This is a genomic window from Lentzea albidocapillata (assembly GCF_000719115.1).
In the GTDB taxonomy this organism is placed as follows: Bacteria; Actinomycetota; Actinomycetes; order Mycobacteriales; family Pseudonocardiaceae; genus Lentzea; species Lentzea albidocapillata.
Genome location: NZ_JOEA01000029.1, coordinates 53,784 through 110,413, shown reverse-complemented (window position 1 = coordinate 110,413; position 56,630 = coordinate 53,784). Strand labels below are relative to the sequence as shown.

The following is a 56,630-nucleotide window of genomic DNA, read 5'->3' as shown; positions in this document are numbered from 1 at the left end:
TGACCGTGGTCGGCGACGCGAACCAGACCATCTACTCGTTCGCGGGAGCCTCGCCGCAGCCGCTGCTCAACTTCGGGCGGCGGTTCCCCGAGGCGGTCGTCGTGCGGCTGGAGCGCGACTACCGGTCGACACCGCAGGTCGTCGAGCTGGCCAACGACGTGATCAAGTGGGCGCGCGGGCGTCCGGCCGGCTCGCGGCTGCAACTGATCGGGCAGCGGCCGGACGGCCCGAAGCCGCGGTTCCACGAGTTCGACGACGAGCCGAGCGAGGCCGATGCCGTCGCGGGCCGCATCAAGACGCTGCTCGACGAGGGCGTCGCGGCGTCCGAGATCGCGATCCTCTACCGCGTCAACGCGCAGTCCGAGGCGTACGAGCAGGCGCTCGCCGGGCTCGGCATCCCGTACCTGGTGCGCGGGGGCGAGCGCTTCTTCGAGCGCGCCGAGGTGCGCCAGGCGATGATCACGCTGCGCTCGTCGGGCAATCCCGAGGGCAGCCTGCCCGAGGTCGTGCGCTCGGCGCTCGGCCGCGTCGGGCTGACCGACGAGCCGCCGACCGGTGGCAGCGCGCGGGAACGCTGGGAGTCGTTGCTCGCGCTCGTCGAGCTCGCCGAGGAGTTCGCCGCCGCCACGCCCGAGGCCGACCTGCCGATGTTCTGCGTCGAGCTGGACATGCGCGCCGAGGCACAGCACCCGCCGACGGTCGAAGGCGTGACTCTGGCGTCGCTGCACGCGTCGAAGGGCCTCGAGTGGGACGCCGTGTTCCTCGTCGGACTGGTCGAGGGCACGATGCCGATCCAGTACGCCGACGGCGACGAGGCGAAGATCGAAGAAGAACGCCGCCTTCTATATGTAGGTGTCACGCGCGCGCGTGAGCACATCTGGCTGTCGTGGGCGCTGGCGCGCGCCGCCGGTGGACGCAAGTACCGCCGCAGGTCGCGGTTCCTCTACAGCCTCGTTCCCGAGAACCACCCGGCCGCGCGGGTATCCGGTGGCGCGCAACGGCCTCCTCTCATGAAGAAGGAGAAGCCGACCTGCCGGGTGTGCGCGTCGACGCTGGTCGAGGCGCAGTCCGTCAAGCTCGGCCGATGCAGGTCCTGCCCGTCCGATGTGGACGAGGAGCTGCTCGAGTCGCTGCGCCGGTGGCGTGCGGGGCGGGCGCGGGAGCTGAAGGTGCCCGCGTACGTCGTGTTCACCGACGCGACCCTGATGGCGATCGCGGAGCAGCGACCCACGGATTCGGCCGGACTCGTCGCGATCTCGGGCATCGGCGCCTCGAAGCTTGATAAGTTCGGCGACGACGTGTTGGGCCTGGTCCGAGCCGGTGTCGGGTACTCCGCCACCTGATCGGGACAAGTTTCGTTAAATAGGTTGCGAGCCCCAGGTACGGGGTCATAACCTGCTCATGCCGGGTCCGGAGGACCCGTCTGGGGAAGAAGAACTACTACTAGCTCTCGATGCAGAGCTCTCTCGTTCCGAGGAGGTGACCCGTTGTGAAGATCTTCAGCAGCTCGCGCGCGGTCGGCCTCCCGTTGACCGAGGGTTTCTGCACGTCCGCATCCACTCAGGCCATGTGGCACACCTCTGCCCACAAGCCAGTGGCACTGCTGGGCCGCGAGCGGGGCACCGCTCTGCGCGGCACCGCTCTGGCTGGCGCCGAAGTGCGCAACGAGCAGCCGATCGCGCTGCCGGCCATCGATGACGTCGACAACTACACGAATGCGCTGTCCGCGCATCAAGTGAGAAGGCTCCTGCCGACCCCCTAGAAGGGGTCGAAGGACCACCAGGCTCACGAAAGCCGCGGACTCGTACAGAGTCCGCGGCTTTCGTGTTTTTGCAGTACCCCACACAAGGAGAAAACCCTGATGTTGACCGCGACTGTCCCGCTCACGGGCGAGGCACTTCCGGACCTCGCGGAGGGGCTCGACATCCCCTGCCGCACCCACAACCCCGACCTCTGGTTCGCTGACGCGCCTGCTGACCTCGAGAAGGCGAAGTCCTTCTGCGGGACCTGCCCGGTCCTCGCGGAGTGCCTCGCCGGCGCGATCGCACGTCACGAGCCGTGGGGCGTCTGGGGTGGAGAGATCTTCGAGCGCGGTGTCGTCATCGCGCGCAAGCGGCCCCGTGGCCGCCCGCGCAAGGACGCGACCGTTGTCACTGCCAGCAAGACGGAGGCGGCGGCGTGAACACCGTGCAGCTCAACCACAGCGCAATGCCCGCCTACCTGAACGAGGCCCTGACTCCCATGTCTCTGAATGAAGAGCTCGTGCGAATACGAATACAAGAAGCCCAGAGGTTCGCTGAAGAGCAACGCCTGGCGAACCGCCTCGCGTCAGCGCAACGTTGGCGCAGGTTGTCGCGATGGGCGGGACGCAGAGCGGCTCGCTTCGACCTCTGACAGTCTCGAGCTGAGGCCGTCATCCACGAGAAGGTGGATGGCGGCCTCGGCCGTTCCTCCGTACCGTCCCCTTTGTGCCGCACCACACTCACGACGGAATCGACTGGTCATCTCGCCTCCACGCGATGAGGCGCCACGGCTCACTGCAGGCGGAGGCGCTGTCCTCGGTCGCCCGCAGACTGGTCGCGCCCCTACCCGACTCACCGGTCGTGATGGACGTCGGCTGCGGTGCCGGCTCCATGAGCGTGCCGCTCGCCGCGGCCCTGCGAGACCACGGCGGAGGCGTCCTGGTCCTGGTCGACGCCACCCCCGAACTGCTGGACGCGGCCTGCACCGCGGCCCGCGCGGAAACCGACGGCGCCGTGTCGGTGAAGCCGGTGCTCGCCGACCTCGCCACCGAAGACCCGCTGTCGTTCGCCGGCCCGGTCGAGCTCATCTGGGGTTCCCGGGTGATCCACCACCTCCCTGATCAGTTGCGCGGAATGAAACGCCTGGTAGGGGCCTTGGCCCCCGGCGGCTGGCTGGCCCTCGCGGAAGGCGGCCTCGAAACCCGCTTCCTCCCGTGGGACCTGGGCGTCGGCTCACCCGGCCTGCAGGAACGCCTGGCCGCGGCCCGCGCGTCGTGGTTCGTGTCGATGCGCGAGAACATGACGGGCTCGGTCCGCCTCCCGGTCGGCTGGAACGTCGCCCTCGCCGACGCGGGCCTGGGCGAGATCAGCGCCTTCAGCTTCGTCGTCGACCACCCGGCCCCGGCCAAGCAACTGGTCCGCGACTGGGCGGTCGACCGCCTGACCTGGCTGACCGAGATCACCGGCGCCCACCTGCACCCCGCCGACCGCGACGCACTTCGCCGCCTGCTCAACCCGTCCGACTCGGAGTACGTCGGCGCCCGCGAGGACGTGTTCCTGTTGGAAACCGACACCGTTCACGTGGGGCGGCGCCGGTGACCGCTGGTTCGGAGCCGGCAGGTGGGTCGAAGTCGGTGACTGCTGAGGCGGAGCCGGTATCCGCTGGGGCGGAGCCGGTGCCCGCTTGCCACAGATGCGGGCGGCTGCGTTCCTCCGTTTCTGACCTCGAGTTCCTGGCCTGGTCGTCGGAGCGGACCGGTGGGTCTCTCCGGTGGTTGTGTCAGGTGTGCTCGAAGACCCACGTACGGGACATCGAGGGCAAGCTGCCGGACGAGTACTGGCGCTGACTCACCTGAGGTCGCGGATCGCGCGCGAGGTCAGATCGCGCCTGACTTGAGGTGGCGATCGGGTTGAGGTGGCGCTGGACTGAAGTGGCAGCCGCCCAGTTGAGTGGCGCGAGCTCGTGAGGGTGAGCCGCTGGGTCAGGTAGTGCAGGACCCTGAACACGGGGCGTTGGTCGGGCGGCGAAAGGCCGTGAGGCGAGACGGCGTGGGGCCAGCTGGAGCAAGCGCCAGGCAGGCATGAGTTCCGGATCGCGCGGGTTCGCCGCCTCCGATGACCGGCTCGGATTGCCCTTACTGCGCGAGTACGCAGTACCCAGCATGCGCGCTGACCTGCAGTATCAGGGGCGCAGGCGGTGAGCCGTTCAGTGCCGAAGAGTCGACTCGTCGCTAGGCAGGAAACCTCCCTCCGTCGCTCATGCGCACGGCGCGCCCGGCGCTGACCTGCGGTCAGGTCGGGTACAGGTGGCACAGGGCCTGTCTGACCAGGGCCGTTCCTCGGCGGCTGCTCACCCGTAACTCCTCCCGGAGTTCCGCTGGCGTGCACAACCGCGCGCTCACCACGGCGTCGAGGATTTCTGCGATGGCGCGCGGGTTCAGTTCCCGCCGGGCCAGGTCGAGAGCGGCCCGCGCGGCACCCGCGAGCCTCAGGCCGTGGCGTTCCACCACGGCCGGCGGGCGGGTGGTGCGTTCCAGCAGAATCCACGGATTCGCTCTTCGCACATTGCTTCCCGCGAGGACGTGAATGTGCCTGGGAAGGGGAAGTGCGGCTCCTTGGCGAACCAGTGCGTCGGCTCCTGTGATCACCGAAGAAGGCCCGGCGAAGGAAAGGACGGCGCGCAGTCTGTCGAGGCGAGTGGCCGGGGACGGGGTGGTCAGAACTACGCCGGGCAGCAGCCGCTGCCATGAGCCGGCGGGGGTGCAGTGGCGCAGGACCTCCCGTGCGGAGATCCCGGATTTGCGCAGCTCAGCGGTGGTCGCGATGGGTGCCATGGGTTCATCGTGGCGTAGCCGGCAGGGGTCGAAGGGGGCTGAGGGCCAAGCTGTGGATAACTTGGCCTGGGTTCACCCGGACGAGTTAGTCGGCGAATCCCGGTTGCCACCGTGAAACGATTTCGTGCGCGGTCACGTGGGCGTCGAGTTGGCAGAGAATGCCTGTCGCGCCCATTGTCACGCGGTGAATCAGCAGGTACTGGGGCGGCAGGTTCAAAGAGCGGCCCGTCTGTGAATCCGGGCTGCGCAGGTCGCCCACGCGTTCGGCCTGCGACTGCAGCCAGCGGCGGGTGAAGTGGAACGACTCGGTGCGCAGCGGCTCCACGAACGGTGTCAGGTAGCCGAGCACGTCCTCGCCGTGCAGTTCCATGCCCTCGCGGATGAAGTTCTCGGTGCGCAGCAGTTCGACGAGGTCGGCGGAGCGGCCGTCGAGGGCCAGCCTGGTCATCAGGCCCAGCGTCTTGGGCAGGCCGTCCGGCAGGCGGGCCACGGCGCCGAAGTCGATCACGCGCAGGCGGCCGTCGTCGCCCAGCATGAAGTTGCCGGGGTGCGGGTCGGCGTGCAGCAGGCCGGAGCGGGACGGGGCCGAGAAGTGGAACTCGGCGAGCAGTTGGCCCGCCAGGTCGCGGTCCTCGGCCGAGCCCTCGCGGATGATGTGCGACAGGCCCACGCCGGAGGTCCACTCGGTCACCATGACCTTGGGTGCCGAGGCGATGACGCGGGGGACCAGCACGTGCGGGTCGTTCTCGAAGGCCTTCGCGAACGTGCGCTGGTTCGTGGCCTCGTCGCGGTAGTCGAGCTCCTCCAGGTACCTGTCGCGCAGCTCCTCCAGCAACGGGCGCACGTCGGCGCCGGGCATGATCGCCTGCAGCAGGCGGCTGAACCGCAGCAGCTGCTTGAGGTCGGCGCGCAGGGCCTCGTCCGCGCCGGGGTACTGGACCTTCACCGCCACGTCGCGGCCGTCGTGCCACACCGCGCGGTGCACCTGGCCGATGGACGCCGACGCGGCCGGTTCGTCGTCGAACTCCTGGAAGCGCTTCGTCCAGGACGCGCCCAGCTGTTCGGCGAGCACGCGGTGCGTGGTGCGGGCGGGCATCGGCGGGGCCGCGGTCTGCAGCTTCGTCAGCGCCTCGCGGTACGGGGCCGCCAGCTCGTCGGGGACCGCCGCCTCGAACACGCTCAGCGCCTGCCCGAACTTCATGGCGCCGCCCTTGAGCTGGCCGAGCACCGCGAAGACCTGCTCCGCCGTCTTGGCCGTCACCTCGGCGTTGACCTCGTCGGCCGCGCGTCCGGTCAGTCGCTTCCCCCAGCCACCGACAACCCGGCCGGCCACCCCGAGCGGGAGGCTCGCCAGCTTGGCGGTGCGCTGCACGGCCTTGCGCGGAATCTCGGTCACTCGGCCATGTTATGTGCGGAGCACTGACAGTCCGGGTGCGGATACCAGCTTCGCCTCTCAGCAACACCGGACATGAGGTCGAGCTCGAGAGTGGCGTTCACCACGGGCGGAGGGACTTGATCGCGGCCGCGGACGTAGCTCAGCGACTCCAGGACCTGCGCCACCGCCAGCGCCGCCGTTCCCGACGCGAACAGCACGTCGGTCGAGGCAGGCCGGCCGACGAGCTGCGCGGCGATGACGGGCCACGCCGGATCTTGGTCGGTGCGGTGCAGGTCCGCGCAGTTCAGGCACGAAGAACGACCAGGCAGGACCAACGGCCCCACGATGCCCACGCCCTCACGCACACGCACGGCCAGATGCGGCGTCCGGAACGCCATCAGCGTGCTCACGAGGTTCGGATCGGGGATGAGCGTCGCCGCCAGCACGGTCAGATCGGCGTTGTGTGCGAGCTGAACGCTGGATTCCGCCAGAAGCGAAGTAATCGAAAGCGCGAGGTGGCCGGACCCGTGCACGGCGACCGTCCCACCCTTCGCCAGCGGACCGTCGTCGAGCAGACCGGCCTCTTCGAGCGAGGAGAGAACTTCACCCAGCTGGGTGGGGTTCCCGCCGCGGCTTTTCAGCCTTTCACCCAGTTCAGCGACAGTGTGCCGGCCGTCGAGGGTGATCAGTTCGTCGACCAGAGCCTCGGGCAGCGAGTCGATCACGACGGCGTGCTTCGGGTCGGTGCCGACCTGGACGACGCCGGGGGCTCTGCGCACCACGGCCAGTCCTGCGCGCACGCGAGGTCTTGTGTCCACGTCGGCAAGACTGGCAGGGGGCGTGGCCCCCTGCCAGCGCAAACGTCAGACCTTGGCCTTGCCGAGGATCCGCGTCATCTTCGTACCGCAGACAGGGCAGGTGCCCTTCGCCATGCGCCGCCCATTGGTCTCCTCGACGTTGCCGTCGAAGTCGCGCTTCTCGCGACACTTGACGCAGTAGCCGTTGTAGGTGTCGGCCACAGCCCCTCCCTTGCAGTTGTGAGTGCGGACACACTCGGGGACCTTGGCGCGACGGTACCTCCGCAGGCGTGCGAAATCCCGCATGTCGATCCCGCGCGTGTCCAGCCGCCGTTCGGTGGAACTTCACCCGCCGGGTGCGCGCCTGCCGCCGGTTGGGGGCCGAAAATTGTCGGTGACGCCGTTTACGGTGACTCCATGGCCGAACCGCGGGTGGAAGTGCGGCGGAGCCCCCGGCGCCGCCGCATGGTCAGCGCGTACCGGGAGGGCGACACCGTCGTCGTCCTTCTGCCGGCACGGATGACCAAGGGGGAAGAGAAGCACTGGGTGGCGGAGATGTTGAGCCGCCTCCAGCGCAGTGAGACGCGCAGGAAGTCCCCTGCGCGCACATCGGACGAGGCGCTGATGGCGCGGTGCGCCGAGCTTTCGGCGCGCTACCTCGACTCGCTGGCGGAGCCGGTGAGCGTGCGCTGGGTGCCGCCCATGCGCACGCGCTGGGCCTCGTGCACGCCGACAGAGGGCACGATCCGCGTGTCCGAGCGGCTGCGCGAAGTGCCGCCGTGGGTGCTCGACTACGTGCTGGTGCACGAACTCGCGCACCTGCTGGTGCCAGGGCACGGCAAGGACTTCTGGGAGTGGGTCCACCGCTACCCGAAGACCGAGCGGGCCATGGGCTACCTGGAGGGTCTCTCGGCCGCCGCAGGCCTGGGGATCACCGAAGACTGAGCGGCCGGCAGGGGCGAGGTGCGCTCGCCGTCCCCTTCGCTCAGGTGTTCTTCTGGGGGCCGAGCCCCCAGACCCCACGCCGGGGGCGAGCCCCCGGACCCCCGAGAACGCAGCGCGCCCGGTGAGAAAAGTTCCCACCGGGCGCGTCGTTCAGATGCTGGTCAGGGCTTGTCGGGCTGGCCGCCGTCCTTGCCCTCGTCCTCGCGCATGGTGCGTTCCAGCTCGGCGATCGGGTCCTCCAGCGCCTTGCGGGTGTTCGTCAGGCGCTCCGCGAACCCCAGCGGGTCGTCGAGGTCCTCGGCGGTCGGGACGAGCTCGGCGTGCTCCCACACGCTGTCGCGCACCTCGACGCCGTGCTGGTCGCCGACCAGCTTCCACAGGGCCGAGGCGGCCCGCAGCTTGCGCGGGCGCAGCTCCAGGCCCACGAGCGTCGCGAACGTCTGCTCGGCCGGGCCACCGGAGGCACGGCGGCGGCGCAGCGTCTCGCGCAGGGCCGCGGCGCCGGGCAGGCGGTCGGAGACGGCGGCGTCGACCACGACGTCCACCCAGCCCTCGACGAGCGCGAGGAGCGTCTCCAGGCGGTTCAGCGCCGCCTTCTGCTCCGGGGTGGTCTGGGGTTCGAGCAGGCCGGAGCCCATGGCCTCCTCGATGGAGGCGGGGTTCGACGGGTCGATCTGGCCGGCGAGCTGCTCCAGGGCCGAGGTGTCGACCTTGATGCCCTTGGCGAACTCCTCGACGGTGTCGAGCAGGCGCTGCCGCAGCCACGGCACGTGCGTGAAGAGGCGCTGGTGGGCGGCCTCGCGGGCGGCGAGGAACACCATGACCTCGGACGCGGGCCGCTCCAGGCCCTCGGTGAACTTCTCGATGTTCGCCGGCAGCAGGGCCGCGGTGCCCTCGGGGCCGAGCGGCAGTCCGACGTCGGTCGAGGTCAGCACCTCGGCGCCGAGCTGGGCCAGCGCGTTGCCGAGCTGCGAGCCGAACGCCATGCCGCCCATCTGGCCGAGCATCGCCAGCAGCGGGCCGGCCGCCTGCTTGGCCTCGGCGGGCATCGCCTCGACCCAGGCGCCGGACATGCGCTGCGCGACCGGGTCGCACAGGCGTTGCCAGGTCGGGATGGTGCGCTCGATCCAGTCTCGCGCGGTCCACGCCTGCGTGGTGCGGGTGCCGGCGGGCAGCGACGTGACCGGGTCGAGCCACATCTCGGCCAGGTGCACGGCGTCGGTGACCGCGCTCGACTGGTCGGCGGCGAACCCGATCGTGGTCGTCGACGAGGACAGCTGCTGGAACGCGATCTGCTTGGCGAGGTCGTAGTTCACCGGCCCGCTCGACGAGCCCGCGTTGCTCAACATCGAGCCCAGTTGGCTCAGCATGTCGCCCAGCTGGCTGAAGTCGAACGGGTTGTCTCCCGGCTTCCCGCCCTTGTCGTCGGGGTCGTCGGGGCGGAACCCGAACGGCACGTCACTCATGCCTCTACCGTACGCGGACAGACATGGTCGTACGCTGTTCAGCCGTGAGTGAAACCGTCACGACCGCACCCCCACCCGCGCCCCCGCCGAGGGAACGCGGACTGACCCGCCGGACGTGGACGCTGATCGTCAGCTTCCTAGTGGTGGCGGCGCTCGGACTGCTCGGCGGTTTCGCCAGAGTCCCGTACGTCGCGCTGGGCCCCGGCCCGACCTACGACGTGCTCGGCCAGGTCAAGGACGCCGACGTGGTGTCGGTCGAGGGCCAGGACACCTTCCCCACCAAGGGGACCCTGCGCATGACGACGGTCTCGCTCACCGACGACGTGTCGCTGTTCGGCGCGCTGGGTCTGTGGTTGTCCGGCCGCTACGCGCTGGCGCCGCGCGAGGAGTTCTTCAAGCCCGGCGAGTCGGAGCAGCAGATCCAGGAGAACAACGAGCGCGCGTTCAGCGAGTCGCAGACCGCAGCCGAGGTCGCGGCGCTGCACTACCTCAAGTATCCGGGCATGGTGATCGCGAACCAGGTCACCAAGGGCAGCCCGGCGGAGAACGTGATCCCGCTCGGCTCCCGCATCATCTCGGTCAACGGCAAGCAGGTGCAGAGCGCCGCCGACGTGAGCAGCTCGCTGGAGAACACCAAGCCCGGCGACCGCATCGAGGTGGCGTTCGAGAAGGACGGCACCTCCCAGTCGACCCAGCTCACCCTCGGCACCCGCGACGACGGCCGCCCGGCGGGCTTCATCGGCATCTCGCCGGTCGACCGCGCCGACGTGCCGTTCAAGATCAAGATCAGCCTCTCCGACGTGGGCGGACCCTCGGCCGGCCTCATCTTCGCGCTGGCGATCGTCGACAAGCTGACGCCGGGCGAGCTCAACGGCGGCAAGGCCATCGCGGGCACCGGCGAGATCACCGGCGACGGCACCGTGAAGCCCATCGGCGGCATCGCCTTCAAGATGGTCGCCGCGAAGGAAGCGGGCGCGTCGGCGTTCCTCGTGCCGGCCGACAACTGCGCGGACGCGAAGCAGCAGGCCCCCTCCGACCTCAAGCTGATCAAGGTCGAGAACCTGACGGACGCCGTGTCGTCGCTGGAGGCGCTCAACGCCGGCAAGGACACGCCGAGCTGCTGACTCCAGCGGTCGTCGCTGTCCGCTTGCCGCGAACATCAGGCAACGACATCACAACCCCGGCGCGGTCACGCGCCGGGGTTGTGCCAGCCTGGGGAGGTGACGACTAGGGCCGCAGCGTGGCGAGCAGGGCGTCGGTGAGGTTGGGCGCCAGTTCGGGGTGCTCGACGAACTCCTCTGGCACCTCGACCGTCCCGCGCAGCCTCAGCACGCAGGACACCGAGCCGTCGCGCAGCACCGCCGCCACCAGGCGCGCCTCGCGGCGGGCGGGGTGTTCGGCGGCGAAGCGGCGGGCCGCCTCGTCGTCCAGTTCGCCGTGGCTCAGTTCCGTCTCCGCCTCCGGCGGCAGGACGACGATCTCCTGGGCCAGGGCGCACCCGGTGACGGCAGGGGGCCACTCGATGCCCGCGAGCGCGTCGCCCAGATCGCCCGAAAGTTCGTCCTGGGCGATCGGGGTCAGCGGGCTCGAGTGCGGGTCGAGCTGGTCCCGCAGCTCCGGCTGCTGGTCGAGCAGGTCTGAGGTGGCCACTAGGGCGAAGAGTTGCGGTGGCTGCTCCCAGCCGCCTGCCGCTACGAACTCCTCAACCTCGCGGGCGACCGTCGGGAGGATGACCGCTGGCGTTTCACTCGCTGACACGCGTGTCATCGTAAGACTGCGGACTTCACGGGAACCCAGGGCGTCGTCCGTAGAGTTGGACTAAACGTACGTATCGATTTACCGCGATCCAGGAGCGTGCCTCGTGGCCACACGGCCTCCGGTCGGACTGCCGAAACTGTCCCGGCGCAGCCGAATACTGCTCATCGTGGGTGTTGTGCTTTTGTTCGGTCTCATCACGGGATCGCGGCTGCTCGACACCTACGTGAACTGGCTGTGGTTCGGCGAGGTGAAATTCCGCGACGTCTACAGCACAGTCCTGCTCACCCGCCTGTCGCTGTTCGTGGCCGTCGGGGCCGTGGTCGGCGGCATCGTCGCGCTGAACCTCTTCCTCGCGTACCGGGCTCGGCCGGTGTTCGTGCCGGTGTCCGGGCCCGATGACCCGGTGGCGCGCTACCGCACCGTCGTGATGGGGCGGGTGCGGTTCTTCGCGATCGGCATCCCCGTCTTCGTCGGGCTGATCGCGGGCGCGTCGGCGCAGGCCGACTGGCAGCAGGTCCAGCTGTTCCTGAACTCCCAGCCGTTCGGCGTGACCGACCCGCAGTTCGGGCACGACATCGGCTTCTACGCGTTCCAGCTGCCGTTCTACGAGTGGCTGCTGTCGTGGCTGTTCATCACGGTCGCGGTGTCGTTCATCGGCGCGGTCATCGCGCACTACCTCTTCGGCGGCATCCGGCTGGCCGGTCGCGGCGGCCAGCTCTCGGGCCCCGCGCGGCTGCACCTGGCGCTCGTCGCCGGCATGTTCGTGCTGCTCAAGGCCGCCGCGTACTTCTTCGACCGGTACGCGCTGCTGCTGCATGACACCGCGAAGTTCGTCGGCGCGAGCTACACCGACCTCAACGCGGTGCTGCCGGCCAAACTGATCCTGATGTGCATCGCGGTGTTCTGCGCCGTCGCGTTCTTCGCGGGCGCGTTCATGCGCAACGTGCAGCTGCCCGCCATCGCGACCGTCCTGCTGGTGCTGTCGAGCGTGCTCGTCGGTGCGGCGTGGCCCGCGGTGCTGGAGCAGTTCTCGGTCAAGCCGAACGCCATCCAGAAGGAAGCCGAGTCGATCACCCGCAACATCGCGGCGACGCGGCAGTCGTTCGGGCTGACCGAGGACAAGGTCGAGACGAAGCCCTATGAGGGCAAGCAGAACGTCACCAACGACCAGATCAAGTCCAACGACGCGGCGACGCTGGGCAACATCCGCCTGCTCGACCCGGCCGTGCTGGCGCGGACCTTCACCCAGTTCCAGCAGTTGCGGCCGTTCTACGGGTTCCCGAACAAGCTGGACGTCGACCGGTACACAGTGGACGGAAAGCTGCGCGACTACATCGTCGCGGTGCGTGAGCTGAAGCTCGACAGCCTGCCGCAGGGCCAGCGAGACTGGATCAACCAGCACCTCGTCTACACGCACGGCAACGGCTTCATCTACGCCGAGGCGAACAAGGTCAACGCGGTCGCGGACGAGACCAACGGCGGCTACCCGGACTTCAAGGCCAGCGAGGTCAAGTCCAACGGCGAGGTCGGCAACGTGCCGAACGGCATCAAGGTCGACCAGCCCCGCACGTACTACGGCGAGCTGTTCGGTGTGACCGACTACTCGATCGTCGGTGGCCGGCCGCAGGGTGCGCCGGCGGAGTACGACACGGACGCCAAGGCCTACACCTACACCGGTTCCGGTGGCGTCCCGGTCGGCAGCCTGTTCAACAAGCTCGCGTTCGCTGCCTATTACGGCGAGCGGAACATCCTCTTCAACCAGTCGATCGTGGACGAGTCGAAGATCCTGTTCAAGCGGACACCGCGCGACCGCGTGCAGTCCGTGGCGCCGTGGCTGACGGTGGACAGCGACCCGTACCCGGCCGTCGTGAACGGCCGCATCACGTGGATCGTCGACGGCTACACGACGCTCGACAGCTACCCGTACGCGCAGCGCACGCAGCTGGGTGATGCGACGAACGACTCGCTCACGGCGGACGGCGTGGTGATCTCGCAGGTCAACAAGCCGGTCAACTACATCCGCAACTCGGTCAAGGCCACTGTGGACGCGTACGACGGCACGGTGAGCCTCTACCAGATCGATGACAAGGACCCGGTCCTCAAGGCGTGGATGGGCGTCTTCCCGGGCACGGTGAAGCCGGGCAGCGAGATCTCCAACGAGCTGCGCCAGCACTTCCGCTACCCCGAGGACCTGTTCAAGGTGCAGCGGCAGATGCTGTCGAAGTACCACGTCTCGTCGCCGTCGGACTTCTACTCCGGTGTCGGCTACTGGGAACCGCCGCAGGACCCGACGATCGACAACGCGACCACGGTGGACGCCCAGCGCGACGCAGCGAGCAAGCGCCGGGACCGCCAGCCGCCGTTCTACGTGCTGGCCGGTGACCCCAACGATCCGAAGAAGGTCAGCTTCCAGTTGCAGAGCCCGCTGGTCCGGGAGAACCGCGAGTTCATGGCGGCCTATGTCTCGGCCGCGTCCGACCCGGACAACTACGGCAAGATCAGCGTGCTGCAGCTCAACCAGGACGCCAAGGGCCCGCAGCAGATCCAGACGCAGTTCCTCACCTCGGACAACGTCAGCCGCGAGCTCAACCTGCTGACCCAGCAGAAGACGACTGTCGTCTACGGCAACCTGCTCACCCTCCCGGTGGGCGGCGCGCTGCTCTACGTCGAACCCGTCTACATCGAGCGCGCGTCGAACAACACGTCGTACCCGCAGCTGTCCAAGGTGCTCGTCTGGTACGGCGACCGGGTCGGCTACGCGTCCACGTTGAACGAGGCGCTGGACCAGGTGCTCAGCGGAGCCGGCTCGGTCGTGCCGCCGCCGAGTGACAACAACGGCAACGGCCAGAACACCACGCCACCGACGACCACGCCGCCCACCAACAGCGCGCTGAGCCCTGACCTGCAGAAGGCGATCACCGACATCGACGCGGCGCTGGCCGACATCAAGAGGGCCCAGCAGAACAGCAACTTCACCGAGCTCGGCCAGGCGTACGCCAAGCTGGACGACGCCACGAAGAGGTTCAAGCAGTACAACACCGGGGCACCGGCAGCGCCGCCGACAGGCCAGTCGTCGGTTGTGCCGAGCCCCACACCGTCCGGCTGACCTCACGATTTGCTTTATCCGCTCCGCCCCGCGTAAGGTTCTATTCATACCGACGCGGGGTGGAGCAGCTCGGTAGCTCGCTGGGCTCATAACCCAGAGGTCGCAGGTTCAAATCCTGTCCCCGCTACAAAGTTGGGAAAGTCCTGTCTGCGGAGATCGCAGACAGGACTTTTTCGCATTTACATTGGGGGCGGAGCCCCCAAACCCCACCCCGGGGGCAAGCCCCCGGACCCCCGGCCTGCCTTGCCTTCGGCATTGGCAGGCCCACCTCTCGCGTCAGCTTTCCCCGGCCTTGCCTTCGGCGTCGGCTGACAAACACCTCGCGCCTCGCCTCGCCTTCGGCGTCGGCATCGGGCTGGCGCAAATGCCTCGCCTTCGGCGTTGGCGGGGGCGGAGGGGGTTTTGGGGCGTTGACCTGCGGTTATGGTGGTTAAGGGGGGTGGGTGAAAATGGGTTTTTGGAGGGTGTAGAGTTCCCCTTACAACAGCAAGACAGCAACACGGTTAGACAAGCTAGAAGCGGCGCGGGGTGGAGCAGCTCGGTAGCTCGCTGGGCTCATAACCCAGAGGTCGCAGGTTCAAATCCTGTCCCCGCTACTAGATTAGACAGAAGGCCGGAGCCAATAGGCTCCGGCCTTCTGTCTTTGCTTGTCTTTCAGGTCATGTTCTCTGCCCAGTACTGGGCGCACAGCATGCTGGAGCAGATGCGGCCCTCGCCGTTGACGGTGCGGTGCTTGCGGATCTGTTTGCCGCACACCATGCACTCGTCCTTGCCGGCCTGCTCCGGGATGCCCCCCGTCATCCACGCCCTCGTGTGCGCCGCCACCTTCTTGTGGTCCAGCCACTTCAAGTTCAGGTTCTTCATGGTCCCCGACCTCCGTGTTCAACCGCGCCAGCCTGGCAATGATCATTTTCCCGGAATGTGCGGCGTGGGAAAGGGGTCTGCGCGGACATCACCAGGTCGTGCGACGTTGGCCCCCGACCGTCCATTCGGGTGGCTCCGGCCGGTGAGAGTCGTACCGCCGATCGAGTGAGAGCGGGGGACTTTCGTTTCTGCGAAAGGACTTTTCCATCCGGGATGGACACAGACGGTCAAGAGGCCAAACGCGTGAGGCTCGAAAACTGCCGCTTACTCAGCGAGACTTTTCGTTGCTCCGCATGGCCCATCAGACTAGCCCGGTGATCAGCCACTGTGGACAGAACGGCTGACCATTGTGGACAGCTTCCCCCGGACGTGGGAACGTTGTCGTTGTGTCAGACCTGAATGCGACCGCAGCCGCCCTGCTCGGGCTGCTGCACGACGGACCCAAGACCGGTGGCCAGTTGGTGGCGGAGGCAGGAGACCGCTTCGGCGCGTTCTTCAGCGTGACCCGCTCCCAGGTGTACCGCGAGCTGCCCGCGCTGGCAGACCTTGGCCTGCTGCGCCTCGGCAAGCAGGGACCGCGGTCCAGCCAGCAGTACGTGCTGACAGCCGCGGGCAAGAAGGCCTTCAAGAACTGGCTGCTGTCCGAGCCTGGCCCGGACCACCTGCGCAGCCCGCTCATCCTGCGCCTGGTGCACGCCGGCTCGCTGACCGCGAAGCAGCGCGAATCCCTGATCACGACCGCACGTTCGACGTACGGTCAGGAACAGGAGAGCGCGAAGAGCGCGGCCAAGACGGCGGAGGACCCCTACGCCAAGGCGGTGGCGGAGTTCGGTCTCGCTCACGCGAAGGCGGTTCTCAAGCTGCTCGACGCGATTCCGACCGCGTAGAAACCGCTTCGAAGAGAGCGCCAGCACGCACCGGTCGCGACTGACGGCCGGTGCTGGCGTAATCTTTTTGCGTGAACCCGGACGTCGAAGCAGACATCAAGGACCTCTCCGCCACCCTTTCGAGCATCGAGGCGGTGCTGGACCTCGATGCGCTGCGCGCCGCTGTCGCGGACCTGGAGGACCAGGCTGCCCGCCCTGACCTCTGGGACGACCAGGAGAAGGCGCAGAAGGTCACCAGCCAGCTCTCCCACAAGCAGGGTGAGTTGCGCCGCGTCACCGGCCTGCGTGAGCGCCTCAACGACCTCCCCCTGCTCTACGAGCTCGCGGAGGAGGCCGAGGACGCGGACGCCAATGCCGACGCGGACAACGACCGCGCCAAGCTGCGCGACGAGATCGCGAGCCTCGAGGTGCGCACGCTCCTGTCCGGCGAGTACGACGAGCGCAACGCGCTGATCACCATCCGCGCCGAGGCCGGTGGCGTCGACGCCGCGGACTTCGCCGAGATGCTGCTGCGCATGTACTCGCGCTGGGCCGAGCGCCACAACTACGGCGTCGACGTGTTCGACACGTCCTACGCCGAAGAGGCCGGCATCAAGTCCGCCACCTTCCGCGTCAGCGCCCCATACGCCTACGGCACGCTGAGCGTCGAGCAGGGCACGCACCGTCTCGTGCGCATTTCGCCGTTCGACAACCAGGGCCGCCGCCAGACGTCGTTCGCCGGCGTCGAGGTCGTGCCCGTCGTCGAGCAGACCGACCACGTCGAGATCGACGAGAAGGAACTGCGCGTCGACGTCTACCGCTCGTCCGGCCCCGGCGGCCAGGGCGTCAACACGACGGACTCGGCGGTGCGCCTCACGCACATCCCGACCGGCATCGTGGTGTCCTGCCAGAACGAGCGCTCGCAGCTGCAGAACAAGGCCACGGCCATGAACGTCCTGCAGGCGAAGCTGCTCGAGCGCCGCCGGCAGGAGGAGCAGGCCAAGATGGACGCGCTGAAGGACTCCGGCTCCAGCTGGGGCAACCAGATGCGCTCCTACGTGCTGCACCCGTACCAGATGGTCAAGGACCTGCGCACCGAGCACGAGGTCGGCAACCCGTCCGCGGTGCTCGACGGGGAGATCGACGACTTCCTCGAGGCCGGCATCCGGTGGCGCAAGCAGTCCCAGCAGGCCTAGTCCTGACCTGAGCCGAGGAGCACGTTCTGCCCCGAACGAGGGTGGGACGTGCTCTTTTAGTGGGCCGATCGTGCCTGGTCGGACACGCCGCGTCGAGGTTCGAGCCGCCCTTCCGGGGCTGGAAGTTAACCGGAACGGGGGCTTTACCCCGGCCATGAGTAGACTCGCGCCTCGTGATTCGTCTCGAACACGTTTCCAAGGTCTACAAGACCTCCACGCGTCCTGCGCTCGACGACGTGTCCGTCGAGATGGAGAAGGGCGAGTTCGTCTTCCTGATCGGGCCCTCGGGGTCCGGCAAGTCGACGTTCCTGCGCCTGCTGCTGCGCGAAGAGGTGCCGACCAGGGGACGCGTCTACGTCTCCAACTTCGACGTCGCCAAGATGTCGCGGCGCAGGGTTCCCCGCCTGCGGCAGTCGATCGGCTGCGTGTTCCAGGACTTCCGTCTTCTGCCCACGAAGACGGTGGCGGAGAACGTCGCCTTCGCGCTCGAGGTCATCGGCAAGCCCCGCAACACCATCGTCAAGGTGGTGCCGGAGGTGCTGCAGCTGGTGGGCCTCGACGGCAAGGAGGACAGGTTCCCGACCGAGCTGTCCGGTGGTGAACAGCAGCGCGTCGCGATCGCCCGTGCGTTCGTGAACCGCCCGCTGGTGCTGATCGCCGACGAGCCGACCGGAAACCTGGACCCCGACACGAGCCAGGACATCATGTTGCTGCTGGAGCGGATCAACCGCACCGGCACGACCGTCATCATGGCCACCCACGACCACGGCATCGTCGACTCGATGCGCCGCCGAGTGGTGGAGCTCTCGTACGGCAAGGTCGTCCGTGATGACGCGCGCGGCGTTTACGGCGTTGGCCGCTAAGCGTCCCTAAGCCCCCGAACCCCAAGGAACCCCGCCCCCGATGCGTACCAGCTTCGTGTTCAGCGAGGTCATCACCGGACTTCGCCGGAACGTCACGATGACGATCGCGATGATCCTCACGACCGCCATCTCGCTCGGGCTGCTCGGCGGTGGCCTGCTCGTCGTCCGCATGGTCGACAAGATGCAGGCCAACTACGCGGGCAAGCTCGAGGTCTCCGTGCTGCTGACGAACGATGTCAGCGCCAACGACAAGGACTGCACCCAGCAGCCGTGCGCGGGCCTGCGGTCCAACCTGGAGGCGACCTCCGGCGTCGAGTCCGTGGTGTACCAGAACCGGGACGAGGGTTTCGAGCGCTTCAAGCGCATCTTCGAGGCCCAGCCGGAACTGCTCAAGCTCGCGCGTCCCGAAGCCATCCCGGCGACGTTCCGCGTGAAGCTCGAGGACCCGGAGCGCACCGACGTCATCAAGCAGGCCTTCGAGGGCAAGCCCGGTGTGAAGGGCGTCGACGACCAGGGCAAGTTCCTGGAGCGGTTCTTCGAGGGCCTCAACGGCATGCGCGACGTCGCCCTGATCCTCGCGCTCATCCAGGCGTTCGCCGCGCTGCTGCTGATCTCGAACACCATCCAGGTGTCGGCGTTCACCCGCCGCGTCGAGGTCGGCATCATGCGCCTGGTGGGCGCGACACGGTGGTACACGCAGTTGCCGTTCCTCATCGAGGCGGTCGTCGCGGGCATCATCGGCTCGGTCACCGCGGTGGGCGGCCTGGTGCTGTTCAAGGCGTTCTTCCTCGACCGGATCACCAGGAACCTCACCGAGTCGGGCATCATCCCGCCGATCGGCTACCTGGACATCCTGATCGTGTCGCCCTGGCTGTTCCTCGTCGCGATAGTCATCTCGGCGACCACCGGTTACGTGACACTCCGCCTCTACGTGCGCCTTTAAGAACTTTGCGCACCATTTAGACTGGTTGCCATGGTCAAGGAACGCGGGCAGAAGGTCATCGCGTCGAACCGCAAGGCTCGGCACGACTGGTCCATTCTGGACACCTACGAGGCGGGCATTCAGCTCGTCGGCACCGAGGTGAAGAGCCTGCGCATGGGACGGGCGTCCCTGGTGGACGCCTTCGCCCAGGTCGACGGCGGCGAGATCTGGCTGCACGCGCTGCACATCCCGGAGTACGTCGCGGGCACGTGGACGAACCACGAGGTCCGGCGCAAGCGCAAGCTCCTGCTGCACAAGTCGGAGATCGAGCGGCTGATCGGCAAGACCAAGGAGTCCGGTCTGTCGCTCGTGCCGCTGCAGATGTACTTCAAGGACGGCTACGTCAAGGTCGAGCTCGCGCTGGCGAAGGGCAAGAAGTCCTACGACAAGCGCCAGGACCTGGCGAAGCGTGACGCGAACCGCGAGATCGCCAAGGCACACGGCAGGGCCCTGAAGGGTCGCTACTGATGGCACTGGTGGACGTCCACGTCCACTTCATGCCGCAGAACGTCCTGGACAAGGTCTGGGGCTACTTCGACCGCGTGCGCGAGTCCGGGATCGACTGGTTCATCCAGTACCGCACCGACGAGAACGCCCGGCTCACCGCGCTGCGGGAGCTGGGCGTCGTTGCGTTCGCACCCCTGCTCTACCCGCACAAGCCGGGCATGGCGCAGTGGCTGAACGAGTGGGTGGCCGACTTCGCGGCGCGCGTTCCCGAGGCGGTGCCGACGGGCACGTTCTACGCGGAACCGGGTGCCGAGGCGTACGTGCGCAAGGCCCTGGAGGCCGGTGCACGCTGTTTCAAGTCGCACGTCCAGGTCGGTGGGTACGACCCGCGTGACGCGCTGCTGGACGGCGTCTGGGGCCAGCTGGCGGAGGCCGGCGTGCCGGTGGTCGTGCACTGCGGCGACGGGCCGATGCCAGGAGAGTTCACCGGGCTCGGCGTCTTCGAAGAGGTGCTGAAGAAGCACCAGCGCCTGACCGCGGTGATCGCGCACGCGGGGATGCCCGACTACTCGGGCGCGTTGGACCTGGTGGAGCGCTACCGCAACGTGCACGTCGACACCACGATGGTGGGTGTCCCGTTCACCGAGCGGATGGTGCCGCTGCCCGCGGACTGGCGGGCGCGCATCGCGGGGCTCGCGGACCGGGTGGTGCTGGGCACCGACTTCCCGAACATCCCGTACCCGTACGAGGTCCAGCTCGACGCCATCAGGTCGTGGGGCCTGGACGCCGCCGCCGAGCAGGCGATCCTGCACGACAACGGCGCCCGTCTGCTTCAGCTGTCGAGATAGGCGAGCACGGCGCGCACGCGGCGGTGCTCGGAGTTCGACGGCTCCAGGCCGAGCTTGGCGAAGATGTTGCCGACGTGCTTCTCGACGGCGCCGTCGGACACGACGAGCGTGCCGGCGATGGCCGTGTTCGACAGTCCCTGTGCCATCAGCCCGAGCACCTCGCGTTCGCGGGGTGTCAACTTGTCGACCGGGCTCTTCCTGCTGCGCACCATGAGCTGCGTGATCACCTCGTGGTCGATGCTCGTGCCGCCGTCGGCGACCCTGCGCACCGCGTCGACGAACTCCTTCACGTCCGCGACCCGTTCCTTGAGCAGGTAGCCGACGCCGCTCGCGCCGCCCGCGAGGAGTTCCACGGCGTAGCGCTCCTCGACGTACTGCGACAGCACCAGCACCGGCAGCCCGGGATAACGGCGGCGGCACTCGATGGCGGCTCGCAGCCCCTCGTCGGTGAACGTCGGCGGCATCCGCACGTCCACCACGCACAGGTCAGGCCTGTGCTCGGTCACGGCGTCGAGCAGGTCGTCACCGTTCTCCACCGCCGCGACGGTCTCGATGCCCTCGTCGGCGAGCAACCTCTGCACGCCCACCCTCAGCAGCACCGAGTCCTCGGCGATCACCACGCGCACGGCAACTCCGCTCGAATAACGGTCGGCCCACCAGCGGGGCTGACGACGACAACCACACCGTCGATCGTGGCAGCCCGGTCCGCGAGCCCGGCGAGCCCGCCGCCCGGCCGCAGTTCCGCGCCACCCTGACCGTTGTCGGTGACCTCGACCAGCACTCCCGTGTCCACCCTGTTGACCCGTACGGTCGCCTTGGTGCCGTTGGAGTGCTTGGTGATGTTCGTGAGCGCCTCGCCGACGGTGAAGTACGCGGCGCTCTCCACCGACGTCGGCGGCCGCGGTTCCACGTCGACCTGCAGGTCGACCTCGATCGGCACACGGGCGGCGAGCGCGGACAGCGCGGCGTCGAGCCCCCGGTCACCCAGGACGGACGGGTAGATGCCCCGCGCCAGGTCCCGCAGTTCCTTGATGGCCAGCTTCGCGTCCGCGTGCGCCTCCGCGATGAGCTCGGCCGCGGCCTCCGGGTCCGAATCCATCTTGGACTTCGCCCGGCCCAGCCCCATCGCCACGGCCACGAGCCGTTGCTGCGCGCCGTCGTGCAGGTCGCGTTCGATGCGCCGGCGCTCCGCCTCGGCCGCCTCGACACCGCGGGCCCGGCTGGACGACAGCCGCTCCGCCTCGATCGCCAGTGCGTCCGCACGGGTCGGCCCGAGCATGCCGCGCGCGAACTTGCCGTGCACCGACCCGAGCCACCGGGTGCCGAGGGCCGCGAACGGGATCAGCGCCAGCCCGATCAGCGATACGGGCAGCGCCGACGCGAACGAGTCGATGGTCCAGAAGTCGCCCACGATCACCGCGAACGGCGCGGAGCCGATCCAGAACGGCACCGCGATGAACGCCGCCGCCACCGACCACATGGCGACGACGGAGACGAACTCCAGGATGCCGACGGGCAACAGCAACAGCAGGTAACCGAAATCACGCCAGGTCGCCGGATCGGTGAACTGGGCCTTGAACCGCTGCCACAACGTGCCGGTCGGTGGCTCGCGATACGGCCTGGGGATGTCCGTGCGCAACGCCGCCCTGACCCACGCCCGCTCCATCGTCGCGCCACCCCGCACGACCGCCATGGCCGACCACAGGATCGGCAGACCGACCCAGAGGACCGAGGTGGCGAACCCGACGACGGTGAGCACGACGATGAGGGTGAACCAGAAGATGCCGGTCACCAGGTTGGTCAGCAGGTAGAACCCGGCTGCGAGCGCGTTCGGTTTCCTCATGACGTCCATGCTGTCGTTCTCGCTGGTCAGAGACCATCTGGCCAGCCATCCGGTCGGAGGTGGGGACAGCCCTACCTGCCTCGGGAAGAACTCGGTGGCCGCAGTCGTTATGCTATGAGTACCACTACAAGGGGGTGAACGGTTTCGACTGTGGACGTTGATTCAGGGGAAGCGTGTCGGTGCAGGCGAGAGACCACCGTTAAGCGTCATCGCAAACCAATAAGCGCCACGTCTAACGACAAGCGCACCGCGTACGCTCTCGCTGCCTGACAGCGGAGCTAGCGGTTGTCGGCCTAGGAGTGCCTTCGGCCTAGTTCCCGGCATCAGCTAGAGGGCTTACCAGCAGTCTCGGTCGCGGAGACTGCCCGGGAAACTCACAGCGACTGGGCCCGTCACACCTGCTCGTTCGCGTGACTGGTGGGGCCAAGCAGAGACATAGCGGACTGCGCACGGAGAAGCCCTGATGAACCGGCACAGGACCCGGGTTCGATTCCCGGCACCTCCACTCGATGGGTGAGTGCTGTTCGTGGACAGCACTCACCTTTTTCTCGTTCCGGGTGTCCTCTGGGGGCCGAGCCCCCAGACCCCCACGCCGGGGGCGAGCCCCCGGACCCCCGGCCGCCTCGTCGCTTCGCGACCTTGGCGGCCCATCAACCGAGTCCCGGTGTCTGGATGATGGTTGACAGTGACGTCAGGAAGTCTTTGGCGTTGAACATTGCGCCTGCTGAGGCTGCTCCGGTGATGTTGAAACGGCCGGTTAGTAGGCGTTCTGTTGCCTCTACGGCTAGTGGGGCGCTTGTGGCGTAGATGTCCTTGCCTGAGGCGGTTAGTTGTCGTTCTTCGTCGGCTCTGCGTACGCGTACGTCGATTTCGAAGGTTTCGGGCTCCTGCCTGGGGTGGGCGGCTTGTAGGGCGGTGGCTGCTTCCGTTGACATGTAGTTGGTCACTGAGGTGATCTGCAGGTGGCTTGGCACCGTGACGATGTCGGCCATGGAGAACTCGCTGATCACCTGGCGGGTGCCGTTTGGGAACTCCCAGTTTTGGACCTGTGCGGTTTCGCCGTGGTAGCTCAGTTGTCCGTCGCGGAACCGGACTCGCTGGCCGTCGCGGCGTTTTCGGGAGACCTGACCTGCGGTTAGAGTGCCTGCGGTGGGTTGCCAGCCGCTTAGTCCGTAGGCGATGTGGGCCTCGTCGGCGTAGTCCCAGTCGGCCATCGCTGCGGTGACCAGCAGGTCGCCCAGGCCGCCGAAGAAGGCCATCGCGGGCACCACCGGGACCGAGGCTCCGCGGGCGAAGGTGTCGGCGTTCGCCTCTATCTCGGCAGCCACGTCTACGTACGGGATGCCGGCGCGTTCGGCTGCGGCGATCAGCGGGGCGGCGGTGATGGCGAACGGGCCCGCCGTGTTGATCACTGCGGCAGCGCCTTTGAGGGCGCGGTCCAAGGCCGTGGGGTTGTCGGGGGTGGCCTGTGCGCGTCCGAACGGGTGTGGCTCGTGGCCGCGCTTTTTTAGTTCTGCCAGGACGAACTGCCCCGTGGTGCCGGAGGCGCCGTAGACCGCGATCTTGTGTGCCATGTGGGTCAGTCAAGCTGCTGGGCAGGGGGCCGGGCCAGTGTCTGGAACGACATGATGCGTACACTTTCGGACATGCTCGCGTTCGCTGTCACCAACCGGATGCTGCACTTCGAGCTGACCGCCACGTACGAGATCTTCACCGCCCCGCAGCTCGACTACCGCGTCGTGATCTGCGGGAACGGGCCGGTGCGCGTGGGCCGGTTCACGCTGGAGCCCGACCTGCCGCTCGATCGGCTCGACCGGGCGGACACCGTGATCGTGCCCGCCGTCGCGGACGTGGACGAGCCGCTCGATCCGGCGTTGGTCCAAGCGGTGAAAGCGGCTCACGACAAGGGCGCGCGGATCGTGTCGTTGTGCACGGGCGCGTTCGTGCTGGCCGAGGCCGGGCTGCTCGACGGGCTCCGGGCGACGACGCACTGGGCGCACACCGACCAGTTGGCCAGGCGGTATCCGCGCGTCGAGGTCGACCCGGACGTGCTCTACGTCGACAACGGGCAGGTGCTGACGAGCGCGGGCAAGGCGGCGGCGATCGACCTGAGCCTGCACGTGATCCGCAGCGACCACGGCACCGCGACGGCGAACACGGCGGCGCGCCGGCTCGTCGTGCCGCCGCATCGGGACGGCGGGCAGGCACAGTTCGTGCTGGCGCCGGTGCCGTCCGGTGAAGGGCATCCGCTCACCGAGTTGTTCGACTGGGTCTCGGCGCGGTTCGACCAGATGATCAGCGTCGAGGACATGGCGCGGCAGGCCGGCATGAGTTCGCGGCACCTCGCCCGGCTCTTCCGGGCGGTGACGGGCACCACGCCGTTGCAGTGGCTGCACACCCAGCGGATCCGGCGCGCGCAGGAACTGCTGGAGATGACGGACGACAGCGTGGACCGGATCGCGGAGGCGTCCGGGATGGGCACCGCCACGACGCTGCGCCGGCACTTCCACCGGACCGTCGGTGTGCCACCGGACACATCACGCCCCCGTACAACCAGTACGAGAACGTGGGGGCGACACCACGATGCACCCGTCTGACCGCGAATTCCCCCGGCAACGTTCCGGGCCACACCACTAGGTCTATTGGTGGGCGTTAGGTTGTCCTGATGAGCAACCAACAGCGCATCGGGGCGCGGGTGTTGCGGCGCAAGCCGATCGACCAGCTGACTCATCCGGGTAGCGAACTCAAGCGCACCTTGGGTGTCGGCCACCTCACCATGATCAGCATCGGTGCCACGCTCGGCACCGGCATCTTCGTGGTGCTGGGGGAGGCGGTGCCGCTCGCCGGGCCCGCCATCGTGCTGTCGTTCGTGCTGGCGGGCATCACCGCGTTGTTCTCCGCGCTGTCGTACGCCGAACTCGCGGGTCTGATCCCCGCGTCGGGCTCCTCGTACTCCTACACCTACGCGACTCTTGGCGAGATCGTCGCGTGGGTCTGCGGCTGGTGTCTTGTGCTGGAGTACGGGGTCTCGGTCGCGGCGGTCGCGGTCGGGTGGGGCCAGTACGTCAACGAGTTGCTGCACCTGGTGACGGGACTGCGGATCCCGGACGTGCTGAGCCAGCCGCCGGGGGCGGGCGGGATCGTCAACATCCCCGCCGTGCTGGTCGTGGTGATCGCGATGCTGGTGCTGCTCGGCGGTGCCAAGGGCAGCGCGCGCACGAACACCATCCTGGTGTGGATCAAGATCGGCGCGCTGCTGATGTTCTGCGCGGTGGCGTTCACCGCGCTGAAGGCGGGCAACCTGCAGCCGCTGTTCCCGTTGGGGCTGGCGGGCATGAGCGCCGGTGCGGCCACGTTGTTCTTCTCCTACATCGGGTTCGACGCCGCGTCGACCGCCGGTGAGGAGGCCAAGAACCCGCAGCGCGACCTGCCCCGCGCGATCATCATCTCGCTGGTCGTGATCACCGCGCTGTACTGCGCGGTCGCCCTCGCCGCCGTGGGCGCGATGCCGTGGCAGACGTTCGAGGGCACGGAGGCGGCGCTGAGCCGGGTGCTGACCGACAACGTCGACGGTGCGATCTGGCCGATCCTGCTGTCGATCGGTGCCGTCGTGGCGACGACCTCGGTTGTGCTGACCGTCCTCTACGGACAGACGCGGATCCTGTACGCCATGTCCCGTGACGGGCTGGTGCCGTCGATCTTCGCGAAGCTCAGTCCGCGCACCGGTGTGCCGTTCGCGAACACGGTCGTCGTCGGCCTGTTCATCGCCGTGCTCGCCGCGCTGGTGCCGCTGGGCTCGCTGGCGGACGCGACCAGCATCGGCACGCTGTTCGCGTTCGGGCTGGTCAACGTCGCGGTGATCATCCTGCGGCGCACGGAACCGGATCGGAAGCGCAGTTTCCGCGTGCCGTTCTCGCCCGTGACGCCGTTGCTGGGCCTGGCGTTCTGCCTTTACATGATGTTCAGCCTCGGACTGGACACCTGGATCGCGTTCCTCGCCTGGATGGTTCTCGGGTTCGTCATCTACTTCGGTTACAGCGTCAGGAGGGCACGCCTTGCGGTTCCAGGTGATCAGTGACGTCGCCGGCATCGCCCGCGCCGCCACCTACTACGCCGAGGTCTGGGACACCACCGAGGACGTGTTGTCCTCGGAGACGTTGCACTGCATCCGGCACGCGGGCGGTGCGACGATCGGGGCGTTCGACGGCGACGCGCTGGTCGGCGCCACGACCGGGCTCTTCTGCCCGGACGGCTCGGTGTACTCGATGATCGCGGCCGCACGGCCGGGAACCGGGCATGCGCTGAAGCTCGCGCAGAAGGACTGGGCGGTCGGCCTCGGCGCGAAGTCGATGCGGTGGACCTACGACCCGCTGGTGTCGCGCAACGCCCGGTTCAACCTGGTCAAGCTCGGGGCGATCGTCACCGAGTACACAGTGGACTTCTACGGGCCGATGCGCGACGGCGTGAACGACGGCGACGAGAGCGACCGGCTCACCGTGCGATGGGACCTCACCGGGTCCCGCGAGCCGCACGAGTCGGTGCCCGCGGGTGAGGTCACGAAGACCGCGCCGGACGGCGAACCGTTGGCGCGCACGGACGGCGAACGGATCTGGTGCCGGGTGCCGCGCGACGTCGTGCAGGTACGCAAGCAGTCGCGGGACCTCGCGCGGCAGTGGCGGGAGGCGGTTCGGGACGTGTTCGTGGACGCATTCGCACAGGGCTACGTCGCGACATCGATGTCCCGTGAGGGCTGGTACCAGCTGGAGCGCCAGAAGGAAGTGTCACGGTGAAGATCGAACGGGTCGAGCTGCTGCACGTCGCGATTCCGCTGGTGTCGCCGTTCCGCACGTCGTTCGGGACGATGACGACGAAGGACACGTTCCTGCTGCGGGTCGTCACGGACGTGGCGGAGGGCTGGTCGGAGTTCGCGGCCGACCCGGAACCGCTGTACTGCTCGGAGTTCGTCGGAGCCGCGGAACTGGTGCTGCGCCAGCACCTCGTGCCACGGGTCACGCCCGAGGTCACGGCCGCCGAGGTCGCGCCGAGGACGCACGCGATCAAGGGCCACAAGCTCGCCAAGGCAGCGCTGGAGACTGCGGTCCTGGACGCCGAACTGCGGTCGTACGGCATGTCGATCGGCGCCTACCTGGGCGCGACGGCCGCCAAGGTGCCGGCCGGGGTCTCGGTCGGGATCAAGAACTCGATCCCCGAACTGCTCGGCGACGTCGAGGGCTACCTCGCCGAGGGCTACGCGCGGATCAAGCTCAAGATCGAGCCGGGCTGGGACGTCGAGCCGGTGCGGGCCGTGCGCGAACGGTTCGGCGACGTCCTGCTGCAGGTCGACGCCAACACCGCGTACACCCTGGCCGACGCCGACCACCTGCGTCGCCTCGACGAGTTCGGCCTGCTGCTGATCGAACAGCCGCTGGAAGAGGACGACATCCGCGGGCATTCGCTGCTCGCGCAACGGATCCGCACACCGATCTGCCTCGACGAGTCGATCACCTCGGCCAGGGACGCGGCCACGGCCATCGCGCTGGACGCGTGCCGGATCATCAACGTCAAGCCCGCCAGGGTCGGCGGTTACCTGGAGGCGCGCCGCATCCACGACGTCGCGGTCGCGCACGGGATTCCGGTGTGGTGCGGCGGAATGCTGGAGACCGGCATCGGACGCGGGCCGAACCTGGCGCTGGCCGCGTTGCCCGGCTTCGTGCTGCCCGGCGACGTCTCGGCGTCACGGAGGTACTTCGCCGAGGACCTCACCGAGCCGTTCGAGCTCCAGGACGGCTTCATGCGCGTCCCGGCAGGGCCGGGCATCGGCGTCGAGCCGATCCCGGAGACCGTCAGGCGGTTCACGACGGCGACGAAGGTGCTCTACGCCAGGGACTGAAGCTCGCGGGCCAGGTTGGTCCGCGCGGCGTCGTCCCACCGCTGCCGCGCGGGTTCGGTCACGAACAGCACCTCGCGGTCGAGCAGCGTCTTCAGCACCTTCGCCCGGCCCGCCCGCCACGTCGCGTCGTCGTACCGCGCGTACTCCTGGCGCACGGCCTGGCTGTAGCGGTCGTAGTGCTCCGGCTGCGAGCCGAGGATGGCCAGGTCGGCGTCGAGCAGCACGTGCGCCAGCGGGTCGTCGGACGAGTGCGTGATCGTGGCCAGCACCAACGACTCCACGCGTGCGACGTGTGCTTCTTCCAGGCCGGCCAGGCGTTCGCGGGCCCACGCGGCCGATGCGCGTTCGTCCTCACCGGGCTCGCTGTCGTAGATCACGTCGTGCGCGCAGGCCGCCAGCGCGAGGATCGCGCGTTCCTCGACCGTGAACGCGAACGCGTCGGCCAGCGCCGACGAGTCGCGGACGACGGACACCACGTGGAAGGCGTTGTGGTAGGTCCGGTGCGGCTCGGCGTAGCGCTCCATCAGATCGCCCGCGTCCGGCGCGCCACCGAGCGCACGCACCGCGTCGTCCCAGATCCGTCTCACCGCGCCAGTTCCTCCTCGACGACGTCCGCGGCGGACGTACTGCCGCCCGCCTGGTGAATCATGCGCCGCATGTCCTTCACCCGCGCGGAAATCGCGGAATCCGACGCCAGCTGACTCACCAACGAGCGCACGCCCTCCACGGTCACCGTGTCGAGCAGCACACCGAGTCCCAGCTCCTCGATCCGCTGGCCGTGGAGCCGCTGGTCGGTCATGTGCGGCACAACGATCATCGGGACGCCGTGGTGCAGGGCCTCCATCACCCCGCCCATGCCGCCACGCGTCACGAACACGCTGGCGTGCTTCAGCACCGCGAGCTGCGGCACCTCGTCGTGGGTCTCGACGTTCATCGCGGGACTCAGAACCTTGCCCTTCGTGACAAGGTGCCACGGCATTCCCCGCGCGGAGTCCGCGCAGACCTGCGTGCCCGTCGTCGCGAGCACCACCGGCCTGTCGGGCGGAGGTTCCCACGTGCCCTGGAACGCACGTTCGGCCAGGCACGGGCCGGTGAAGGTGACGTGCTCGCCGAACGTGTGGCCCTCCGGCTGGAACTCCCTGGGGAACAGGGCGATCCGGCGGCGCGCGCCCGAGACGAACTCCGGCAGCGAGCAGCCGAGAAAGCGGTGCACCCTGGTGAAGAACCCGATCGCGGCCCGGTCGAACCGGCGCGGCGGCACCACCGCGGTGCCGAGCGACCAGTGCGCGTTGCTGGTCAGGAGCACTTCCAGCAGCACGTTCGGCACGTTCAGCCGGTGCGCGATGACGCCGCCCGACCAGGCCGCGATGTCCCACACCACCAGATCCGGCCGGTCGGCGCGGAACGTGGGCTCGAGCTGGGGCAACGCCGACTCCGCCTCGGCGAGCGCGAGCTGTGCGGCCTCGTAGAGCGACGCCGGCAGCGCGTCGGGAAGCGTTGGCTCGTAAGGGATCGCGGTTGCGCCGCATTCGGTGACGGCGGGGGCGAACCGGGTGGGCGCCGGGCAGCTCACCCGATGGCCGCGGCGCACGAGTTCGGCGATCACCCCGAGGGCGGGCAGGACGTGCCCGCGCTCAGGCATGAGGAAGATCGCGATGTGCGCCACAGAAGAGACTAACGCTGTTCGATTCCCGGTGGTTCAAAGAGGTTTGTCGTGAATCTGTTCAGGTTCTGTTTGTCCTACCTTTTGTCGTAGGGCCGTTCCGGCCAGTGGTGCTTGGGGTATCTGCCCTTCAGTTCACTGCGGACCCGCAGGTAGCCGTTGCGCCAGAACGACCTGAGGTCGCTGGTCACGGCGGTGGGACGGCCAGCCGGGGAGAGCAGGTGCACCACCACCGGAATTCCGGCGATCTGCGGCGTGTCGGCCCATTTCATGGCGTCCTGGATACGGACGGAGAGCACGGGCTGGTCCTGCGTGTAATCGACCTTGCCCTGGCCGATGCGTTCCGGGGCGAGTTTGTCGAACTCCGCGGCCTCGGGCCACGGCAGCAGACTCCTCAGCAACGCCGTCGTGTCGATCTTGGCCAGGTCGGAGCGCTTCTTCGCCTTGCCGAGGTCGAGCGCGCGGATCAGGTGCTCGTCGTCGACGCTCGGCCAGTCGCGGGTCCGGTGCAGGAACGCCATCCGCTCGCGCAGGCGGAGGGCGGTGTCGGTCCACTTGAGCAGGCTCAGGCCCTCGGCCTCCAGGCCGAGGCGGAGTGCCTGCTGCGACTTGGCGAGATCGTTGAGCTTGCGTTCGCCGAGGGTGATCGCGCCGAGCTTGCGGACCTCGTTCGCGATGACGTCGCCGTTCCACCGGATGTCGTCGACCGTGTGCACGAGGGCTGCCGCGGCGGTCACGGCGAGTTCCTCGTCGGCCGGGGCGGCGAGACGGACGCGGCCGTGCTTGCTGCCCGGTTCGCGGTCGGCGATCGCGACCGCCAGCCACTGGAACTGCGAGTCGGTGTGCTCGACGGCCGTGCCGTTGGCCATCAGGTAGACGTTGCTGTTCTTGGAGCGGCGTTTCGCCAGCCGTTCCGGGTAGGCGAGGGCGACGACGAGCGCGGGGTCGCCGTTGCCTGCCGGATTGCTGCCTATCTTCTCCAGCTTCTTGACCTCCTGGCGCCACTTGCCGGGGGCCTTCAGCGCGGTCGCGAGGTCGCTCGTGGAGGTGTGCGTGCTGTCGTCGAGCAGTGCCACGACCTCGGCGGCGGTCCGGTTGCCCGCGAGCGCGCTGCCGTCGATGAGGGCGCGGCCGAGCCGGGGGTGCAGCCCGACGCTCGCGATGCGGTCGCGGCGATCGGGTTCGAGCGCGCCGATCGCCTCGAGGGTTTCCTGTGCTGCCTTGAGCGCGCCTTCCGGCGGGGCGTCCCACCAGTTCAGGCCGCTGCCGTCCGGGGTGCCCCACACCGCCAGTTCGAGCGCGAGCCGGGTGAGGTCGGCGGTCTTGATCTCCGGTTCCGGGTAGCGGGGCAGCGTCGAGTGCTCGTGTTCCGGCCAGCAGCGGTAGACGCGGCCGGGGGCCTCACGCCCGGCTCGTCCGGCGCGTTGCTCGGCGACGGCCTGGGAGACGCGGATCGTGGCGAGACCGGCGAGACCACGGCGGTGGTCGACTCGCGGGACTCGGGCCAGGCCTGCGTCCACGACCGCGCGGACGCCGGGGACCGTGAGGCTGGACTCGGCGATGCTCGTGGCGAGCACGACCCGTTGATTGTTGCCGCGTTTGAGGGCCGCGTCCTGGGTCTGGGCGTTGAGTTGGCCGTGCAGGACCACGGTCTCGGCCCTGAGCAGGCTCGCGGTCCGGTTGATCTCCCTGACGCCGGGCAGGAACGCCAGCACGTCACCATCTACTTCGGACAGTGCTTTGTTGATGGCCCTCGCGACCGTGGTCTCGATGTGCTCGTTGCGTGCGGGCGGGACGTAGGTGATCTGCGTCGGGAACATGCGCGACTCGGTGTGCAGGACCGGCGCGTTCAGCAGGTCCGAGAGTCGTTGTGCGGCAACGGTCGCGCTCGTGGCGAGGAGTTTGAGGTCCGGGCGCAGGCCTGCCTTGGCGTCCAGGAGGAGCGCGAGCAGGAGGTCGGCGTCGAGGTGACGTTCGTGGACCTCGTCCAGCAGGACCGTGCCGACGCCCTTCAGCTCCTGGTCGTGCTGGAGCCTGCGGACGAGAAGACCGCTGGTCACGACCTCGATGCGGGTGTGCCGGCTGGTCTTGCGGTCGCCCCTGACCGAGTAGCCGACGGTGTGGCCGACCGGTTCGCCCAGCAGGCTCGCCATGCGCGCGGCGGCGGCTCTCGCGGCGATCCTGCGTGGTTCGGCGACCACGACCCTGCCTTCGAGCGCGAGCGGGACCAGCGTCGTCTTGCCTGTTCCCGGCGGTGCGACGAGCACGGCTGCTCCGTGTTCGTCGAGTTTCTCGATGAGCTCGGGGAGAACGGATTTCACCGGGAGGTCAGGCAGGTCCACATCGGTGAGTGTGTCAGGGTGGGAGGTATGTGGAAGGACCGCCGCGTTGGTTGACCCGTTGCGCGACCCCGACGACCCGGAGCTGCTTGACCCCTACCAGTCCCGCTCGCTGGCGATTCTGGTGGAGGGAGCGCGGCTCGCGTCCGGTGCCGTCCGGTACGGCAAGGTGGGCAAGGTCGGCAGCGCCGCCGTGGTGGTCAACCGGGAGAATCCGCTGCCGTCGGGCAACTTCGGGTGCGCGCTGGACGGCTCGTCGGTCGAGGTCGCGTCCACGTTGCTGCAGCTCGAACACACCTTCGCCGCGGTGGGGCGCGCGGAGGCCGTCGTGTACGCCTCACCGACCACGGTGGACGAGATCGAGGGCATCGCCGACGATTCAGGCTGGTACGCGGTCGAGGAGTTGTTGACCGTGGTTCACCGCGGGCCTGCTTCGGTGGCGGAGGGAGTGCGGCCCGCGGCCGACGCGGACATTCCCGGGATCGTCGAGCTGCTGTCCGACGAGCTCGTCGGCAACCGTGAACGGCTGGGCCGCTGGCTCGGGCATCGAATGGACGACCCGCGGTGTTCGATCCTGGTGATGGATGACGGCGACCGGATCGGCGGATTCGTGTCGGGATTCGCTGAGCGCGGTGTGGGTCTGGTCGAGCAGTGCGTGGTGCGTCCGGCGCGGCGGCGCCGGGGTGTCGGGCGGTCACTGGTGGTGTCCGCTGCCGCGGCTCTGCGTTCGTCGGGCGCGATGATGGTCGCGTCGCAGGTGGACGAGGGTCCGGGGGAGCGGTTCGCCGAGGCGTGCGGGTTCGTTGCGGCGTATCCGGTGACTGCCTATGTACGCAGAGTGGATGAGCTGCTCGACTGAGTTACTTAGTTGCCGCGTGACATATCCTTAGCAGGGCTAAGGGGAGGCTTTGTGCGCGAGCGGTTGCCGGTCGAGGTGTGGGTTCTGGTCGCGGCGAGTTTCATCATCGCCGTGGGGTTCGGGATCGTGGCACCTGTTCTGCCGGTGTATGCGGCCTCGTTCGGCGTCGGTCACACCGCTGTCGCGGCTCTGATCAGCGCGTTCGCGTTCGTCCGGCTGGCGTTCGCGCCGATGAGCGGCAAGCTCGTCAACCGCTTCGGCGAGCCTCGGGTGTACATCGTCGGGATCTTGATCGTGGCGGTCGGAACCGCGATGTCCGGGTTCTCGACGAGCTACGCCGAGATGCTGTCGTGGCGCGCGCTGGCCGGTGTCGGGTCGACGATGTTCACGGTCGCCGCTCTCGGGCTGCTGATCCGGATCACGCCGGCGCCGATGCGCGGGCGGGCGTCCGGGATGTGGGCGGCGGGGTTCCTGGTCGGCAACATCGCCGGTCCGATCGTCGGCGCCGGGCTCGTGCCGTTCGGGCTGTGGGTGCCGTTCGTGTCGTACGGCCTGTTGCTGTGCGTCGCGGCGTTGTTCGTCTGGATCTTCCTCCGGCGGTCGACGCTGGTGGCGCTGGACAGGACCAACACCGAAGTGCCTATGACGGTGCGTGAGGCGGCGCGGCACCCCGCTTACCGGGCGGCGCTGGCGTCCGGCTTCGCGAACGGCTGGGCCGTGTTCGGCGTGCGGATCTCGCTGGTGCCGGTGTTCGTCATCGAGGCGCTGGAACACAGCGCGGCGGTGGCGGGCATCTCGATGTCGGTGTTCGCGGCCGGCAACGCCGCGATGCTGTTCCTGTCCGGCAGGATCGCCGACACGCGCGGCCGCAAGCCCGTCGCCATCGCCGGCCTGATCATCAGCGGCCTCGCGACGATGTGGATGGGCTTCACCGGCGACCTGTGGACGTTCATGGCCGCGTCACTGATCGCGGGTGCGGGCGCAGGGCTGCTGAACCCTCCGCAGAACGCCGTGGTGGCCGACGTCATCGGCGCGCGCGGCAAGGGCGGACCCGTCCTCGCGGGCTTCCAGATGGTCACGGACCTGGGCGCGATCATCGGACCGATGGCCGCGGGCCTGCTGGCCGACTCGTTCGGCTTCGGAGCGTCGTTCGCCATCACCGGCGCCTCCCTGCTGCTCGCCGTGGGCTTCTGGTTCGTCGCCCCCGAGACCCTGCCCACACATGAGGAGGAGCACACGGCCGCCGCGGTGGCGCCCGAGTGCGGCTGCCTGGACGAAAGCGCCGAGATCCCGACCGGCGAACGGGTCGGCGGCAAGCCACGTCACCCAGAAGCGTGATTGCGCGCTCAGCTTTCTTTTAGTTTGTGTCGCTACCCTCGTCGCCGTGGGTGGAGCAGAGCGCAGTGCGCGGAAGAAGAAGCAGGCCGCGCGTGAAGTGGTCCAGGCTCGTTCGTCGGGTTCCGACCGCACCAAGGTCATCGCGGGCATCGCCGTAGTCGCGGTGCTGGCCGTCGCCGTCATCGGTTACGTCGTCTTCCAGCAGATGAAGCCGTCCACATCGACGACGGACGCCATCCCGCTGGCCCCCGCGGACCACACGATCTCGGCCCCGGCCGTCCGCGACGGCGGCACCGTGCTCGTCGGCAAGGACACGGCCACCGTGACCGTCGACGTGTACGAGGACTTCCTGTGCCCGATCTGCGGCACGTTCGAGAAGACCTACGGCACCGACATCAAGAAGGCAGTCGAGGACGGCAAGGTCAAGGTCCGCTACCACATCCTGCCGATGCTCAACCGCCTCTCGTCGCCGGAGGGCTACTCGACCGACTCGGCCAACGCCGCCCTGTGCGTGGCCGACGACGGCAAGTTCAACGCGTTCCACGCGGCGCTGTTCAACAAGCAGCCCGAGGAAGGCGAAGCCGGCTACACCAAGGACCAGCTCATCAAGCTGGGCAAGGAAGTCGGCGTCACGTCAGCCTCCTTCGAGTCGTGCGTGCAGAACCAGACCTACAAGCCGCAGCTGGACGAGCTGATGTCCAAGACCAGCAACGACCCCGCCCTCCGCGACGCCGAGTCGGGCCGCTTCCGCGGCACGCCCAGCGTCGCCTCCGGCGGCAAGCTCGTCGACCTGGACAACAAGAACTGGCTTTCCGACCTGGCCAAGTAAGCCCTTCACGCAACGCCCGGTCCCGGTGTGTCCGGGGCCGGGCGTTGTCGTGTTTTGTGCCGCGCGTCACTCCCGGCCCGTTGCGTTCGGCGTGGGCGGCCTGCTCGCGTTGCCGACGCTGTTCGTGCAGCTCGCGGCGTGTTTCGGGGGCGGCGCACTCGATCTTCGGGGTGGTGGTGCTGCTTGGGTTCCACCGGGTCCTACCAGGCCGGATGGGCCTTGGATACCCCCGATTTTTATCTTGTGGCACGGGTGTTGTACGGTATTGCCACACGAGAACGGCGGGGAAACCCGGCGGGAACGTGGACCTTCAAGGGGCTGTGGCGCAGCTGGTAGCGCATCACACTGGCAGTGTGAGGGTCAGGGGTTCGAGTCCCCTCAGCTCCACCAGCAAAAAGGCCGTTCACCGATCATGGTGGGCGGCCTTTTTTTGCCGCAATGGGTACCGCACGTTCGCCTACCCCGTGCTCTGATTTCTGGATTCGTCGTCGGGTTCGATGAACGAGTTCATCCCGTCCAGTGCGTTGCGTTGAACCCGCTTGATCACCTCGATGTAGGTGCCGGTCGTGATCGCTACCGAGCTGTGCTGCCGGGCGTGAACGCGGATCTGCCGTACCTCCGCCTTCTTGCACAGCGCCTCTAACATCCGGTTGGCGTTGCGCGGCTCGAAGGTGAAGTCGCAGACCAGGGGAGGCGAAACGATGCCAAGTGACGTCCCAAGCTGGGCGCGGCGCATCCGGGCGTTGCGGGAGGCGCGCGGATGGACTCAAGCCGAGGCTGCCGCCGAGATGCGCCGGCACACCGACGAAACGTTGCCGGATGCCGACCATCTCGTTCGCCGCTGGAAGGCCTGGGAGTGCGGTGAGGACAAGCCCAGCAGCCACTACGCGCCGATCATCGCCGCGGCACTCCGCACCGTGACCACCAGCCTGTTCCCGCCCGCGAATCGCACCGAGTCTGGCCTTGAGACCGTCGACGCCACAGGCATGGACACGCTGGAGATCGTGACCAGGCTCCAAGCGTCCTCTGTCAACAACGCCACCCTGGAAGCCCTGCGGATCACCGTCGACCGTCTGTGTTCCGAGTACGCCCACAGTCGTCCCGACGAGCTTGTCCAAGAGGGACGACGTTGGCTCCGGCGCATTGTGGAGATGCAAGAGCAGCGTCTGAGCTTCAGCCAGCGACGCGACACGCTGGAACTTGCCGGATGGCTAGCGCTTCTGGTGGGTTGCCTTGAGTACGACATGGGAGACCGGGGCAGTGCCGAAGCCACGCGTAGGGCAGCTCTGAGTCTCGGGGCAGAGGTCGGTAGCGCCGGCATTCTCGGGTGGGCACACGAAATGCGTGCGTGGTTTGCGCTGGCGACAGGGGACTACCGCGGAGTCGTGGCGGCAGCGCGGTCAGGGCAGGGAGTCGCCGGGTCGCACTCGGTCGCAGTACAGCTCATCGCGCAGGAGGCCAAGGCCTGGGCGCGGATGGGTAAGCAGGACGAGATGGAACGGGCGCTCGATCGTGGCCGGTCGTTGCTGGACTCTATGCCGTATCCGGACAACACCGAGAACCACTTCGTGGTTGATCCGGACAAGTTCGACTTCTATGTCATGGACTGCTACCGCCACGTCGGGGATGACCGTCTTGCGAGCGGCCTTGCCGAAGAGGTCATCAAGTCGAGCACTGGCTTCGGGGGCTTTGAGCGTGCTCCCATGCGGATCGCGGAAGCGAGGGTGACCCTTGGCGTTGCGGCGGCTCGTGAAGGTGACCTCGGCAGCGCGGTTGCATTTGGACGCCGTGCGCTGGCGGGGGACCGGAAGTCGTTGCCCTCGTTGAAGATGGTGTCTCGCGATCTTGCCGTCGTGCTGGACAACCGATTCGGCAACGAGCCTGTAGCGCAGTCGTACCTTGACGAGTTTCGCTCCATCTAACTCGTTCGACCACCGGTGTCCAAGGTTTCTTCTCTTCATCAAGGGGACGGGGAGGTGTGGTCGTCGTGCAGAGAGCTGCTTGCGGACCGGCCTGAATCCCCGGCAAGACCGCTCCACCGCCCTGTTCTTCCTCGCCATCGAACCATCACCCAGACAATGAGCAACGTCCCAGGAGGTTCAAGCCATGACCGCTTCGCACTCCGTGTCGATACGACAGACCGGTGAGCACGACACCACGGCACTGGCGGCGCTGCGACGGGCATGGACGGAGGAGCAGGCGGGACATCTGCTCGATGATGATCGCTTCGAGGAGTGCTTCGCCCAGTGGTACACCGCGGAGGCATCGCGCCGAGTGGCGTTCGTGGCCGAGTTCGACGGCAAGGCCGTCGGCATGGTGAACCTCGCCCTGTTCGAACGGATGCCCAAGCCAGGACGGCCAACCAGCCGATGGGCCTACCTGGGCAACGCGTTCGTGCTCGCTGCCCACCGCAACCGCGGCATCGGAACCGCCCTGCTCAACGCGGCAGTCGCGCACGCACGCGCCCGCGACTGCGCCCGCATCGTCCTGTCCCCGAGCGAACGCTCGGTGCCCTTCTACCAGCGGGCCGGCTTCGGCCCGGCCACCATGCTCCTCGCGCACGTCTTTGACAGCTGACCACGCGGGCCGCTGGGTCGGCCAGCTCCACGGCAGGCATTCCGGCACTTCGAATATCCGACGTCGCCATTTGGCTCGCGGAGGATCGATGCACGCGTTCCTCAGTAAAGCCACCGGTCGAGGACCGAGGGCCAGAAATGCGTTTCGTGGTCGCCGACTTCGCCATATGCGGGCGCGTCGAAGTCCGTGATCCGTCGCAACAGGTCGGCGAGTTCGCCGAGTGCGACGTCTTCCATCGCTCCGTCCTCGTCCCACGTTCGGATCGCCGTCGAGCTTGCGAACCATGTCCCGACCAAGTGCAGAGAGCACAGCCAGTGGTTGATCGACGAGTTGACGAAGCGGAGGCGTCCGCTGGACGGCTCCCACTCTGAGACCAGGCCGGTCTCCGGTTCCACGAGATATGTGTGACCTGGTTGGTACAGATCATCCTTGAGGCCGGCGAGTCGGTAACGTCCGTCGTGCGGTTTCGCGGCGAACAGGGTCATATCGACGATGCCTTCCAGCAGCGGCACTCCGCACGAGATCAACGCCGACTTCTGGTTCCACGGCAGTCGCCACTCGGTCAGCTCCGGTACCGCGGCACGGATGACACGTCCGGTTCCTGCCCACGCCTCCAGTGACTCAAAGTCAGGAGGGCTCGGGAGATCGCCTACCGTCACGATCGGGAGCCTAATCGCCGCGTCGTATGACCGTTCCCTCGGCATGAGCGCGTATCGGTTCGGCACACGATCAGCCGCACTAGGGTGCTTGCTGCGTAGCTTCCCGATGTCATAGTCCTGCCCGGCGCAGTGCTCGCATGAGTTCTTCCCGGTGGCCGTACGAGGCGGTGAGGTACGCGAAGCCTGGCGTGAAGTCTTGGCCGATCCGCTGGTGTACCTGCCGCAGCATGACCAGCAGTCGCGCGGCGAGCGGATAGTCCAGGTGTCCAGCCGCAGGCGCGCTGCCTCGCGGTGCCGGTCCGTCGCCGAGTACAGCTTCGCCAGCACGGTGTCGCCCAGCCCTCGCGGGTCGCCGCGCTCGTCGTCCAGCGACTCGTAGAACTTCTGGACGTGTATTGGCGTCTGGACATCAGGACGGGGTGCTGCTGGTTGGGCAAGTTCATCGTGACACCGCTGATCCACGGCGCCTCGCCCAGGCGACGGTGGATCGGGGTGTCCAACCAGGTGCTCGGTCGTGCCCACCGTCGCGGCGCCGCGGCTGATGGCTGTGTGCGCCGACGCGGCGGCGGGTGTGGTAGATAGCATCTTTTGTCAATGAATTGTCGTATTGTTTTGCCCCCTGGAAAGCGGAGTTGACCCGTATTTTCGGGTAAGATCGGTTCAGCACCGCGGAATGCACAACTCTTGGGGGGAGAGTTTGTCGTGCGTGACAAGCCTGTGATCGTACGTCTTTTAGTGGCATTTCTGTTGCTGGTGGGCTCCGTCGTCGGCGCACCGGCAGCGGCGGCGCAAGGGGAGTGCGCCGCTCAGCAGTCCGCGCTGGCCCGGGTCCACCAGCAGATCGCCGCCCACAACGCCAAGCCGCACGTCTTCGTGGTGCCGAGGCAGGCGGGCGAGGCAGCGGCTTACAACGCGGAGGCTGCCGCCCTCGAAGGCTCGCAGGCTGCGGCCGTCGCCGCCCTCCAGGCGTGTCGCGCGAAGGTGCAGCAGCGTGACCAGGCGCTGAAGGAGCTGGCGGACGCCCGGCCCGGTTCGCCCGCGATACCCACCCCCAGGGCGGACACGCTCCGGAAGATCGACGACGCTCGCGGGAAGTACCCGCGGAACTATGTCTCCCCGATTCGCGGCCCGGACAAGAACGGCAACTGGCGTGTTTCGCCCGGTACTCCGCCCCGGCCGCTCTACGACGTGCTGCGCAAGGTGTCCCCGCCGAAGGACCCCGGACCGAACGTCACGTATCAGGGCAAGCGCCGGCCGTCCGTCGGTGACCGCAATCCGGCGGGGCACCCGAGGAACAAGATCACCGGGAACCCCGGCAAGCCGGCGGTCTCGCCCGATCACATCATCCCGTTGACCGAGATCATGCACATGCCTGGCTTCCTGCAGCTCAACGCCCGCAACATGTACGCGGTGGTGAACGCGCCCCTGAACCTGCAGTGGATGGCGTCGGCCACCAACATGTCCAAGAACTCGAGGAGTGCGGCCCGCGTGTTCAAGTTCGATCCGGCCTGGCGCGCCTCGCAAAAGGCCCTGGAGGACCGGGTCCGGCCGAAGCTGCAGGACGTCATCGACAGACTGCTCGCCAGCCAGTGATGTACGAGGATTGACGCCATGACCGACTTCGACCTTGCCGCGATCGTCGCCGAGATCGCCGGGGACACCCCCATGACGCTGGTGGAAGCGGGATCGCCCGAGGTCGCGCGGGTGCCTGAGCCGTGGCGTGCCATCGCCTCGTCGGCTGACGCCGCGACCCGGGCCTCGGCCGCGGTGGCGTTGTGGAATCCGGAGTTCCTCGCGCTCGTGCCGCGGTTCGCCGAGGTGTTCCGCGAGCGCCTCGAGGACGTGCGCGTGTGCCGGTTGGGCGACGACTGGGTCCTGCTCTACCTTGCCGGCGACTCGCCGGAGGGCCACGTCGCGTGGATCGGCTGGGAGCCCGGCGGCACCACCACCCAGGCGCCGTTCTGGGAGGCGATCCCGTTGCCCGCGCGGGACTTCCTGACCGGCGTGCACGCCGGTTTCACGGGGCCGGACTGGCAGTCACACGGCCTCATACCGCCGAGGTGGATGCAGACCTTCGCGGACTGGGCCGAGTTCGACGACGAGACGATCGAGGAGTGGAACGACGAGTGGACTGTCGCGGTTGACCGGATGACGTTGGTGACCACCAACGCCTCGTTGCTCTACCACTGCGTGTCCCCGGACGCGCCAGGCCGGATGGTCCTCGTCTACGAGGGCGACGTGGACGACCGGCCGGAGTTCGGCGAGGCGCTGGACGAGTTGATGAGCGAGCGGTTCGAGAGCTGACCGCGCACGCAGAAGGGGGCCACCGGCTTTGACGGAACCGACGGAACCGACGAACCCACCGCCAGACCCCGAGACCACCCAACCCGTGTCGATCGACAGGCCGGGCGGGAAGCCGCTCCGGCGCATCGTCCTCGTCACCGCGGCGATCGTTCTGGTCGTGGGAGGCACTGGGCTGTACTTCTACATCGCGGGTCGTGACGTGCGCGAGATCCGGACGGTGGTCGACAGCTTCGTGACGGCCGTCGACACCGCGGACCAGGCGCGGGTCGTTGCGTTGCTGTGTCAGGAGGAGGCCGCGGGCCTCACCGAGAACGAGGACCCGCCGGTGCCTTCGCCGGCGATCGCTGATGATCCGAGCCACGCGCGCGAGGTCACCGAGGTCGAGGTGCGCGACGATGCCGCGTCGGCGAAGGTCGTCCGGCCGGATGAGGAGCCGTACACGCTCTACCTGCGCAAAGAAGCGGATGTGTGGAAGGTGTGCGCGCCGGTCGAGGAGCGGTTCACCGGTGCTCCACCGTCCTAAGTGGAGCAGCCGTGAGTTGTTCCAAGTGATGCACGACTATCTGCGATGGGTCACGTGGCTCCCGCCTCGTCACCGCCAGTGCCGGCGTCCTGCAACTCGGGCGGGACGCCCTCCTCAAATCGGGCGCCGTCCGCCTGCGGCGGGATACGGAAGGTCGCCTTGTCGAACTCAGCGTGCCCAGCGAAGCTCACTTTGTCGAACATGACGTGCCCGGTGAAGCTCGCCCCGTCGAATCGGGCGGTGTTGATGAGGCAGCCGGTGAGGTTGAGGTCGATGAGGGTGGCGCCAGTGAGGTCGAGGTCGATGTCGGGCCAGAAGGTGTCGACCGAGTGTTTCGGGCTGTCGTCGAGGCGTAGGTGGCGGGAGAGGAGGCGTTGGGCGGTGAGGCGGACCTCGCGTTCCTGGCGCCGCTGTTCATCCCCGGTCGTCGTCTGAGGTCGCGTGGGGGCCGCACGGTGCGCGGCGGCCGACGCTGCGATGCGCAGACCGGGGGAACGCTGCAGCGGTCGTATCTGCGTCAACTCACTTGATCATCGTGAAATCGGATCAGAGCCGATTCGACAGTTTCGTTGCCACAGCGTCAACCTGAGGCATGCCGAGCCGGCGGTAGATCGTCAGTGCCCGCTGCCAGTGCTCAGTGGCTTGGTCGTGTTCGCCGAGTGCGGCATGGGCGTCGCCGATGCCCGCGTACGTGTGCGCGCTCTCGACGAGGACTCCTGGTCCGTCCTTCAAGGTCAGTGCCTCGCGATAGAGGCTGAGCGCTTCCGTGGGGTTTCCGGCGGACGTGTGTGTGGCGGCCAGTCCGTTCAGCGTGGCGACGAGCTGCGAGGAGTCGCCGACGGTGCGTGCGATGTGCAACGCCCTGTCGAGGTGGAGGATCGCCTCCTGGTGTTCGCCGGATTGGCGGTGAGCGATACCGATCATGCGCATCGCGGTGCCCTCGAAGGGACGGTGACGGGCGTCCCGGGCGAGAGTCAGGGCGAAATGCGCGTAGTCCAATGCCTGCTGGGATCGGCCCAGCTCCGCGTGGATCTCCGCCATACCGCACAAGACGGTTATCTCGACGTTCCGGTCGCCGTTGTCCCTCGCGATGGCCAACGACTGCTCGAGCAGTGTGAACGCCTCGTCGTACCGGCCCAGGGCGTACAGAAGGCATGCGTAGTTGTTGGTGGCCGGCGCCCGCATGCGTTGGTCGCCAAGTTCCTCGTAGAGAGCCAGTGCCCGGCGGATGAGGTCCGCGGCCTCGGACAGGTTTCCGTGCTGCCAGGTCACAGCGCCGATGTTGCTCAACGTGGCGGCTTCCAGTGACTGGTTGCCGACTTGCTGATACAGGGCCAGCGCGCGTTCCAGGTGATCGATGGCCTGTGTGTCGAGGCCCGCGCGGTGGGTCGCGACGCCCAGCACGCGTCGTGCGTTGGCTTCTGCGGCGAGGTCGCCGAGAGTCTGGGCGGCGTGCACTGCGCGGGTGTGGAGCGCGAAGGAGTCGTCTTGGTATCCGCCGATACTGAGATAGCGCCACACGGTGTCCGACACGTTGACCACGTGGTCGGGTTCACCGTGCTGGGTGCCGGCGAGCAGGTTGATCCGCTCGCGGTCCAGCCAGGCGAACGCCGCTTCGTAGCTGTCGAACGTCGGCGACTCGGCGTCCGGTACCGCGACCTTCGGCCTGCGCTCGGCCTCGTGCGGGGCGATGACGTCCATCGCGGCGGAGGCGGTGCCGAGGTAGTAGCAGGACAGCCTGGCCAGCGCCGCGTCCAGATCCGCCGCCTCGTCGGCCGTGTCGGCCAGCTCGGCGGCGTAAGCGCGCAGGAGGTCGTGCGGTTGGTACCGACCGGTGGAGGTCGCGTCCACGAGGTGGGCGCGCACCAGCACGTCGAGTGTCCGGCGGGTCTCGCGCAGCCCGGTCCCGGCCATGGCCGCCAGCGCATAGGTGTCGATGTCGTGTCCGTGGTGCACGCCGAACAACCGGAAAAGCCTGGCGACGGCGGGATCCAGCCGTCGATACGACCAGGAGAACACCGCGCGGATCGCGATGTGCGGATCGTCGTCCGCGTCCAGCAGGTCCAGCGCCTCCTGTTGGTCGGCGAGCTCCTCGGCCAGCTCGCCGATGGTGCGCCCTGACCGTGATCGGACCATCTCGGCCGCGACCCGCAGCGCCAACGGCAACCGCGCGCATCGCTCGGCCAGCGCACCGACGGCATCCGGTTCGGCATGGGCCCGTGTGCCGAGCAGTTCGCGCAACAGGCCGGCCGCTTCGGCAGGAGGTAGCCGGTGCAGGCCGATCCGGTGCGCGCCGTAGCGGGCGACGAGCCCTGCCAGCGAGTCCCGGCTGGTCACCAGCGTGCAGCAGGACGAGCCGGCCGGCAGCAACGGGCGCACCTGCTCGACGGTGCGGGCGTTGTCCAGCAGGATCAGCATCTTGCGCTGGTCGACGAGGGTGCGGAAGCGGGCGGCGCGCTCGCCGAGATCCTCGGGAATCGCCGCGCCGTCCAGACCGAGCGCCCGCAGGAAGCCTGCCAGCGCGTCGGCGGACGACACCGGTTCGTCGGGACCGTATCCACGGAGATCCGCGTAGAGCTGCCCGTCCGGGAACCGGTCGCGGACCCGGTGCGCCCAGTGCACGGCGAGTGCCGTCTTGCCCACTCCGGCGGTGCCGGCCACCGCCGTGATCACCACCGGAGCTTCCTCGGACAGCAGTCCGTCCAGCTCCGCGAGCTCGGTCTCGCGGCCGACGAACCCCCGCACGTCCACCGGGAGCTGGGCGGGGACCTCCTGATCTGCCGGTCGGCGCTCAGGGGCCGGCGCGGGGAGGTCGTCGGCGAGGATGCGCCGCTGCAGTTCGCGCAGCTCCGGCCCCGGCTCCAGACCGAGCTCGGACACCAGCGCGTGCCGCGCCCGGTGGTAGGCCTCCAGCGCTTCGGACCGGCGGCCGGCCCGGTACAGCGTGGTCATCAGGAGCCCGTGCAGCCGCTCCCGCAACGGGTGCTCCCGCACCAGGTCGGCGAGCTCGCCGATGACCGCCTCGTGCAGGCCGCAGGCGAGCTCGGCCTCGTACAGCGACTCGACCGCGGCGAGGCGGCGTTCGGCGAGGCGTCGTGCCCAGTCGGCGAGCACCGGCACCTCCACGTCGGGGAAAGCGTTGCCACGCCACAACGTCAGCGCGGCACGCAGCGACTCGATCGCACGTTGCGGCTCCTGCCCGGAGGCCGCCACCCCCGCCTTCACCAGCGCCTCAAAGCGTTCGGCGTCGATCTCCTCCTGCCGCGCCCGCAGTTGGTAGCCGAAGGCGTCGAACGACAGCCGATCCGGGGTGTCGAGCACACCGCGCAGCCGATGCACGTGCAGCTGCAGCTTCTGCGCCACGCGAGGATCTGGCCGATCACCCCACAGCGCGTCGGTCAGCACGTCCACCGGCACAGGCTGGTTGGCCCGCGCCAGCAGCACACCGAGCAGAGTCCGCTGCAGCCGGCCGGACAGCACCTCCACCCGGTCGTCGTGCTCGATCTCCACGGCCCCCATCACCCGAAACTCCATGAGCCCCCGCCCTCCGACCAGCCGCCCGAGTCTCGCATCCTCTGGGCGTTCTGGTCAGTGGTTCGGGTCTGAACTGGTTTTCCTCAGTCGTCGCCGCGGCCGGGTCGCCAACGATCAGCCGAGCTGACGGCAGCCGCCGCGGACCACGACCACACGACGATTCCGGCGAAAAGCGCTGCCCCGCAGCAGATCGCGACGAAAGTCGGCGTGATCAGGTTCACGCTGGTCCTGGCCATGGGGCGCACGACGACGTAACCGACCAGGAAGCCGCCCGCGACCGCTGTCGTCAACGGCAGCAGCGAGACGAGCGCCGCGGCGCGCCAGTAGATGCGGCGGTTTCCGGTCAGGACACTCAGCGGCGCGATCGACCTGCCGAAGCGGAGGAATTCCCCGGCCAGCCCCAGTCCGGTGGCGAGGATGAGGACGGCGAGCCCGAACCCGCCGATCAAGGTGATCCAGCCCGACTGTTCCAACGGCGGCACCGCCCCGATATACCAGGATTCTCCCGGCACGCTGGTCGCCGCACCGTACGGGAAGACGGCACCGGCGTTGTTCAGGACCCCCGCCGCGATGTCGTCGCCGTTGAAGGTGAACGCCAGCAAGGAGATGGACCCTTCCGCCAGAGCCGATGACGGGGCGCCGAGGCCCGTGGTCAGCGCCGGTTTCCTTCCGTCGCCGGACGAGCGCAACCATGCGGCGAGCGCGTCCTCTGCAGGGTCGACCCGCAGCGCTTGCTGCTCCGCGGAACAAGGCAACGTCAGTGCTGTCAGAGCCGGGCAGGTGCCCGTCAGGCGGATTGGTGCGGTGGGTTCGGTGGCCGGCCGGGTGTAGGCGACCACTTCGATGCCGTCGGGGACGGCAGCTACGAACTCGTCGACTTCCGCAGAGGTGACCTGACCGCGGGGATGCACTTCCACCAGCGAGTAGCCGTGCTCTTTGATGAAACTGTTGGCCTCTCCGGCGTTGCTGGCGAAATTGCTCTGCATCGTGAGAGCGAACAACAGGAAGAAGATGCAGGCGCACACGCCGAACACCTGGCGTGCGGTCGCTTCGGGGCGGAACGCCATCCGGCGTCCGGAGGTGAGCAGCGCCGGCTGCTGCCGGTCGCGTCCCGCACTGGCCAACGCTCGCCCCATCGCCGCGACGCCGACACCGATCGCGGCGGGCATGGTCAGGACGGCACCGACCAGACCCGCGTAGCCGGTGAGCACGTGCAGGAGTTGCTGAGAGGAGAACAGAGAAGGTCCCCACGCAGCGAGGAGGACGAAGCACGGGAACAGCACGACCCGCGCTCTGTGCGTGCGGCCGGCCAGTTCCCGCAACGTTCGGTTGCCGCTGCGGCTGAACGCGCTGAACGCACTCCGAAGGACTGCCACGCAGAGCACGAACGCGGCTGCTGCCACAGCACAGAGGGCAAACGCCCACCACAGGCCGCGAATGTCGGCCGCGGACACGACGTAGTCCACGATCGGCAAACGCCGGTCGGCGGCGGTGAACCAGGCGATCACGGCGACTGCGCCGGCCGCGCCCAGCGAGACCGGCACCCACGCCTCACCGACGGCGATCCACAGGCGGTGCGGGACACGGCCGCCCAGGGCTGTGACCAGAGCGTCTCGTCGATCACGGGAGTGCGCCGCGACTCCGGACGCCACCAGGGCCAGCAGCAGCGAAGGAACCAGGCCCAGCACGACGAGCAGCGCCACCAGGCCGCCGGGGAGGAGATCCTGGTCCGCCAGCAGCCAGTGGAGGTTCTCCCTGGGCATCACCGGGTCGGAGCCACCGAAACCGGACACCGCGACGGCGTTGTTGTCGTTGGGGTCGACGTCCTGTGCCGGTCGGACGTAGGCGAGCAGTTCGGTCGCGTCGGCCAGACCGGCTGCCCCGATCGTGCCGGCGATCTCGCCGTACCGCCCGGACACCCGTTGCCCGGCCCCTTCCCGAAGCAGTTCGGGCGAGACCACGGCGGTACCCCGCGCAGGCCACGCGTCAAGCCCTGGCGGAAGAGGAGCCCCGTCGCCGACAGGCGAGAGGAAGACGACGGTGTACTGCCGGCCTTCCTGGAGGTGGTCGATCGCCATCTTGACCAGCACCGTCGACGCAGCGGGAGTGTCCGCGCGCACAAGTTGGCCGGCTGACATGCGGTTCGCTCTGGAAGCCTCGATCGAGGGCGCCGCGATCACCGCGGCCGCGGACAGGGCCAGTAGGAGGCTCGCCAGAGCGAGAGCGAAGAACCGGATGCCGCCGGACTCGGACCGGGTTCCTGCAGCGCGGCCGATACCCAGCAGCCGGGACCGCAGCTGTCGAGTCACCGCGTCGCCCCAGAACCTGCCAACGGCACCAGATCCCGGCCGCTGACCGTGAGCACGTGGTCGGCGCGTTCGGCCACCGCCCCGTCGTGAGTGACGACCAGCAGGCCGCACCCGTGGCGCTGCGGCAGTTCGAACAGCATGTCGGCGACCAGATCGCGGTTCTTGTCGTCGAGTGATCCAGTCGGCTCGTCGGCCAGCAGCAACCTCGGACGGTTGATCAGCGCCCGCGCCACCGCGGCGCGCTGGCGCTCGCCACCGGACAACGTGCTGACAGAGGCGGACCGCGGCACACCGAGCTCGTCCAGCAACCGGGCTACCTCCGCGTCGAGCTCGGGCCCGGACCTACCGGCGAGCAACGCGGCGAGAGCCACGTTCTCCGCGGGACTGAGCTCTGACAGCAGTTCGGCGAACTGGAAGACCATTCCCACCGATTCGGCTCGCAGCAGGGCGAGTTCTCTCCTGCCCAGCGCGGTGATGTCCCGGCCGTCGATCTCGATCGTTCCCGACTGCGGCTTGATCAGGCCGAGCGCCAGCGACAACAGGCTGCTCTTGCCGGACCCGCTCGGACCGAGCACAGCCACGGACCGGCCCGATCCGAGCGTCAGGTTCAGGTTGTCGAAGAGCTGCCGGTCGCCGACGCGGTAGCTGAGCCCGTCGACCCGGAGCACGTGGTGCGTGTTCACTGCGATCCCCTTGCGTAATGCGGCCCCGCCTCTGTGTTGCGGAGGCGGGGCCGCGGTCGCTACCGGTCGGCTACCGGCTGGTCACCACTCGTTCCAGCCGCCGCAGTTGTCCCTGCCCGCCGTGACGTCGCGGCACGCCTGGACGCTCGTGATGGCGCTGCCGATGTCACCCTCGGAGTGGGTGTTGCACCCAGAGTTGTTGTTCTTCCTCTGGATGCCCGTGGTGCCCTTCTCGATGTAGTTGCCGTATGCCGACTCGGAGTCGCACTTGGTGTCGTAGACGCGCCAGGTCCCGGTGCTGTCGCCGTACGCGTTCGAGCCGGTGGTGTCGGAGCTGATCGCGAACGCCGGGGACGCAAGCCCGAGCACGGTGAGACCGCCGACCGTGGCGACGGCGCAGCGCTGCCAGAACGTGAGCTTCATGGTGACCTTTCGTCATGAGGGCTCCGCGAACTGGAGCCCGTGTGGCAAAGCGAGGCGGATGGCCTCGCCGAGCGCACGGACAAGGTCCCCCTCAACGGCCCCTTGTCCTCGCCCTTCAAAGGGTCGCGATCGCGCTTTCGACGCACTTTCATGACGATGCAAGCGCGGGCCCGACTCTTGAACGGCGAGGACTCTCACGATGAAAGGTCGTGGCTTCATCATGAAGCTCAAATTCTGGCAGCGCTGCGCCGTTGCAATGGTTGGTGTCGCCGTACTTGGGACCGCGTCGCCCGCGTCGGCGATCACCTCCGAGACCACCGGCGCGAGGGCGTACGGCGGCAGCAACGGAGACTGGTCGGTCCAGGACGTCGGGTGCGACGCCATGCCGGTATACGGCAGGTTCACCGAGAAGGGCGTCCCGGGCTTCCAGCGCATGGACAACAAGTCCGGATGCGGCACCGAGGAACAGGGCAACATCGGCAACACCATCACGACCGTCCAGGCGTGCCGGGATGTGCCTGTGGGCAGGGACAACTGCGGCGGCTGGAACGAGTGGTGATCAGCCGGTAGGGACCGCGGCCCCGCCTCTGTGACCAGTGCACGGGCGGGGCCACACCAGCGAGCGGCTGCGTCTCATGCCCCGGGAGGAACGGCAATGCTCCTCAGGTTGAACTCGAGGCCGAGCTGTTCGGTCAGTCCGGGCACGGCGATCTCGGTGACCAGGTCTCCGGTGGCGCGGTCGAACCGCTTGATCCTGATGGGTGTCTTGCCGTCGAACGTCTCCTGGATCAGGTGAATCGACTGCTCCGTGAAGGCTGCCTGGCTGGACGAGTTGACGCCTGAGGCGAGGCCGGTGTCGAACCGCGGCACGGTGACTCCCGACGCGATGTCGGTGCTCATGATCCGGCCATCGCCGGCGAGCCATTCGAGTTGACCGTCCCGGACTGCTCGTGCGTCGTAGGACTTCTGGGAGAACGTTTCGGGGTCGGACAGTTCCTCGTTGATCGGGCGTTTCTGCGCGTCGACGAGGGGCCGTTCGGTGTACTTGCCGGTCCTGGTGTCCCAGGAAACGATGGTCATGTGGGGCTTGCCGTCGGCGTCGGCGTAGTCGGAGAGGAACGTGACCACACCGTTGTGACAGGGCACGTGGCGGTTGTGGTCTCCCGCGTCGAAGGCTGCTCGCCAGGCGAGGACTTTTTCGCGTCCTTCGGTCGCCGGGTACAGCTGGGAAAGCAGCTCCGGTTCAGCGGCGGTGTCGACCTTCGAGCGCATACCGGGAACGTCGGCCGATGCCGGGAGATGAGTGCCCGCCTGAGTGGCGATTCCATTGAGGACACCACCGCACAGCGCGTTCATGTAGTAGTTTCCTTCGACCTGGTAGAGCTGTGAACCGGCCGAGGTCGTGACTGCCACCTGATTGGTGTACCCGGAGTCGGATTCGGAGAAGCCTTCGTTGTAGACCGCTACGAAGCCCTTGTCGTCGGGTAGCGCGAAAGCCGACTGTTGCAGCGACGACTTCTTGTTTTCGAAGCTGACCAGTCCGTCCTTGCCGAGGATGTAGTCGCGTGTGTCGTCACTGAAGAACAGCCCGCGCCCTGACCACGCGATGTGCGGCTCGCGCATGCCGCTGGTCTCGATCAGCTTCTTGCTGCCGTCCGCCTGCACCAGGACCAGATAGGCCGGGAGATTCTCCGCCTTGCTCGTCCCGGTCTCGGAGTCCGGACTGAGGTAGAACGCGAGGACGGTGTCGCCGAGCTTCGCCTCTGCGGGCTTGATGATCTGGGCCTTGGCCGCGCCGTCGGGTGTGGTGCAGGCCGTCAGGGCCAGAACGGCACCGGCAGCGAGTGCGGCGAGTCGGGGCAGGCGCACCGTTGAGTCCTCTCGTGCGGGCGGGCGGTGCGGCTTGCGCTCGGCAGGCCGCACCGCACACTGGAATGTCGTTACCTGATGGCGCTGTAGATGACGGTGCTGCCGTCGTTCTTGATGTCGTCGGCGTGCACGGCTGTTCCGCCGTCGCGATCGAGGTCGATGCCCACGGTCATGTAGGCCCGCCACACCAGTTCGGAGCTGTTCAGCTCATGGTCGCCGTTGTACTTGTTCTTGTTGGAATGCGTGTCGAACGGCTTGCCGCGGAGCTTTCGGTAGGCGTAGTCGGCTGCCTTGTCGCGGTTGGCCTGCGTCGTCCTGACGTACATCTTGTGGACGGGGCCGCATTTGGCGAGCGTGGCCGCCGTACGGGCCTGGCTCTTGCTGCCTGGTCCAGGCGCCTCCACGACGATCTTCGTCGTGTAGTAGACGCCGACGTGGTTGCGGGTCCCGCGGTCGAGCTTCGCGAAGGAGTGGAAGATGTCCCCCTTGTACCGCGAGTTTCCGACCTTCACCTTCTCGGTGCAGTCGCTGTCGGCGGAAATGCCGGCGTCCGAGTTCGGTGCGGCCGTCTCCGTGGCCTGTGCGGGTGCGACGAGCAGGCCGGTCAGCGCCGTTCCCACCACCACGCCGGCCGCGATGGACGAGGCGAGAATTCGCCCGATTTTCGACATGTGTACTCCGCTCTCAACGTGCCGACGTGGTTCAGCTACCTGCGGGTGCTGTAGATGACGGTGCTGCTGTCGTCCTTGATGTTGTCGGGGTACACGCCGGGTCCGCCGTTGGAGTCGAGTTCGATGCCCGCGTGCTTGTAGGCCCGCCAGACCAGCTCGGAGCAGTTCAGCCGCAAAGCGGTGTTGGTCTTGTTAATGGCGAAGTCCAGGTCGTAGGACTTTCCTCGGAGCGAGTTGTAGGCGTAGTTGGCTGCCTTGTTGCGGGTGGTCTGCTTGGCCTTGACGTACATCTTGTAGACGGGGCCGCACTTGTTCAGCGTGGCCGCGGTGCGGGCCTGGCTCAAGCTCTTCGGTCCAGGCGCCTCCACGACGATTTTCGTGGTGTAGAAGATGCCGACGTGGTTGTGGGGGACGACGGTCTTGGCGTACGAGTGGAAGATGTCGCCCTTGTACCGCGAGTTCCCGACCTTCACCTTGTTGGTGCAATCGGCGTCGGAGGCAGTGTCGAAGTCCCCGTCCGGCGCGGCCGTCTCCGTGGCCTGCGCGGGTGCGACCTCCGCGGCCTGCGCTGGTGCGACGAGCAGGCCGGCCATCGCCGTTCCCGCCACCACGCTGGCCGCAATGGACGAAGTGAGAAGTCGCCCGATTTTCCCCATGTGAAAACCCTCTCCGGTTGCCTTTGTCGCTTTACCGAGCACATTGCTCTCATCGGGAATTCCCCGACGCTGCGAATAGTGGCACGCGCTGGAATACGGCGAGTACACGCCGGGAATACGCGGCCGGCGGAAGGCTCGGCGGGCAGGTCCGGTCGACGACTGGGGCGCGGCCGCTCGGCCTCGACTTCACCGTGCCCCACGTGCACCGACTCGCCTGGGGACGTTCGTCACCTGCGACTACAGTATGTCCAGTCGAGAGGGCGCGATGAGGTTTGGGATTCTGGGACCGCTGACGGCGTGGCGAGAGGACGAGGAACTCGACCTCGGGACCCCCAAGGCGCGAGTGCTGGTGGCGGTGCTGCTGAGTCGAGCGGGTCACCCGGTTTCGGAAGATCAGCTGGCAGCGGCCCTGTGGGGGGACAACCCGCCGAAGAGCGCCACCAAGAACATGCAGACCTACGTTCATCGGCTCCGGCGTCAGCTGGGTGATCCGGCTCGCGTCGTACGGCGAGGCGCCGGGTATCTGATTCAGGCGGACAGGGGCGAGCTCGACGCCACGAGGTTCGAGGACCTGGCCCAGGCGGGGCAGGTGGCGGAGACCGCCGACGCCCTGGACGAGGCGTCGCGGCGTCTGCACGAGGCGGTGCGGCTCTGGCGGGGGCCCGCGTTCGCCGGTATGGCCGATGTGCCGATGCTGGCCGCGGAGGCCGCGCGGCTGGATGAGGTCCGCCTGTCTGTGCTGCAGTCGAGGATCTCCGTGGACCTGAAGCTGGGACGCCACGCCGAGATGCTGGGCGAGCTGACCGCGCTCGCCCGCGCTCACCCGCTGCGAGAGCGGCTTCGCTCCCAGCTGATGCTGGCGTTGTACCGCTGTGGCCGCAGGGCGGACGCTCTCGCCGAGTACACGCGGGCCCGTACGACCCTGATCGAGGAGACCGGCCTGGACCCGGCCGGCGAACTGCACGATCTACAGCAGCGGATCCTCAACCAGGACCCTTCCCTCGACCTCGCTCCCCGCGTCGTGGCCACGCTCACGAACGCGCCGAAGACCCCCACCCCCGCCGAGCTGCCGCCTGATATCCCGGACTTCACCGGCAGGGACGACGAGGTGGCCGACCTGGAGGAGACCCTCACCGCGCCGATGCCGGGTGCCGTCGCCGTGGCCTGTATCGCCGGTCTGGGGGGCCTGGGCAAGACCACGCTCGCCGTGCACGTCGCGCACCGGATCGCCGATCGTTTCCCCGACGGCCAGCTCTACGTGGACCTTCGTGGCGCCTCCGCCGAACCTGCCCGCCCGGAGGACGTACTCAGCCGGTTCCTGTTCGCACTGGGCATCAGCGGCAGCGGTATCCCCGAATCCCTGGACGAACGCGTGGCGTTGTTCCGGAGCTGCCTGGCGGGTCGCAGAATCCTCCTGCTGCTCGACAACGTGGCGGGGGAAGAGCAGGTGCGGCCGCTCTTGCCAGGAGGGCCCGGCACGGCGGTACTGCTCACCGGACGTGTGCGGCTGGTCGGTCTCGAGGGCGCCAGCCTGCTCGAACTCGACGTCCTGCCGTCGGCCCAGGCCATGAAGCTGATGCGCACCATCGTCGGCGACCAACGCGTCCAGGACGATCCGAACGCGGCTCGGGAGATCATCCGGCTGTGCGGTCACGTACCGCTGGCGGTGCGCATCTCGGCGGCCAGGCTTCTCAGCAGGCGACAGTGGACTCTCGCCCACCTCGCCGACGTCCTCGGGGAAGAACGACACCGGCTGGACGAACTCGTGGCGGGCGACCTCGACGTCCGCGCGGGGTTCGAGATGAGCTACCGGATGCTGCCCGCGGGTGCGCGGCAGGCCTTCCGGCTGGCCGGGCTGCTCGACGCGCCGGACTTCGCCTCCTGGGCGGTGGCGGCGCTCCTCGACCTTCCGGTGCGACAGGCGGAACGTGAGATCGAAACGCTGGTCGACGCTCATCTGCTGAACCTCACCGGGACCGACGAGACGGGCAGGCTCAGGTACCGGTTCCACGACCTGATCCGGTTGTACGCGCGCGAGCAGGCGCGGCGCGAGGACGCCGAATCCGAGCGCCGTGCCGCGCTCGCGCGGGCCTTCGGCGCGTGGCTGGCGCTGGCGGAAGTCGCGTCGGAGCGTGTCCCGGGTCCCTTCTACACGCTCATGCACAGTGACGCGGCACGCTGGCGGCTGCCCGCGGCCGTCTCCGACTCGCTGCTGGCCGACCCGATGGCCTGGTTCGGTGCGGAACACGCCGCCTTGATGGCGGCGGTCGCCCAGTCGTGCGAGGAGGGCCTGACCCAGCTCGCCTGGGATCTGGCAGGGTCCACCGAGACGTACCTCAACGTGCGCGGTGTGTACGACGGCTGGCAGCGCATGCACGAGCAGGCCATCGCGCACTGCCGGGAGACCGGTGACAAGCGGGGTGAGGCCGTGCTGATGCGCGGTCTCCTGCAGGTCACCACGTGGAACTCACCGCCGGGCCCCGGACCGGCGATGACACGGATGCGGGCCAGTGCTGCACAGCTCCTCGAACTGTTCACCACGCTGAACGATCCACTCGGGACAGCCGACGCCCTGGCGACTCTGGCCTGGAGCATGACGGCCGACGGGAACAGTGCCCAGGCACTCGGCCTGGCGGAGCGCGCGCTGCGGATGGCCACCGAAGCGGACTACATCGAAGGCCAGGCGCGGGCCTATCACGCGATGGCGATCATCCACGGCGAGGAGGACCCCCATGGGGCACTCGCGGTCCTGGAGAAGGCGGCGAAGGTCGCCGAGATGCTCGGCAACCCCCACTACACCACGACGATCACCCAGTTCCTCGGCGCGGCGAAGTCATTCTCCGGTGACGTCACGGGTGGCCGGACACTGCTGGAAAGCTCCCTGGAAATGGCGCGACGGCTGAACTACCGCTATTTGGAGACGTTCTCGCTGCTCTATCTCTCGAAGCTGTTCGCCGCGGTGGGGGACGAACGAGCCAGGGCGACCGCCGAGCTGACGCTGGCCTACAGCGAGGACGGCAACTTCGGCCATTACCTCGCCGACGCGCTCAGCGTTCTCGGACAGGTGGACCTGGCGGAAGGCGACGTGCCCGCCGCTGTCAGCGCCTTCGAACGCTCGGTCCAGGTTTGGCGAACTCGCGGCTCGATTCCCTACCTGGCGAGGACACTCCGCGCCCTCGGCGACGCGTACGGCGCCGCCGGCGACCACCTCAAGGCCAGGGCCGTCTGGGAAGAGGCACGCGAACTGTTCCGCGGGATCTCGCACGAAGAGGGCTTGAGAACCCTGAACGCCCGGCTCGGGTGAGAGGTCCCCTCCCGGCACGGTGATCGACGATCTCGGGTGCCGGCCAGCCATAAGGACCTGGAAAAGGCGGTATTCGTCGACTCGATCGCGCACCGCCGTCACCGTAATGCGCCGAAACCCTCCCTTCGCTTCCGCCGATGAACGAGCTGCGGTGATCTTCCACCGCGGACCGGCAAACGAGGGCGAGCTCGATGACCACCAAGCGCAAGAGAAACGCCACTGACGATGACAGCGACGACGAGTTCCAGCCGGACGGCTCGGGGGACGAGTCGAGCAGCTCGGACTCGGATGACGAACGCTCGCCCAAACGCCGCCGCCTGAACGACTCGGACTCCGCGTCCGGCTCGTCGGACGACGACGAGTCCATTGAGGACGACATGGAGGAGGACGAGAAGCTGGCTGCCGAGGAGGCCGCCGCGACCCTGGTCGACACCAGTGGCCGGAGCCGGCTCGTCATTCCGAACCCCTTGTTCATCTCGCAGATGCGGTACCTCGCCGGGCCCGCGTACGTCGAGTTCACGGACAACGCGGGCCAGCCGACCGGCCGTGGTGGGCAGCACAGCACCGCCACGCTCGGTCCTGGTGCCGTGGTGAACATCAACAGCAACGCGCAGTCCACGACATCGCTGCCGGTGCTCGGCGTGATCCGCGGCAAGTACCCCGCTCGCGGGTTCAAGGCGGGGCACCTGCTCAACGCCATGTTCGGCGGGTCGGCCGGGCAGCCGAACATCACCGCCCTGACCAACAACGCCAACGGCCAGCAGAACACCTTCGACAACCGGGTGAAGACGGCCGTCGAGGCGGTCAAGAAGGTCTACGAGGGACTCAACGGGCTCGCCATCGACGTGAGGGCGCTCGGGTACGGCATCGGCGTCACCGTCACGGTGTCCGACGCGACCTGGGGCCCTGCCGTGCCGGAGAACCTGATCGCCACGGACATGAACTGCCACGCGGTGGTGGTGGGCGCGCCGGACGTCGATCTTCTGTTCGCGCGGAAGTACCCGAACGTCCAAGGCAGGCCGGACCGTTGGAAGACGGTGCTGAAGGACCTCAAGAAACTCATTGCCGACGTCGCCGGCCTGACGGCCCAGGCCAATGCGGCGGGTGCGATCACCAACAACTGACAGTTCGGTGGCTGCGGGTGTCAGCGGAATGTCAGCGGCGCTCGGAATTCTCTGACCCAACGAAGCTTCCCCTGCACAGGCCGGGGAGCCTGTGGAGCGAAAAGGGTCAAACGTGCTGAAGAAATTCACCTTCGTGGCTTTGATGGGCGCGCTCGTCAGCGCGTCCTTCGGCGCCGGCGTCGCCAACGCGGCGACCGACCGCAACGGGTCCTGCGAGTCGGGCGAGTTCTGCCTGTACTACAACAGCGACAACGCCGGCTCGGTGTCCGACTTCGCGGGCTCGATCGCCGACTACGGCGACTCGCAGCCGAGCTGCTACGAGTTCAAGAGCGCGGGCAACGGGCAGGGCGTGTGCGTCAAGAACAACGCCGCGTCGGTCTGGAACCGCTCCACCAAGGCCGTCACGGTCTTCTACAACAGCAACTACGGTGGCGCGAAGCAGACGTTCGCGGCCGGCGCCAAGGGCAACCTCAAGGCCGAGCTGAAGAACGAGAACGCCTCGCACCGCTTCGGTGACGCCGGTGGCGACCCGGACCCGTCGCCGGGCGTCTACCCCGCGCCGGAGACCAACCCGCACCCGGCCGCTACGGCGCGGGCGCCCCAGGCCACCAAGCGCACGCAGTTCATCGACGACCAGATCGCCTCGAAGACCGGCGAGAAGCAGTGCTGGGTGGGCGACTACCGCAGCTACGAGTCGTCGACGAGCAACCACAACACCGGTAACGCGCTCGACTGCACCATCTCGAACGCGATCGGCACCTACCCGACCGCGACGCAGAAGGCCCAGGGCTGGAAGCTGGCCTACTGGCTGCAGAAGTACGCGTCGAAGCTCGACATCCGCTACGTGATCTGGCAGGGCAAGATCTGGAGCGTCGCCCGTGCGTCCGAGGGCTGGCGCAACTACACCGCCGGTAGCGGTGTGACCGGTGGTCACTACGACCACGTCCACGTGTCGGTCCAGAACCCGCACGGCGACTGATCTGAGTAGTTGAAGAAGGCGAGCGCACGCCCGTGCGCTCGCCTTCTTGGCGTTTCAGGACCTCAGGTCGTGGACGATCAACGACGCCGAGAGCAGCCGGATGTCCGTCGGGTCGGCGGGGTTGTAGCCGGTGAGCTCGGCGACGCGGCGCAGGCGGTAGTTGAG

54 protein-coding genes, 3 tRNA genes and 1 other RNA gene (2 of these 58 cut by a window edge) are annotated in these 56,630 nt (G+C 68.1%); 34 read left to right on the top strand and 24 right to left on the bottom strand.

All coding sequences use genetic code 11. The annotated features are described in order from the left end of the window. The 4 genes from IG04_RS0137685 to IG04_RS0137670 form a co-directional block, all read left to right on the top strand. A protein-coding gene (locus IG04_RS0137685) for an ATP-dependent DNA helicase UvrD2 (protein ID WP_030481535.1) crosses the window boundary here: on the top strand, positions 1-1,343 show its 3' portion. Its footprint begins 727 nt before the window's first position; only the last 1,343 of its 2,070 coding nucleotides appear in the window; the start codon falls outside the window, past its left edge; its stop codon occupies positions 1,341-1,343. Between the two features lie 146 nt (positions 1,344-1,489). After that, complete coding sequence (locus tag IG04_RS0137680) at positions 1,490-1,762, top strand: hypothetical protein (protein WP_030481534.1); 273 nt, start codon at positions 1,490-1,492, stop codon at positions 1,760-1,762. A 99-nt stretch (positions 1,763-1,861) separates the two neighbouring features. Further along, positions 1,862-2,182, top strand: coding sequence for a WhiB family transcriptional regulator (locus tag IG04_RS0137675; RefSeq protein WP_030481533.1), 321 nt, complete (start codon positions 1,862-1,864; stop codon positions 2,180-2,182). A 337-nt stretch (positions 2,183-2,519) separates the two neighbouring features. Further along, positions 2,520-3,341, top strand: a complete 822-nt coding sequence (locus tag IG04_RS0137670; RefSeq protein ID WP_173850008.1) for a class I SAM-dependent methyltransferase — start codon at positions 2,520-2,522, stop codon at positions 3,339-3,341. Positions 3,342-4,033: 692 nt separating this feature from the next. On the opposite strand, the gene IG04_RS46935 is transcribed toward IG04_RS0137670, so the two are convergent. The 4 genes from IG04_RS46935 to IG04_RS47415 form a co-directional block, all read right to left on the bottom strand. After that, positions 4,034-4,576 (bottom strand): hypothetical protein, encoded by a 543-nt coding sequence (locus IG04_RS46935; RefSeq protein WP_036016695.1) that lies wholly within the window; start codon positions 4,574-4,576, stop codon positions 4,034-4,036. An 85-nt stretch (positions 4,577-4,661) separates the two neighbouring features. Next, positions 4,662-5,972 carry an ABC1 kinase family protein gene (locus IG04_RS0137660; RefSeq protein WP_030481530.1) on the bottom strand — a complete coding sequence of 437 codons (1,311 nt, stop codon included), beginning with the start codon at positions 5,970-5,972 and terminating at the stop codon, positions 4,662-4,664. Continuing rightward, positions 5,969-6,769 (bottom strand): hypothetical protein, encoded by an 801-nt coding sequence (locus IG04_RS0137655; RefSeq protein WP_144065568.1) that lies wholly within the window; start codon positions 6,767-6,769, stop codon positions 5,969-5,971. Before IG04_RS0137655 ends, IG04_RS0137660 begins: the two co-directional genes overlap by 4 nt. Positions 6,770-6,814: 45 nt before the next feature. Next, complete coding sequence (locus tag IG04_RS47415) at positions 6,815-6,970, bottom strand: DUF5679 domain-containing protein (RefSeq protein ID WP_169746029.1); 156 nt, start codon at positions 6,968-6,970, stop codon at positions 6,815-6,817. A 195-nt stretch (positions 6,971-7,165) separates the two neighbouring features. Here IG04_RS47415 and IG04_RS0137645 point away from each other — a divergent pair, with 195 nt between their 5' ends. Continuing rightward, positions 7,166-7,693 carry a M48 metallopeptidase family protein gene (locus tag IG04_RS0137645; protein ID WP_030481528.1) on the top strand — a complete coding sequence of 176 codons (528 nt, stop codon included), beginning with the start codon at positions 7,166-7,168 and terminating at the stop codon, positions 7,691-7,693. Between the two features lie 161 nt (positions 7,694-7,854). Here the strand turns inward: IG04_RS0137645 and IG04_RS0137640 are convergent, their stop codons facing one another. Next, complete coding sequence (locus tag IG04_RS0137640; RefSeq protein ID WP_030481527.1) at positions 7,855-9,159, bottom strand: zinc-dependent metalloprotease; 1,305 nt, start codon at positions 9,157-9,159, stop codon at positions 7,855-7,857. Positions 9,160-9,203: 44 nt separating this feature from the next. Here IG04_RS0137640 and IG04_RS0137635 point away from each other — a divergent pair, with 44 nt between their 5' ends. Next, positions 9,204-10,283 (top strand): YlbL family protein, encoded by a 1,080-nt coding sequence (locus tag IG04_RS0137635; protein ID WP_245816511.1) that lies wholly within the window; start codon positions 9,204-9,206, stop codon positions 10,281-10,283. A gap of 103 nt (positions 10,284-10,386) precedes the next feature. Here IG04_RS0137635 and IG04_RS0137630 read toward each other — a convergent pair whose 3' ends face one another. Then, positions 10,387-10,926: a PPA1309 family protein gene (locus IG04_RS0137630; RefSeq protein ID WP_030481525.1), complete on the bottom strand. Its 540-nt coding sequence runs from the start codon at positions 10,924-10,926 to the stop codon at positions 10,387-10,389. Between the two features lie 94 nt (positions 10,927-11,020). Here IG04_RS0137630 and IG04_RS0137625 point away from each other — a divergent pair, with 94 nt between their 5' ends. The 3 genes from IG04_RS0137625 (at position 11,021) to IG04_RS0137615 (ending at position 14,619) form a co-directional block, all read left to right on the top strand. Continuing rightward, a complete protein-coding gene (locus IG04_RS0137625) occupies positions 11,021-14,023 on the top strand; it encodes a UPF0182 family protein (protein WP_030481524.1) in 3,003 nt (1,000 codons plus the stop codon). 53 nt (positions 14,024-14,076) lie between these two features. Then, positions 14,077-14,150, top strand: a tRNA-Met gene (locus IG04_RS0137620). A gap of 395 nt (positions 14,151-14,545) precedes the next feature. After that, a tRNA-Met gene (locus IG04_RS0137615) sits at positions 14,546-14,619 on the top strand. A gap of 58 nt (positions 14,620-14,677) precedes the next feature. Here IG04_RS0137615 and IG04_RS0137610 read toward each other — a convergent pair. After that, a complete protein-coding gene (locus IG04_RS0137610) occupies positions 14,678-14,887 on the bottom strand; it encodes a hypothetical protein (protein ID WP_090014114.1) in 210 nt (69 codons plus the stop codon). A gap of 386 nt (positions 14,888-15,273) precedes the next feature. Between IG04_RS0137610 and IG04_RS0137605 the strand changes: the two genes are divergently transcribed. The 6 genes from IG04_RS0137605 to IG04_RS0137580 all read left to right on the top strand — a co-directional run bounded on the left by IG04_RS0137605 (position 15,274) and on the right by IG04_RS0137580 (position 20,089). After that, complete coding sequence (locus IG04_RS0137605; RefSeq protein WP_030481522.1) at positions 15,274-15,774, top strand: PadR family transcriptional regulator; 501 nt, start codon at positions 15,274-15,276, stop codon at positions 15,772-15,774. Between the two features lie 71 nt (positions 15,775-15,845). Continuing rightward, positions 15,846-16,949, top strand: a complete 1,104-nt coding sequence (gene prfB, locus IG04_RS0137600) for a peptide chain release factor 2 (RefSeq protein WP_030481521.1) — start codon at positions 15,846-15,848, stop codon at positions 16,947-16,949. A 173-nt stretch (positions 16,950-17,122) separates the two neighbouring features. Next, the gene (ftsE, locus tag IG04_RS0137595; RefSeq protein WP_030470385.1) at positions 17,123-17,812 is read left to right on the top strand and encodes a cell division ATP-binding protein FtsE; all 690 of its coding nucleotides are present in this window, start codon (positions 17,123-17,125) and stop codon (positions 17,810-17,812) included. Between the two features lie 40 nt (positions 17,813-17,852). Next, positions 17,853-18,755, top strand: coding sequence for a permease-like cell division protein FtsX (gene ftsX, locus IG04_RS0137590; protein ID WP_030481520.1), 903 nt, complete (start codon positions 17,853-17,855; stop codon positions 18,753-18,755). A 30-nt stretch (positions 18,756-18,785) separates the two neighbouring features. Continuing rightward, positions 18,786-19,262 (top strand): SsrA-binding protein SmpB, encoded by a 477-nt coding sequence (gene smpB / locus IG04_RS0137585; RefSeq protein WP_030481519.1) that lies wholly within the window; start codon positions 18,786-18,788, stop codon positions 19,260-19,262. After that, positions 19,262-20,089: an amidohydrolase family protein gene (locus IG04_RS0137580; protein WP_036016691.1), complete on the top strand. Its 828-nt coding sequence runs from the start codon at positions 19,262-19,264 to the stop codon at positions 20,087-20,089. Before smpB ends, IG04_RS0137580 begins: the two co-directional genes overlap by 1 nt. On the opposite strand, the gene IG04_RS0137575 is transcribed toward IG04_RS0137580, so the two are convergent. Beyond that, complete coding sequence (locus IG04_RS0137575) at positions 20,074-20,715, bottom strand: response regulator transcription factor (protein ID WP_030481517.1); 642 nt, start codon at positions 20,713-20,715, stop codon at positions 20,074-20,076. The genes IG04_RS0137580 and IG04_RS0137575 overlap by 16 nt on opposite strands. Beyond that, positions 20,703-21,941 carry a sensor histidine kinase gene (locus tag IG04_RS0137570; protein WP_030481516.1) on the bottom strand — a complete coding sequence of 413 codons (1,239 nt, stop codon included), beginning with the start codon at positions 21,939-21,941 and terminating at the stop codon, positions 20,703-20,705. The genes IG04_RS0137575 and IG04_RS0137570 overlap by 13 nt, the downstream gene beginning before the upstream one ends. A 121-nt stretch (positions 21,942-22,062) precedes the next feature. Here IG04_RS0137570 and ssrA point away from each other — a divergent pair. Next, positions 22,063-22,440, top strand: a transfer-messenger RNA (tmRNA) gene (gene ssrA, locus IG04_RS44810). 142 nt (positions 22,441-22,582) lie between these two features. Here ssrA and IG04_RS0137565 read toward each other — a convergent pair. Beyond that, positions 22,583-23,506: a saccharopine dehydrogenase NADP-binding domain-containing protein gene (locus IG04_RS0137565; protein ID WP_030481515.1), complete on the bottom strand. Its 924-nt coding sequence runs from the start codon at positions 23,504-23,506 to the stop codon at positions 22,583-22,585. Positions 23,507-23,560: 54 nt separating this feature from the next. On the opposite strand from IG04_RS0137565, the gene IG04_RS0137560 reads away from it, so the two are divergent. From IG04_RS0137560 to menC, 4 genes are all read left to right on the top strand, one after another. After that, positions 23,561-24,529, top strand: a complete 969-nt coding sequence (locus tag IG04_RS0137560) for a helix-turn-helix domain-containing protein (RefSeq protein ID WP_030481514.1) — start codon at positions 23,561-23,563, stop codon at positions 24,527-24,529. Positions 24,530-24,597: 68 nt separating this feature from the next. After that, positions 24,598-26,010 (top strand): amino acid permease, encoded by a 1,413-nt coding sequence (locus tag IG04_RS0137555; protein ID WP_030481513.1) that lies wholly within the window; start codon positions 24,598-24,600, stop codon positions 26,008-26,010. Then, entirely contained in the window at positions 25,988-26,722 is a 735-nt protein-coding gene (locus IG04_RS0137550) for a hypothetical protein (protein WP_030481512.1), read from the top strand. The genes IG04_RS0137555 and IG04_RS0137550 overlap by 23 nt, the downstream gene beginning before the upstream one ends. Then, the gene (menC, locus tag IG04_RS0137545) at positions 26,719-27,822 is read left to right on the top strand and encodes an o-succinylbenzoate synthase (protein WP_030481511.1); all 1,104 of its coding nucleotides are present in this window, start codon (positions 26,719-26,721) and stop codon (positions 27,820-27,822) included. Before IG04_RS0137550 ends, menC begins: the two co-directional genes overlap by 4 nt. Here the strand turns inward: menC and IG04_RS0137540 are convergent. From IG04_RS0137540 to hrpB, 3 genes are all read right to left on the bottom strand, one after another. Further along, positions 27,807-28,409, bottom strand: a complete 603-nt coding sequence (locus IG04_RS0137540; RefSeq protein WP_051771549.1) for an HD domain-containing protein — start codon at positions 28,407-28,409, stop codon at positions 27,807-27,809. The two genes, menC and IG04_RS0137540, sit on opposite strands and share 16 nt — an antisense overlap. After that, positions 28,406-29,488, bottom strand: a complete 1,083-nt coding sequence (locus IG04_RS0137535) for a macrolide family glycosyltransferase (RefSeq protein WP_051771546.1) — start codon at positions 29,486-29,488, stop codon at positions 28,406-28,408. Before IG04_RS0137535 ends, IG04_RS0137540 begins: the two co-directional genes overlap by 4 nt. 74 nt (positions 29,489-29,562) lie before the next feature. Then, entirely contained in the window at positions 29,563-31,827 is a 2,265-nt protein-coding gene (gene hrpB / locus IG04_RS0137530) for an ATP-dependent helicase HrpB (protein ID WP_030481508.1), read from the bottom strand. A 46-nt stretch (positions 31,828-31,873) separates the two neighbouring features. Here hrpB and IG04_RS0137525 point away from each other — a divergent pair, with 46 nt between their 5' ends. The 4 genes from IG04_RS0137525 to IG04_RS0137510 all read left to right on the top strand — a co-directional run bounded on the left by IG04_RS0137525 (position 31,874) and on the right by IG04_RS0137510 (position 35,240). Further along, a complete protein-coding gene (locus IG04_RS0137525; RefSeq protein WP_030481507.1) occupies positions 31,874-32,683 on the top strand; it encodes a GNAT family N-acetyltransferase in 810 nt (269 codons plus the stop codon). Positions 32,684-32,734: 51 nt separating this feature from the next. Continuing rightward, positions 32,735-34,021: an MFS transporter gene (locus tag IG04_RS0137520; RefSeq protein ID WP_030481506.1), complete on the top strand. Its 1,287-nt coding sequence runs from the start codon at positions 32,735-32,737 to the stop codon at positions 34,019-34,021. Positions 34,022-34,067: 46 nt separating this feature from the next. Further along, positions 34,068-34,850 carry a DsbA family protein gene (locus IG04_RS0137515; RefSeq protein ID WP_030481505.1) on the top strand — a complete coding sequence of 261 codons (783 nt, stop codon included), beginning with the start codon at positions 34,068-34,070 and terminating at the stop codon, positions 34,848-34,850. 314 nt (positions 34,851-35,164) lie between these two features. Further along, positions 35,165-35,240 (top strand) — tRNA-Ala (locus tag IG04_RS0137510). A gap of 67 nt (positions 35,241-35,307) precedes the next feature. Here IG04_RS0137510 and IG04_RS43330 read toward each other — a convergent pair. Further along, positions 35,308-35,586 (bottom strand): hypothetical protein, encoded by a 279-nt coding sequence (locus IG04_RS43330; RefSeq protein WP_036016690.1) that lies wholly within the window; start codon positions 35,584-35,586, stop codon positions 35,308-35,310. A 52-nt stretch (positions 35,587-35,638) separates the two neighbouring features. On the opposite strand from IG04_RS43330, the gene IG04_RS0137500 reads away from it, so the two are divergent. Next, the gene (locus IG04_RS0137500) at positions 35,639-36,772 is read left to right on the top strand and encodes an NsdA family TPR-like regulatory protein (protein ID WP_036016689.1); all 1,134 of its coding nucleotides are present in this window, start codon (positions 35,639-35,641) and stop codon (positions 36,770-36,772) included. Between the two features lie 184 nt (positions 36,773-36,956). Then, the gene (locus tag IG04_RS0137495; RefSeq protein WP_030481502.1) at positions 36,957-37,427 is read left to right on the top strand and encodes a GNAT family N-acetyltransferase; all 471 of its coding nucleotides are present in this window, start codon (positions 36,957-36,959) and stop codon (positions 37,425-37,427) included. 101 nt (positions 37,428-37,528) lie between these two features. On the opposite strand, the gene IG04_RS47410 is transcribed toward IG04_RS0137495, so the two are convergent. After that, positions 37,529-38,131 (bottom strand): SUKH-4 family immunity protein, encoded by a 603-nt coding sequence (locus IG04_RS47410; protein WP_245816518.1) that lies wholly within the window; start codon positions 38,129-38,131, stop codon positions 37,529-37,531. Positions 38,132-38,282: 151 nt separating this feature from the next. On the opposite strand from IG04_RS47410, the gene IG04_RS47405 reads away from it, so the two are divergent. The 4 genes from IG04_RS47405 to IG04_RS0137470 all read left to right on the top strand — a co-directional run bounded on the left by IG04_RS47405 (position 38,283) and on the right by IG04_RS0137470 (position 40,913). After that, positions 38,283-38,465, top strand: coding sequence for a hypothetical protein (locus IG04_RS47405; protein ID WP_030481500.1), 183 nt, complete (start codon positions 38,283-38,285; stop codon positions 38,463-38,465). A 323-nt stretch (positions 38,466-38,788) separates the two neighbouring features. Further along, complete coding sequence (locus IG04_RS0137480; protein ID WP_144065567.1) at positions 38,789-39,679, top strand: hypothetical protein; 891 nt, start codon at positions 38,789-38,791, stop codon at positions 39,677-39,679. An 18-nt stretch (positions 39,680-39,697) separates the two neighbouring features. Further along, positions 39,698-40,390 (top strand): hypothetical protein, encoded by a 693-nt coding sequence (locus IG04_RS0137475; protein WP_030481498.1) that lies wholly within the window; start codon positions 39,698-39,700, stop codon positions 40,388-40,390. An 85-nt stretch (positions 40,391-40,475) separates the two neighbouring features. Next, complete coding sequence (locus IG04_RS0137470; protein ID WP_030481497.1) at positions 40,476-40,913, top strand: Rv0361 family membrane protein; 438 nt, start codon at positions 40,476-40,478, stop codon at positions 40,911-40,913. A 50-nt stretch (positions 40,914-40,963) separates the two neighbouring features. Here IG04_RS0137470 and IG04_RS0137465 read toward each other — a convergent pair whose 3' ends face one another. From IG04_RS0137465 to IG04_RS0137445, 5 genes are all read right to left on the bottom strand, one after another. Next, positions 40,964-41,434 carry a pentapeptide repeat-containing protein gene (locus tag IG04_RS0137465; RefSeq protein ID WP_030481496.1) on the bottom strand — a complete coding sequence of 157 codons (471 nt, stop codon included), beginning with the start codon at positions 41,432-41,434 and terminating at the stop codon, positions 40,964-40,966. A gap of 25 nt (positions 41,435-41,459) precedes the next feature. After that, entirely contained in the window at positions 41,460-44,432 is a 2,973-nt protein-coding gene (locus tag IG04_RS0137460) for an AfsR/SARP family transcriptional regulator (protein WP_051771540.1), read from the bottom strand. Between the two features lie 98 nt (positions 44,433-44,530). Beyond that, positions 44,531-46,756: a hypothetical protein gene (locus IG04_RS0137455; RefSeq protein WP_030481494.1), complete on the bottom strand. Its 2,226-nt coding sequence runs from the start codon at positions 46,754-46,756 to the stop codon at positions 44,531-44,533. Then, positions 46,753-47,439: an ABC transporter ATP-binding protein gene (locus tag IG04_RS0137450; protein ID WP_211257885.1), complete on the bottom strand. Its 687-nt coding sequence runs from the start codon at positions 47,437-47,439 to the stop codon at positions 46,753-46,755. The genes IG04_RS0137455 and IG04_RS0137450 overlap by 4 nt, the downstream gene beginning before the upstream one ends. Positions 47,440-47,520: 81 nt before the next feature. Beyond that, positions 47,521-47,862, bottom strand: a complete 342-nt coding sequence (locus IG04_RS0137445; protein ID WP_030481492.1) for a hypothetical protein — start codon at positions 47,860-47,862, stop codon at positions 47,521-47,523. A gap of 220 nt (positions 47,863-48,082) precedes the next feature. Here IG04_RS0137445 and IG04_RS0137440 point away from each other — a divergent pair, with 220 nt between their 5' ends. Next, the gene (locus IG04_RS0137440) at positions 48,083-48,421 is read left to right on the top strand and encodes a hypothetical protein (protein ID WP_144065566.1); all 339 of its coding nucleotides are present in this window, start codon (positions 48,083-48,085) and stop codon (positions 48,419-48,421) included. 74 nt (positions 48,422-48,495) lie between these two features. Here IG04_RS0137440 and IG04_RS0137435 read toward each other — a convergent pair whose 3' ends face one another. From IG04_RS0137435 to IG04_RS0137425, 3 genes are all read right to left on the bottom strand, one after another. Beyond that, positions 48,496-49,731 (bottom strand): hypothetical protein, encoded by a 1,236-nt coding sequence (locus IG04_RS0137435; RefSeq protein WP_030481490.1) that lies wholly within the window; start codon positions 49,729-49,731, stop codon positions 48,496-48,498. 71 nt (positions 49,732-49,802) lie between these two features. Next, positions 49,803-50,402: a hypothetical protein gene (locus tag IG04_RS44585; RefSeq protein WP_051771537.1), complete on the bottom strand. Its 600-nt coding sequence runs from the start codon at positions 50,400-50,402 to the stop codon at positions 49,803-49,805. A 35-nt stretch (positions 50,403-50,437) separates the two neighbouring features. Then, positions 50,438-51,058 carry a YiiX/YebB-like N1pC/P60 family cysteine hydrolase gene (locus tag IG04_RS0137425; RefSeq protein WP_084401924.1) on the bottom strand — a complete coding sequence of 207 codons (621 nt, stop codon included), beginning with the start codon at positions 51,056-51,058 and terminating at the stop codon, positions 50,438-50,440. Between the two features lie 265 nt (positions 51,059-51,323). On the opposite strand from IG04_RS0137425, the gene IG04_RS0137420 reads away from it, so the two are divergent. The 3 genes from IG04_RS0137420 to IG04_RS45940 all read left to right on the top strand — a co-directional run bounded on the left by IG04_RS0137420 (position 51,324) and on the right by IG04_RS45940 (position 56,465). Continuing rightward, positions 51,324-54,362: an AfsR/SARP family transcriptional regulator gene (locus tag IG04_RS0137420; RefSeq protein ID WP_063758365.1), complete on the top strand. Its 3,039-nt coding sequence runs from the start codon at positions 51,324-51,326 to the stop codon at positions 54,360-54,362. A gap of 191 nt (positions 54,363-54,553) precedes the next feature. After that, positions 54,554-55,486, top strand: a complete 933-nt coding sequence (locus IG04_RS43325; protein ID WP_036016686.1) for a hypothetical protein — start codon at positions 54,554-54,556, stop codon at positions 55,484-55,486. Between the two features lie 112 nt (positions 55,487-55,598). Next, positions 55,599-56,465: a peptidase inhibitor family I36 protein gene (locus IG04_RS45940; RefSeq protein ID WP_245816506.1), complete on the top strand. Its 867-nt coding sequence runs from the start codon at positions 55,599-55,601 to the stop codon at positions 56,463-56,465. A gap of 54 nt (positions 56,466-56,519) precedes the next feature. Here IG04_RS45940 and IG04_RS0137405 read toward each other — a convergent pair whose 3' ends face one another. Next, positions 56,520-56,630 carry the end of a PucR family transcriptional regulator gene (locus tag IG04_RS0137405; RefSeq protein ID WP_051771530.1) on the bottom strand. Its footprint extends 1,116 nt past the window's final position, so the window shows 111 of its 1,227 coding nt (coding positions 1,117-1,227); its start codon lies off the right edge, out of view; the stop codon is at positions 56,520-56,522.

What these genes read in the sequence shown, in the direction of transcription:
- IG04_RS0137675 (WP_030481533.1), top strand. Translation starts at nt 1,862, where the DNA reads ATGTTGACCGCGACTGTCCCGCTCACGGGCGAGGCACTTCCGGACCTC.
- IG04_RS0137670 (WP_173850008.1), top strand. Translation starts at nt 2,520, where the DNA reads ATGAGGCGCCACGGCTCACTGCAGGCGGAGGCGCTGTCCTCGGTCGCC.
- IG04_RS46935 (WP_036016695.1), bottom strand. Translation starts at nt 4,576, where the DNA reads ATGGCACCCATCGCGACCACCGCTGAGCTGCGCAAATCCGGGATCTCC.
- IG04_RS0137645 (WP_030481528.1), top strand. Translation starts at nt 7,166, where the DNA reads ATGGCCGAACCGCGGGTGGAAGTGCGGCGGAGCCCCCGGCGCCGCCGC.
- IG04_RS0137640 (WP_030481527.1), bottom strand. Translation starts at nt 9,159, where the DNA reads ATGAGTGACGTGCCGTTCGGGTTCCGCCCCGACGACCCCGACGACAAG.
- IG04_RS0137630 (WP_030481525.1), bottom strand. Translation starts at nt 10,926, where the DNA reads ATGACACGCGTGTCAGCGAGTGAAACGCCAGCGGTCATCCTCCCGACG.
- IG04_RS0137610 (WP_090014114.1), bottom strand. Translation starts at nt 14,887, where the DNA reads ATGAAGAACCTGAACTTGAAGTGGCTGGACCACAAGAAGGTGGCGGCG.
- ftsX (WP_030481520.1), top strand. Translation starts at nt 17,853, where the DNA reads ATGCGTACCAGCTTCGTGTTCAGCGAGGTCATCACCGGACTTCGCCGG.
- smpB (WP_030481519.1), top strand. Translation starts at nt 18,786, where the DNA reads ATGGTCAAGGAACGCGGGCAGAAGGTCATCGCGTCGAACCGCAAGGCT.
- IG04_RS0137580 (WP_036016691.1), top strand. Translation starts at nt 19,262, where the DNA reads ATGGCACTGGTGGACGTCCACGTCCACTTCATGCCGCAGAACGTCCTG.
- IG04_RS0137570 (WP_030481516.1), bottom strand. Translation starts at nt 21,941, where the DNA reads ATGGACGTCATGAGGAAACCGAACGCGCTCGCAGCCGGGTTCTACCTG.
- IG04_RS0137565 (WP_030481515.1), bottom strand. Translation starts at nt 23,506, where the DNA reads ATGGCACACAAGATCGCGGTCTACGGCGCCTCCGGCACCACGGGGCAG.
- IG04_RS0137560 (WP_030481514.1), top strand. Translation starts at nt 23,561, where the DNA reads ATGCGTACACTTTCGGACATGCTCGCGTTCGCTGTCACCAACCGGATG.
- IG04_RS0137555 (WP_030481513.1), top strand. Translation starts at nt 24,598, where the DNA reads ATGAGCAACCAACAGCGCATCGGGGCGCGGGTGTTGCGGCGCAAGCCG.
- IG04_RS43330 (WP_036016690.1), bottom strand. Translation starts at nt 35,586, where the DNA reads ATGCGCCGCGCCCAGCTTGGGACGTCACTTGGCATCGTTTCGCCTCCC.
- IG04_RS0137500 (WP_036016689.1), top strand. Translation starts at nt 35,639, where the DNA reads ATGCGCCGGCACACCGACGAAACGTTGCCGGATGCCGACCATCTCGTT.
- IG04_RS0137495 (WP_030481502.1), top strand. Translation starts at nt 36,957, where the DNA reads ATGACCGCTTCGCACTCCGTGTCGATACGACAGACCGGTGAGCACGAC.
- IG04_RS47410 (WP_245816518.1), bottom strand. Translation starts at nt 38,131, where the DNA reads ATGCCGAGGGAACGGTCATACGACGCGGCGATTAGGCTCCCGATCGTG.
- IG04_RS0137475 (WP_030481498.1), top strand. Translation starts at nt 39,698, where the DNA reads ATGACCGACTTCGACCTTGCCGCGATCGTCGCCGAGATCGCCGGGGAC.
- IG04_RS0137460 (WP_051771540.1), bottom strand. Translation starts at nt 44,432, where the DNA reads ATGGGGGCCGTGGAGATCGAGCACGACGACCGGGTGGAGGTGCTGTCC.
- IG04_RS0137445 (WP_030481492.1), bottom strand. Translation starts at nt 47,862, where the DNA reads ATGAAGCTCACGTTCTGGCAGCGCTGCGCCGTCGCCACGGTCGGCGGT.
- IG04_RS0137440 (WP_144065566.1), top strand. Translation starts at nt 48,083, where the DNA reads ATGAAGCTCAAATTCTGGCAGCGCTGCGCCGTTGCAATGGTTGGTGTC.
- IG04_RS44585 (WP_051771537.1), bottom strand. Translation starts at nt 50,402, where the DNA reads ATGTCGAAAATCGGGCGAATTCTCGCCTCGTCCATCGCGGCCGGCGTG.
- IG04_RS0137425 (WP_084401924.1), bottom strand. Translation starts at nt 51,058, where the DNA reads ATGGGGAAAATCGGGCGACTTCTCACTTCGTCCATTGCGGCCAGCGTG.
- IG04_RS0137420 (WP_063758365.1), top strand. Translation starts at nt 51,324, where the DNA reads ATGAGGTTTGGGATTCTGGGACCGCTGACGGCGTGGCGAGAGGACGAG.
- IG04_RS43325 (WP_036016686.1), top strand. Translation starts at nt 54,554, where the DNA reads ATGACCACCAAGCGCAAGAGAAACGCCACTGACGATGACAGCGACGAC.